Genomic DNA, 52,802 nt, shown 5'->3' with positions numbered 1-52,802 from the left:
AGCGGTTACGGCTTTTGCTTTAAAATTTAGCTCAAACACGCCTCTACGCCATCTCCTCGGCGCGTTTTAAAAGCTCTCTCGCCCCTTTTTCTATAAATTTATGTGCTAGCTCCTTGCCGACACTTTGAAATTTATCTTTGCTAGTCTCTAAGCTATCTTTTATAAACTCACTTCCATCAGGCAAACCAACGATCGCATCGATGGAAATTTCATCGCCTTGTAGCCTTGCACTTATGCCTATTGGCACTTGGCAACCACCCTCTAAAACGCTTACGAAGTCACGCTCTATGGTCGTTTCTATGACTGCATTTTCATCGTTTAGAAAATCAATCTGCTCTAAAATTTTCTTCTCGTCTCTAGCCTCTATCCCAAGAGCACCCTGCCCCATCGCAGGTATCATCTCATCAAAGCCAAATGTGTAGATATGCACCACTTCAGCCCTGATATTTAAGCGATTTATGCCAGCCATCGCCAAAATAATCGCGTCAAATTCACCCTCTTTTAGCTTTCTAAGTCTAGTTTGCACATTTCCACGAAGTGAAATGATCTCAAGATCAGGCCTCATGATAAGTAGCTGCATCTTACGGCGCAGGCTCGTTGTGCCAACCTTTGCGCCATGTGGCAAGTCGCTAAATTTAGCAAATTTCTCACTTATCATCGCATCTCTTGTATCCTCGCGTGAGCAAATCGCTGCAAGTTTAAGCCCTTTTGGAAAGACTACCGGCACGTCTTTTAGGCTATGCACCGCGATATCAGTCTCGCCTTTTAGCATGCTATCTTCAAGCTCTTTTGTAAAAAGCCCCTTACCGCCGATCTTTGCAAGTGGCGTGTCAAGGATCACGTCGCCCTTTGTCTTCATGCCAATAAGCTCAACTTTTATATCATTATGTTTTGATTCTATTCTAGCTTTGATATGCTCGCTTTGCCAAAGTGCTAAGATACTCTTTCTAGTTGCTATTTTTATCTCTTTCATCATCACTCCTAATTTACTCTTTTTGGCTCTTCGATGACCTCAACGTCGATGATCTCGCCATCATCTTTTTTACTGCCCTGCTCGCTAAAGTTTTGAAATTTAAACTCCTGATAACTCTCATTTTTTGCCACATTTTTCTTAAATATCAAAGAAAAAACGACCACGGCGACACCAAAAACATCTGTCAAAATTCCTGGTAAAAATAGCAGCATTCCGCCAAAGCTAAGTCCTAACTGACTAAATAAATTTCCACCAAGAAAGCTCTTAAACGCCACTTGAGGCGAATTTAAACTAGAAAATCCAGCATTAAAAAGAAGTGCGATGCCCACAAATCCAGAGACCAGCACCTCAAGAAAGTAGTTCAAAAAGCCAAATTTATCTACAAAAAGATAGATAAATACCGCTTCTATCAAAAAAAACAAAAATGTAAAAAATCTCATAAGCTTTCTTTTATCTTTCTAAAGGCGTCGTTTGCATCGATCGTCTCTTTGCTTAGCCCAGCTCTTGTTATAAACTCGACCTTGCCATTTGCAAATTCTTTACCCACAAGCAGTGCATAAGGGAAGCCGATAAGTTCAAAATCATTCATCTTAACGCCAAATCTCTCGTTTCTATCATCGATGATGACGCTAACGCCAGCTTTTTTAAGGCTCTCATAAAGCTCAAATGCAAATTTCACGCCCTCTTCATCTTTTAAATTTGAGATGATGATCTCGACGTCAAACGGTGCGCACTCTTTTTTCCAGATGCAGCCCTTCTTGTCGTGGCTAGCCTCTATCATCACAGCGATCAGCCTGCTGATACCGATGCCATAGCAGCCCATCAAAAATGGCTTTGCTTTGCCATTTTCATCAAGATATGTCGCGTTCATCGCAGCTGAATATTTATCGCCCAGCTGAAAAATATGACCTACCTCGATACCCTTGCTAAGTTTTAAATTTCCGCCACAAACTGGGCATTTATCGCCCTCTTTTACCTTAACAAGGTCTTTAAATCTCTCTTCATTAAATCCACTAACACTAACGCCAACAAAGTGATAGTCCTTTTCGTTGGCACCGCATATCATGTTGTGTGCACCCTTTAGCTCATTATCTATGAAAAATTTCACATCTTTTAGCCCAACTGGTCCGCAAAATCCAGCAGATAGTCCAGCTTTCGCTACGTCAGCCTCGCTAGCATCGACAAGTTCAAGCGCCTTGCAAGCGTTTTGCGCCTTTGTATCTTGAAGCTCGTCATCACCTCTTACAAAAAAGACCACAACCTCTTCCTTGTGCTCATAGATCGCCTTTTTTATAACAGCTTTTATGCAGTAAAACTCACTAACTTTAAAAAATTCCGCCACATCTTTTATCGTTTTTGCATTTGGCGTTAGAAATTTAGCTGCGTCCGCCTCTGGAGCCTCAGCCTCACTAACTCTTGGCTCGCGTCTTGCAGCCTCGACGTTTGCAGCGTATCTGCAAGCCTCGCAGCAAAGTATATCGTCCTCGCCGTTGTTTGCAAGCACCATAAATTCTTTACTGCCACTACCGCCAATGGCTCCGCTATCAGCCTCAACGGCTCTAAAATTTAGCCCTAGGCGGGTAAAAATTTTGCTGTAAGTTGCCTCCATAAGACCAAACTCACGCTTTAGATCATCTTTGCTAGAGTGAAAGCTATAACCATCTTTCATCGTAAATTCGCGGCCTCTTAGCAAGCCAAAGCGTGGTCTTGCTTCGTCACGAAATTTAGTATTTATCTGATATAAATTTAATGGCAGCTGCTTATAGCTAGTAACCTTACCACGCACCAAAGCAACGGCTGCCTCTTCGTTTGTTGGGCTTAGTACAAAGTCATTTTCTTTTCTATCTTTAAAGCGCAAAAGCTCCTTACCAAAGACGTTGTAGCGGCCACTTTGTTTCCAAAGCTCGCTTGAAGTGACCACGCTAAAGCTCACCTCTAGCGCTCCAGCCTCGTCCATCTCCTCTTTTACTACACGTGAAATTTTATCGTGCATGATCTTTCCAAGCGGCAGATAGTTGTAAAGTCCGGAGCCAAATTGCTCGACAAATCCACCCCTAATCAAAAACTGATGGCTTGGCAAAGAGGCATCTTTTGGTGCCTCCTTGGTTGTTGGGGCGTAAAATTTACTAAATTTCATCTATATCTCCTGCTTGAAAAATTTGCTCTTCTTTTATGTCAAATAGATATCTAACTCCACTTGAAAGCTCTCTTGCTCCTTCTTTATCTGCAAGCTCTTTTAATTTCATCGTTGGCTGGTGCAAAAATGCTTTAAAAACTTGGTGAATTAGTTTTTGTGCCTCTTCATAATCACTATGTTTTAGATAGCCCTTTTTGATCGCTTTTTCTAGCTCGTTTTTAGCGCAAATTTCAGCTTTCTTGCGGATTGATTTGATAAGAGGCACACTTAGATCATCTTTTAATATCCTTAAAAACTCGTTCGTACCTTGCCCAACGATCGAGTAGGCTTTTTGTGCCTGCTCTTCCCTTAGAGCTAAATTTTTACGCACGATCTCCTCTAGACTATCAACCGTGTAAACACTAATGAGCTCAGTATTTAAAAGGTCTATATCTCTTGGTACAGCGATATCAAAAAAGTACCTGTGAAATTCTCTTGGTTCGATTATCTCACCTGTGATGATGGCTTGTGGGGCCGCAGTGCTTGAAAAGATGAGATCGTAACTGTTTACATACTCTTTTAGCTTCAAAATGCTATCACAACTGGCGTTGTCGCCAAGACTATCAACAAGCTGCTCAACACGCTCAGAGCTTCTATTTACGATGATGACATTTGCACCGCTTGATATGAGGTGCTTTGCTGCTAGCTCACCCATCTCACCTGCACCAACGACGATAGCCGTTTTGCCCTCAAGTGTGCCAAAAATTTCTTTTGCTTTTGCCACGGCAACGCTTGAAACGGATATTGGATTTTTAGAGATTTGGGTTTCGTTTCTGACTTTAGCAGCACATTTGCAAGCGTAGTGAATGATCTTACTGATCTGCTCGCCACAAGCTGAGCTATCATGGGCAAATTTAAAGGCATTTTTTAGCTGTCCTACGATCTGTGTTTCGCCAACAACTAGACTATCAAGTGAGCTTGCCACAGCAAAGAGGTGATGCACGGCTCCACTATCTTCATAAATGTCTGCTCTTTCATAAAGTTCGTCTTCAAAAACACCTGAAAATATCGACATGCATCTAAAAGCATGGGTCGTTGCACTTTTTAGATCGCTTACACTTGCTATTATTTCAACGCGGTTGCAGGTGTTTAGCACCATGCACTCTTCTATGTTTTTGTTTGACCTTAGCAGTTTTAAAATTTGCTCTTTTTTATCATCACTATCAAATGCAAGCTTTTCTCTAACCGAAATATCAGTATTTTTATACGTAAAACTTATATCTAAATAGTGCATCAAAATTCCCTATCTATCATGCTTTTTATGATCCCTTCAAGCTCGGCGTTTTTATACTCTTTTATCGCTTCTATCGCCTCGTTTCCAAGCTTTTTGGCCTCGTTTATGGCTTTGCTAACTGAGCTAGTTTTGGCAAAATTTTCTTTTAACCACGAAATTTCGCTCTCATCAAGCTTCTTCATCCAAAGCGATCTAAGCTTTGCCTTGCCAGCCTCGTCCAAACTCTTATAAAGATATATGTATGGAAGCGTCGTTTTGCCCTCTACAAAGTCATTAAGTGCTGGTTTTCCGAGTGTTTTTTCATCTTGAGTTATGTCTAATATATCATCAACGATCTGAAACGCAAGGCCTAAATTTTTGCCATAAATTCCAAATTTCTCACTATCTTTGCCAGCTAGCTTTGCCCCACAAATAGCCGTGGCTTCTATCAAAACAGCTGTTTTATAATAAATCATCTTTAAATATTCTTGCTCATCTTCATTAAAATTTTCAGCCATTTTTACATCCATCATCTCACCGATGCTTAGCTTGCTAACTGCATCTGAAACGACAGCTGCGATGCTTGGATCAAATTTAGTAAGCTCAAAAAACGCCTTTGAGTAGAGGATGTCGCCTAGCATGACTGAGTTTTTGCTGCCATAAAGTGCATTTATACTTGGCTTGCCTCGTCTTATATTTGCCTCATCTATGACGTCGTCGTGCAGTAAACTTGCAAGGTGAATAAGCTCGATGATAGCGCAGAGTTTAAGTGAAATTTCACTCTCGCCTGCGATCTTTAAAAGAAGTTTTGAGCGCAGCTTCTTGCCTGAGCTTATTTTTACAAACATCTCACAGGCATCTTTATAGCCAAGCTCGCTTATAAATTTATTCATTATTTCATCGATTTTATCCATACTTTTCCTTTTTATTTAGCTTCGTCAGGATCTCTAAAACCCACGTCTACGCGCTTACTCTCATCTAGCAGAGCCACCCTAAAATGCGCCTTTTTGTCCCTAAAATCAATAAATGATATGTAAAGGCTTACACTCTCGTTTGGTGGTATCGTAAAATCAGGCAAAACTCGCTGCATATAGGTGTTTTGTCCTTGTCTTAGCGAAAAAACCATCTGCCTTGGATAGCGCCTAAAAAAGCTTTGCACAGTGATATTTGTGCTATCAAACAGCGTCCAACGAAAGTCAAATGTCTCGACCCTTTGAGTTCGTTTTTCAGTTATAAAAACCCTCGCCCACTCATCTTTTTTAAGCTCAAATGTGTGAATTGCACTTGGGTCAAAATTTGGCTCCTTAGCAAAAATAAGAGCCACAAGCAGGGCTACAAGTGCAAAAATTCTACTCATTTTGACTTAAAATTTCTCCACTAAGCCCAATATACAAGTCATTTAAACCATTATAAATTTTATCTTGTTCGCTAGCCACAAAATTTGCAACCTCATCTTCGCTAATGCCATGCCTCTCGCAAAGCTCGCTAAGAGCCACAAATTTCTCAAAAATTTTATCTATTTCATTTTTTACCAATAAGGCGTTTGCGTTAAATAAAATGTCATAAAATTTATCCCTCGCACTGCCCTCAAATATATCTATCATCGCTGTTTCTTTGAAAATTTCTTAAGATTATAGCCAATTAAAACTAAGTTAAAAATTTAATATTATCTCCCAAGCCTCACCAACGTTTTTAGCGTTATAGGTCGCTGTCTTGCTCTCCTCGCCAAATCCCCAGCAAACTTGCACATAAGGCATATTTGCGTTTTTGGCTGCAAGCTCGTCTTTTAGGCTATCTCCAACAAAGATCGCCTTGCTGGCTCCCGTCTTTTTAACAGCCAAATGAAGCATCGCAGGATCTGGCTTTTGTGGTATCTCTTTGCTGGCGCCGATGACCTCGTCAAATAGCTCATAAATTTCATTTTTCTTTAAAATTTTCTCTAGTGTATCGTGCGGTGCATTGCTTGCCAAAACGACCTTATAGTGAGCCTCTCTACACTTTTTCAAAAGCTCTTTTACACCATCATAAGTAGTCGCACACTCATCGTAAAATTTCTTAAATTTCTCTTCAAAGCCCTCTTTTAAACTCTTGCTTGGCGTATCGATGCCGTAAAACTCAAGGGCCAAATTTCTACCTGGCTCGTTGATCGCTTTTATTATAAAATCTTTATCGAGTGGCGCTAAGCTTAGCTCGTCTCTTACTTCATTTACCGTTTTATATATCGCCTCGCCGCTATCGATCACCGTACCGTCCATATCAAAAATAACTACTTTCAATCCTCATCCTTAAATTTATTTTTATACTTTTCTTTTTTATATGTCTTTTGATTTTTTAGCTTATCAAGCAGATTTGCCGCCTTTAAAAGCTCCTCTTTTGGGGCGTTTTTGATAAGTAAATTTATAAAATCCTCCAGCGCCTTTGAGTATGGTTGATCAAGATAAACAGCCTCTACTTTTTCCATAATCTTTGCGTTTTTTTCGACTCTTTGACGAAATTCACTCTCGTCAAAGTCATCTCTTTTTAAGCCATTTATCGCTGATTTTGCAAATTTTTCTAGCGCACGAAGATATTTTACGCGTTTAAATTTGTCCGTGACTTGGTTCAAATTTCTCCTTTTTTTGGCAAATTATATCAAAATTTGATTTTATCCCCTAAATTTTGGCTTTACTAATGTATAATTTACGTAAAAATTACCAAACAAGGAGCAAAAATGAAGCAAGAAACCGCTGCGATCCACGTAGGCTACGACACAAACGAAGGCTTTGGCACGATGGCTGTGCCTATTTTTCAAAGCACGGCTTATGACTTTGGAAGTGCCGAGGTCGCAGCTGCTAGGTTTGAGCTAAAAGATGGCGGCCACATCTACACCAGGCTTGCCAACCCAACGACAGACGTCTTTGAAAAAAGAGTCGCTGCACTTGAGGGTGGAGCCGCTGCGATAGCGACTGCGAGCGGCCAGGCAGCGTTGTTTTACAGTATCATAAATTTAGCCCAAGCAGGCGATAACATTATAATCGCTAAGAAAATTTATGGCGGCACGACGGTGCTTTTTACACACACGCTAAAGAGATTTGGTATAGAGGCTAGAGTCTTTGACAGCGACACAGCTGATGATCTGGAGGATTTTATAGATGATAAAACTAGGGCTATATTTTTTGAAACGCTCTCAAATCCACAAATTTCTATCCCAAATATCGAGAAAATCGTAGAAATCGCAAACAAATATGGCATCATCAGCATAACCGACAACACCGTGCCAACGCCTATCATCTTTCAGCCGCTTCGCCACGGTGTCGACGTTTGCGTGCATAGTGCTAGCAAATATATGAGCGGTCAGGGCCTTAGCCTAGCTGGCGTGGTCGTAAGCGCAAATCACCTAAACGAAAAGCTAAAAGGCAACAAGAGATATGAGCATTTTAACACGCCAGACGCAAGCTATCACGACATCGTATATGCCAATATGACAGATAGTTTTGACATCTACACGCTAAGAATGAGACTTGCTATTGTGCGTGACATCGGCGCTGTGATCTCTCCGTTTAACTCTTGGCAACTCATACAAGGCCTCGAAACGCTTGCTGTTAGGATAGAAAGACACTCGCAAAATGCCCTAAAAGTGGCTAAATTTCTAAACTCTCACAAACATATAAAAAGCGTCGCATATCCAGGGCTAGCTGACAACGTAGATCACGCAAAGGCTCAAAAATACTTTAAAGACGGCATGGCTAGCGGACTATTTTGCTTTGAAACTGATAGCTTTGAACGCGCAAAAAAGATGCTTGAGCGCGTAAAACTCTTTAAGATCGTGGTAAATATCGGCGATACAAAGTCGCTCATCACGCATCCAGCCTCAACGACTCACCAACAGCTAAGTGGCGAAGAGCTCATCAAAGCTGGCATCACAAAAGAGCTAATAAGAGTGAGCATAGGCCTTGAAAACGCTGAGGATCTGATCGCTGATCTAGCTCAAGCTTTGGAATAAAGAAATTTCTAGCTCATTTTGGGCTAGAAATTTAAATTTTACTCTAACTTTAAATACCTTGTCTGAACTTGGCTGCAAGACAAATTCAAATTAAAAATCTGCCGCCCATTATGAAGGTATATACGGTTGCGCTTTTTACCACATGTGTTTTAAAAAATTTCATTAATGAAATAGTATAAATTTAATATGTCAAATACTTAACCGTATCTTGATACAGCACTTGATTTTCGCATTGTATCAGCAACAGGTCATTTTCTTCAAAGATTGTTGAGCCAGTTGGCTTTTGATACTCATTTTTGCGTTTTATTAGGATTATTAAAAATTCGCTTGGAAGCTCAAGCTGAGCCAAATCTTTGCCAATTAGTTTTGAGCCATAGTGGATGGTATGTTGACGAAGTGTGTAGCTTAAGATCGGGGAGTTTTCTACCGGTTTAACATCCTCTTGCTCGCTCTCTTTGACTTTAAATTTATCAGCCGCAAAGCCAAGTGACATACCCTGTATCAAAATCGAAATCAAAACCATAAAAAATATAATGTTAAAAATCATATCCGCATCACGCACGCCATCTACATAAACATAGGTAGCTAGCACCACTGGTACAACACCTCTTAGTCCAACCCAAGAGATAAAAATTTGCTCATTTATCTTAAATTTTGAAAATGCAAGCGACGCAAAAATACCAAGTGGTCTTGCAAAAAACATAAGCCACAAGGCCAAAACAAGCGCCATTAGTGCTGTTGCTGGAAGCTGCGAAGGATTTACTAAAAGACCAAGTGTTAAAAAGACAACTATTTGCATCGTCCAAGCGATACCATCGTGAAAACCGACTAAATTTTTCTTATGAGAAAACTCTTTTTTGTTTATAAAAATTCCAGCTATGTAAACAGCCAGGTAGCCGTTGCCACCAACCTTAAAGCAAAGTGTGTATAAAAGCAATATCCAAGCGATAGAAAAAACTGGATAAAGGCCCCAGCTTTTTAGGCGAAGTCTATTAAAGATAGCTGGCAAAGTTACGCCAAATAAATAGCCCATGGCAATACCTATACCAAACTGCTTAACAAGCGTAATAGCCCACTCAGATGCTGTCGGTGTGCTATTTAGCGAGATCATTTGAATGATAGTCATGGTTAAAAATATCGCCATTGGATCGTTTGAGCCAGATTCTAGCTCAAGAAGCGGTGCAATCCTATTTTTAAGTGAAATTTTCTTAGCTCTTAGTATGGCAAACACAGCTGCTGCATCTGTCGAAGAGATGATAGAACCTAGCAAAAACGCCTCTGCCCAAGTAAAATCAAGCAGATATTTTGCTACTGGAGCAATAGCTAGTGCAGTTAAAAAAACGCCAAGTGTAGCAAGAGCCAAACCTCTACCAAAAATCGGCTTTATCGCTGCAAAATCAGTATCTAGCCCACCAGCATAAAGTATAAATATGAGTGCTAGCATGCCAACATTTTGAGCGATTACTTGGTCATCAAAATTTACACCCAGCAAGCCGTCTGAGCCTGCCAACATACCAACACCTAAAAATATTATTAAAGATGGAATTCCGAATTTATCAGAGATCTTGCTAAGAAGAATACTGGTTATAAGCAAAACCGCAAAAAATAGTAGTAAATTCTCCAATCCAACTCCACAATTTTATATTAAATCATGCTTTCAAAAGCTTCAAATTTTTCTTGATTTGAAAGCATTTCAAGCAAGACGCCATAGTTATCTTTTATCTCATCTTGAAGCTTAGTAGTAAGCTCTTTGGCGTCTTTGCCATCTCTTGGGTAGGCAACGACTAGGTCAATTGGCTCAGCATTTAAAAACTCTTGAATGCCAGACAATAGCTCAATAGCACCTTTTTCATTTGTCCCATGGAGCACAACTATATAATGCTCATTTTCTCTTATAACAACGTCGGTTTGTCTTAAAAATTTTTCAAAAATTTCATCATACTCTTTGCTATCTGGTAGAGAAAAATATATCAAAGATAAATTTTTTGCATAATCTTTCACATTTTTATAGCGTTTGATCAAAGCTATCTCAAGATCTATTATTGATAAAATATCAACTGGTGAGAAAATTTTTGCTGCCATTTTTAACCTTTTATCCTATTTTTTAATTTTAAATTATTATATCTTGTAAATTTTCAAAAACAAAGACATTCATTCCGTTTTTATATTCATATCTAAATTTGAGCCCATGCGCATCAAGTATATTGCTAACTATATATAAACCAAGACCAAAACTTTTTTGCGCATCCTCTCCTTTAATAAATGGCTGGATATAAAAATCAAGGTCATTTTTTAGCTTCTCACCTTGGGTTATAAATTTCATATGTTCTTTATTAACGATGATATTTACATGCTTATCAGTTGAGTATTTTATGCCATTATCTATCATATTTTTTATAGCGACTGAAAATAGCTTAAAATCAACCATCACCCTAACCTCATCAAGCTCGCTAATGCCAACGTGCTCTTTTTCTACCATTGCTATATCTATGGCTTCATCGATAAGATCTCTCATAAGACAAGGTGTTTTATTGTTAAGTCCGATTTTTGATGTTATCTGCTCGATCGCAGCAAGCTCATTTATTAAATTTTCAAGCTTGTGAAAAACCGAGATTAGTCTCTCTTGATTTTTACTTTTTTCTATCATTTGAGCAGCTATTAGTCCCTTTGTGATAGGTGTTTTTAGCTCGTGCATGATGTTTCTTAAAAAAAGATGCCTTGAGTCATTAAGTGCCTTTATCTGACAAACTGCCTCGTAAAACGCCTCTGAAACTTCAGAAATTTCATCCTTGCCACTTCCTACATTTTGCACACCATCAAGCTCGCCATTTGCAAATTTAACAATCTGGCGCTTTAGCTTTCTAAGTGGCTTTATCTTATAGATGACAAAAATATAAGCAGCCAACAAGATCACAGCAACTACTAAAAAAACGGCCTTTATCACTTCGTATCTATAAGGTTGAAATTCCTTATCCATTAAAAGTTTTAGTTCATCTAAATGCTCAATCTTTAGATAGTGGTGCTTTTCATAAAGTAAAATAGCACTAGATCCTAAATCGCTTGAAATTTCTTCTAAAACGGTTGCTTGCTTTAAAATTTCATCTTTTTTCTTCTCATCTTTGATCTCTGGCATATCGATGTTTGAAAGCTGGCGGTCATACTGAGCTTTATTTATGATGCCACCCATGTAAAACAAATTTGTCCTAGCAACATTTGAGTATTTGTTATTTAGCTCTCTTGTATAGTTTTGCTTATCAAAACCCATGAGCCACAAAAAGGCTAGAAAAATCGAAACAAGTGCGAGCCCAAAGATAAAAGTTATAGTTATAAAAATAGATGATCTTGGCATCAAAGAACCAATTTGTAGCCAATACCGCGGATCGCATGGATATATTTTGGCTCTTTTGGATTTTCATTTAGTTTTTGGCGAATCCTACCAATGATAACATCTATACTTTTGTTTGAGCTATCTTCATTTATGCTTTCGCAGTTATAGATAAGTTCCTCTCTAGTGACCGCTCCGCCCTCTTTTAAAAGTAGGTATTTTAAGATGTCGTATTCTGCAGCAGTTAAATTTAGCACGTTTCCTTTGAATAAAATTTCATGCTCAAACTCTTTTAAAACCAAGTCTTTATTTAAATTTTTTGACTCATTTAAAGGGGTTGCACTTTGTCTTCTTAAATGGCTTTTGATACGAGCTAACAGCTCTTGTGGGTCATATGGCTTTGGCAAATAATCATCAGCACCGTTATCCAGCGCATTTACCTTATCTGTTATATCATGCCTTGCGCTTGATATGATTATAGGGATGTTGTGATTTTTTCTGATCTCTTTGCAAACTTCTAGTCCGTCCATACCTGGCAAAGTAAGATCTAGTATAACTAGGTCAAATTTACTTGTGTTTAGCGTAGATAGTCCGATGTAAGGCTCTTCGGCAGTAGTCACTTCGATATCATAATTTTCTAGATACTCGGTTAAAATTTCAGCAAGTTCCATATCATCTTCTATCATTAAAATTCTAGTCATGATCTTTCCTGTTGTAAATTTAATTTTTAAGGATTATAGCAGATTAAGGTTTTAAAAATTTAAAAGGGCTAAGAGCTGAAATTTCAGCTCTTAAGTGGTTATTTTATAACAAGGCCTTGCATAATGCCACCGCGATTTACCCACACCAGCGTCTTTTTGCCTTTTGCGTTTTTGACCGTATTTGAAAATGTCTGAAGGTCTTTTATGCTCTCTTCGCCAACTTGCACGATCACGTCGCCTCTTTCAAAGCCAAAATCTTCAGCCCTAGAGCCACTTTTTACGTCAGTTACAAGCACGCCTTGGGTATCTGGGCTGATCTTATACTTAAATCTTATCTCATCGCTTAGATTGCTAACGCTAAGGCCGTCGATGATGACACTTTTTGAGGCTGTTTTTGCATTGTGATCCATATTGACAAGCTTGATTTTTGCGTTCATTATCTTGTTTGATCTCTCAAAAGCTACATCAATGGTACTATTTGGCGTAAGTGAGCCGATGAAATTTTTAAGATCATTTGCATTTTTAATGGTTTTGTCATTTGCAGATATGACTAAGTCGCCTCTTTTTAACCCGGCCTCATCTGCTGGCATACCCTGCTCTACACCGCTTATTAGCGCGCCTTCTTTATTTGTATAAAGCTCTTTTTGCTCATCTGTTAAATTTGCGATCGTAACGCCGATAAAGCCACGCTCTATTTTGCCATCGACTATTAATTTTTTAGCGATATCTTTTACCATATTTGATGGTATAGCAAAGCCAATGCCGTTGTTACCGCCACTTTTTGAAAGTATGGCTGAGTTTATACCAACCAAATAGCCCCTGCTATCAACCAAAGCACCACCTGAGTTGCCAGGATTTATAGAGGCGTCTGTTTGGATGAAATTTTCATATTGATTAAGGCCGATATTATCTTTGTTTAGGCCTGAGACGATGCCTTGAGTGATACTCTCACCAACACCAAATGGATTACCTATGGCAAATACAACATCTGCATCAAGCAATTTTGACGAATCAGCAAATGTGATAGCATTTAGGCCGTTTGCCTCTATCTTTATGACAGCCAGGTCAGTTTTTGGATCGCTGCCTACTAGTTTGGCCTTAAATTCTTTACCTCCATTTGCTAGAGTAACTACAATCTGGTCACTATCCTCAATGACGTGGTTGTTTGTAACGATATAGCCGTCATTTGAGATAATAACACCAGAGCCAAGCGAAGTTGCTTTTTCTTTCTCTTTTGGTCTACCAAAGTTAAATCCAAAAAATTCGTTAAAAAATGGATCGTTAAACATCTGTTCTATGCCGTTGCTGGCCACCATTTTTGTGGTTGAAATGTTTACGACCGAGAGTTTTGCCTGAGCAATAGAGTCGTAGTATGAGAGTACGCTATTTTTATCATTAAGTGGCGAAACCCTCGTGATATCAGAATTTGCTTCATTTATTTTAATCTCAGCTCCAATCAGCAAAGAAGCTGTTGCTAATGAAATTAGCACAATCTTTTTCATTTTTTTCCTTTAGATTGAAAATGTTTGTAAATTATAAATGCGAGGAAAAAATAAAATCTTAACGCTTTTTCTCATTAGTAAATAAAAATAAACTTGACTTGCATAGACTAAAGCTTTGTGATATAATTCGTATCAAAAAAATATAAGGAGAGCATATGAGTGAAAGCTTATACGAAACTTTAGGAGTTTCAAAGGGTGCCTCAAGCGACGAGATAAAAAAAGCTTATAGAAAACTTGCCAGAAAATACCATCCAGACATCAACAAAGACCCTGGCGCAGAAGATAAATTTAAAGAGATAAATGCTGCTTATGAAATTTTAAGCGATGATGCAAAACGCGCTCAATATGACCAGTATGGCGACACTATGTTTGGCGGTCAAAATTTCCACGACTTTGCCAGAGGTTCGGCCGATATGGGCGACCTAAATGAAATTTTAAAAAATATTTTCTCTGGCGGATTTGGTGGAGGAAGTGCCAAATTTAGCAGCGGTTTTAGTAGTAGTTTTGGAGGCTTTGACGGATTTGGTAGCAGTGGATTTGGCTTTAGCGGAGCTGATCTGGATATAAATGCTAAAATTTCTATACCGTTTGACGTGGCCGTAACTGGTGGCGAACACAAGATAAATGTCAATAATGAGAGTATCAAGATAAAAATTCCAAGTGGCATAGAGGGTGGAGAGAAACTTCGTATAAAAGGCAAAGGCAAGAGCGCTGGCGGCCAAAAAGGTGATCTTATCCTTGCTATTAGTGTTGAACCAAGCGACGAGTACGAAAGAGTTGGCGATGATCTATATAAAGATGTAGAAATTCCACTAAAAACTATGCTTTTTGGTGGCAAAATTGACGTTCATACATATAAAAAAGATGTCACCATAAAGATCGCTGAAAACTCAAAAACGGGCACGAAAATCCGCCTAAAAGGATATGGAGTACAAAATAGGAAGAGTGGAATTTATGGGGATCTTTACTTAAAAGCTAGAGTAAAACTTCCAAACATTAGCGAGCTAGACGAGAGTCTAGTAAAAGAATTAAAAGAAAAATTACCGGAGTAAAAAATGCAAAATTATGAAGAACCACTTTTTTTAATAAGCGTTGTAGCAAAGGTTTTGAGTATACATCCACAAACTTTAAGACAGTATGAAAGAGAGGGGCTTGTCGAGCCATCAAGAACAGATGGCAAGATGAGACTTTACTCTCAAAAAGATGTCGATCGTGTAAAAACTATACTAAATTTAACACGTGAACTAGGCGTAAATTTAGCCGGCGTTGATGTGATACTTCAGTTAAGAGAGAAGATTGACGATTTAGAATCAACAATTGATGAGCTAAATAAAAAATTACACGAAGCTACAAATCAAACTAGCTCCAAAAGATCACTTGTAAAGAGAAAAAATAGCTTTGATCTAGTCTTTTATGAAGGTAAAGAATAATTTATGGAACAAATTTTAGAAGGTTTCTTGCTTGTAGCTGCAATATCTGTTGCATTAAATGTAATTTTCAAAAAATTTCAGATCCCAACTATCATCGGCTACATCGTAACCGGAACGCTTATATCAGAATTTTTTAATTTAAAAAGCAACGATGAGATTTCTCATATTGCAGAGTTTGGTATCGCGTTTTTAATGTTTACCATTGGGCTTGAGTTTAGTTTTAAACATCTTATGAGTATGAAAAAAGAGGTCTTTTTAAATGGTGGCTTGCAAGTTTGCTTAAGCGGCTTTATAATGGGCGTAATGCTCTACTATGCTTTGCATTTAAAAGACGAGACAGCCTTAATAGCAGGTCTTGCATTTGCTCTTTCATCAACTGCAATAGTACTAAAAACGCTAAATGACAACGGTGATGTGAGTAAAATTTATGGTAGAAAAACACTTGGAATTTTACTATTTCAAGATATCGCCGTGATTCCGATCCTACTTATGATAGATATGTTTAGCTCACAAGATGCTTCTATAAATGAGCTTTTACTAAAGACATTTACAAGTGCTACGATACTTATTATCGTGTTATTTTTACTTGGTAAATATGTCATAAACTGGATTTTTTATAAAGTTGTCCAAACAAATTCACAAGAGGTTTTTATAGCGACGATACTTTTTATGGTTGTTGGTGCTAGCACGCTAGCTCACTTCTTTGGCTTTTCATACTCTTTGGGTGCATTTTTGGCTGGTATGATGATGGCGGAGACGCAGTACAAGCATCAGATCGAAGTCGACCTCATACCTTTTAGAGACTTGCTTCTTGGGCTATTTTTCATAACTGTTGGCATGCAGATAAATTTTGCTGTCGTTATCTCAAATATCTGGCTAGTACTTGGCCTAGTCTTTAGTGTCATGGTGATAAAAGCTATCGTTGTTTTTGCTATTTTAAATATCTACTTAAAGCGAAGAGTTGCTGCAAAAACAGCACTTAGTATTTGTCAAATAGGTGAATTTGCGCTAGCCGTTTTTGGACTAATGACAACAAGAAATTTACTTGACATCCAAACAGCTCAAATTTTTATCGCAGCGTCTGTTATATCGATGTTTGCAACACCTTTTATACTAAAAAAACTTGATGTTATAGCTGATCTGATAGAACGCGAGATCGTAATCGAACCAAGCGAAACCCTAAAGCCACAAACGATTAAAAATCATATTGTGGTTTTTGGCTATGATAGACTGGGTCAAGAGGTTGTTTTAAGGCTAAAAGAGACAAAGCTTTTATATCTTGTGCTTGATAATGATATTAGCTTAGTTGAGCTTGGCAGAAGCCGCGGAGAAAATGTATTTTTAGGAAATGTTTTACAAAACCACACCCTTGAAAATGCTTGTCTAAAAGACGCAGCTGCTGTTATCATCACTGTTAGTAACGAACAAAGAGTCGAACTTATCGCTCAAAAGATAAAAGATTATGGCGTAAACACTCAAACTATCATAAAGATAAATGGTGAAGGAAATAAAGATATTTTTGGTGAATTAGGCAAGAATTTTCACCTAATCAGTGAAGAGCGTGTCATGGCAAAAACACTCGTTCACGAGGCTCTTCAGTGTAAGATAGATCATGATATTAGAGCATAAAAGATAGAATTTTATACTGTAAAATTTCGCAAAATGCTGATTACAAAAATACATTAACCATTTTTGCAACAAATAAATTAGCCTAGATTTACTAGACTTTTATTCGTTTCTTAAAGTTTGAAGAACATTTATCTCAGTTGCTTTCTTAGCTGGATAAAATGACGAGATAGCCACGATAAATACAGCTCCAACGATGATAATCACAAGATCGATTATGGATAGTTCAAGCGGTAGTTTGCTTGAGCCATAAACATCAGCTGGTAGGTCTATGATATTAAAATTTCCAAGTAAAAATAACCCCAAAAAGCCAAGCACTAAGCCAAATATAATGCCGCCTCCACCGATAACTAGCCCTTGATAAAAGAAGCTTCTTTTTATCTCGCTTTTGCTAGCTCCAAGTGCTAAAAGCAAGGCGATCTCCTGCCTGCGGTTCATCACGGTCATTAGTAGTGAGCTTATGATATTTAGCGACGCCACAAGGATAATAAGCATCAAAACGATAAAAAGCGCTCTTTTTTCAAGTGCGAGCGCTGAGAAAAAGTTACCATTTTGCTCCCACCAGCCAATGGCAACCGTACCAGCCGGAAGGCCTTCACGCACCTTTTTTATATCATCAAATGGCTTTTTTGAAAAGATATGAATACCATCATACACACCGTTTGGATAGTCTAAAATTTTCCTCAAAGCCTCGACCGAAGTATATGAAAAGGCTTTATCGTAGGCGATAAGCCCAGATGTAAATGAACCGCCGATATCAAAGCGCTTCATCTTTGGCGTTAGTGAAAAGCCAGCTGGATCGGCTTTTGTAAAAATTAGCGTTAGTTTCTCATCATTTCTTAGTCTAAATTCATTTGCAATGCCACTTCCCACAAGTATCTCAAAACCATCTAGCTCTTTATCTTTTAAGGCTTCGTTTACGACCGAGTTTATCTGCTTTTCATCTTTAAAATTTACGCCATAAACCAGTCCACCCTCAAGTGCATTTGTCGAGCGGTAGATCACCTGGGTGCTAATAAATGGACTAAATTTAAGGTCGCTAAATTTAGCCTTTAGCTCATCCACAAAGTTGTCATCAATGGAGCCCTTAAAGGCGCTTTGAACAGTTATAGGATAGTTCATCGTAAAAAGCTTGCGCTCAAATTCTTTATCAAACCCATTCATAATAGCCATCGCAACGATCAAAACCATAAGCCCTATGCTCACACCAAGAAAGGCGAGCAAGGCACTTAGAGCGATAAATGGCTGAGTTTTATCAAATCTTAAATATTTAAAAAGTAGGTACTTTGGTAAGCTTGTCATCAAATAGCCTTTAAAAGATTAAGGCGCTTTGGCGCCTTAAAAGTAGAAATTTTAAGCAAATATGCCTTTTTTAGGGCCACTTTTGCCGTGGCAATCTTTATATTTTTTTCCGCTTCCACAAGGGCAAGGTGAATTTCTTGGTATCTTTTTCTCTGGTGTAAATTTCTCGTCCTGGTTGTTGTAGCTTAAATGCTCATTTTCAGCATTTTGGTTAGCCTCGATCATCATTCTAGCTTGCTCTTCTTGCTCTTCTCGGCTCTTAAATCTCACCACCTGAAGCGTCTTAACACTCTCAGTTTTTAGCCTATTTACTAGCTCCATAAAGAGGTTGTAGCTCTCTTTTTTATACTCCACTAGCGGATCTTTTTGGTTATACCCTCTAAGGCCGATACCAGTTTTTAAGATATCCATCTGATAAAGGTGCTCTCGCCACGCATTATCAAGCACTTGAAGGTATAAAATTTTCTCTATATCTCTTCTTTGCTCCTCGTTTAGGACGCTCATCTTTTCGTTGTATCTTGCACTAAAAATTTCAACAAGCTTATCGATAAGCTCATTGTATTCTAGTCCTTTTAGCTCACTCTCGTCGATCTCTTCGCCACAGTCTGCAAGGATGATAGAGCATAAATTTTTAATATCAAAGTCATCTTTCAAGCCGCCATGGAAAATTTCAGCCGTGTCAAGTAAATTTGTAACATACTCAACTCTATTTTGAGCTATTTTTTCGCTCATATCGTAGCTCTTATCAAGTAGCTCGTCGCGGTATTTATAAATAGTCTTTCTTTGCTCGTTCGCCACGTCATCATACTCAAGCAAATGCTTTCTGGCCTCAAAGTGCAAGCTCTCGACTTTCTTTTGAGCATTTTCAACAGCCCTTGTTACCATGCGACTCTCTATGCTTTCGTCCTCGTCGATACCAAGCCTATCCATTATCGCTTTTATGCGGTCGCTGCCAAAAATTCTCAAAAGATTGTCTTCAAGACTTAGATAAAATCTACTCATACCAGGGTCGCCCTGACGTCCAGCACGACCACGAAGCTGATTATCTATCCTTCTACTCTCATGCCTTTCGGTGCCGATGATATATAGGCCGCCAAGGTCTCTAACCTCGTCGTTGATCCTGATATCAACACCACGTCCAGCCATATTTGTAGCGATAGTTACAGCGCCTTTTACACCAGCTTGCGCGATGATCTCAGCCTCTTTTTCATGGTTTTTGGCATTTAGCACAGAGTGTGGGATGCCAACTTTTTTAAGCATCTCGTGAAGTACCTCACTACGCTCGATACTTGCAGTTCCTACGAGCACTGGCTGACCCTTTTCATGAGCTTTTTTGATTTCGTCGATGACTGCTTTAAATTTCTCGTTTTGGGTTTTATAGATAAGGTCGTTTGAGTCGATCCTGATAACTGGCACGTTTGTAGGGATCGAGATAACATCAAGGTTGTAAATTTGAGAAAACTCAGTGGCCTCAGTTTGAGCCGTACCAGTCATACCTGCAAGCTTTTTATACATCCTAAAGTAGTTTTGATATGTTGTATCGGCTAGCGTTTGGCTCTCTTCTTGGATTTTTACACCCTCTTTCGCTTCAAGCGCTTGGTGAAGTCCCTCACTAAAGCGTCTGCCCTCGCTTAGACGTCCGGTAAATTCATCAACTATAACAACTTCGCCCTCTTTTACAACGTAGTGAACGTCTTTTTCAAAGAGATTGTGAGCTTTTAGAGCTTGATCTAAGTGGTGGCTTAGTATAGCATTTTCAAGGTTATATAAATTTTCAACACCAAATAATTTTTCAGCCTTGCTTATGCCAGCTTCTGTGATCATTATCGTTCTATTTTTTTCATCTACTATAAAGTCCCCTGTTGGCTTTGAGCCTGGCACGTTTGGATCAGCTGGAGTGCCTCTAGTAAGCTGTTTAGCGACCTGATCAGCTCTTATATAGCCATCAAGCGTGCGGTTTGTTGGGCCAGAGATTATAAGCGGAGTTCTAGCCTCGTCTATCAAGATACTATCGACCTCGTCCACGATAACGAAGTTGTGGCCTCTTTGCACCTTTTGGCTAGCTTCAAATTTCATATTGTCACGAAGATAGTCAAAACCAAATTCTGAGTTTGTGCCATATGTTATATCGGCGTTATAAGCAGCTTGTCTTACGTTATCATCGTATCCGCCGCTTAGTATCACATCAACACTTAAGCCTAAAAAGTTATAAAGCTCGCCCATTTGCGTAGCGTCACGCTTTGCAAGGTAGTCGTTTACTGTTACTACGTGCACGCCCTTGCCACTCATCGCATTTAAAATAACTGGCAAAGTCGCCACCAAGGTCTTGCCCTCGCCCGTTTTCATCTCAGCGATCCTACCCTCATTTAGCACCATGCCACCTATTAGCTGTACGTCAAAATGGCGCATCTTAAGCACCCTTTTGCTAGCCTCTCTAACAATTGCAAAAACATCATTTAAAATTTCATCTAAAATGACTTTTTCTTCTACTACTTGGGCTTTTAGCTCATTAAATTTACCCTTAAGCTCATCGTCGCTCATCTTTTCATAAGTTGGCTCGAGCGCATTTATCTGTGTAACGCGTCTTATATACTTTTTGACTTCTCTATCGTTTTTTGTGCCAAAAATCTTTCTAAATACCGATGAAATCATTACTTTACCTTCCTAAATTTTTAAACTTTGGATCTTAGCATAGTTTAACTATTTATTTAATTAAACTGGGCTAGAATACGCCAAAAAAGGATAAAAAATGAGAAAATTTCTAGTTGCATCTCTCGTTGCAGTTTGCTCATTTGGTGCTGGCTTAAATTTCAAAAGCCTGCAAAGTGACTTTACGCAAACTGTATTTAGCGAGGGCAAAAGCATAAATTACAAAGGTAGATTTTACGCCAAAAACGACAATACTGCACTTTGGATATATGAAAGTCCAACGCCAAAGAGAATTTATTTTAACAAAGAGCGTGTGATCGTGATTGAGGACGAGCTTGAGCAAGCTATCATTTCAAAGCTTGATGATACGCCAAATTTGACACAAATCTTAGCCCATGCGGAGCAAATCCAACCAACACTTTACAAAGCAATATATGACGGAGTTGAGTACTTTATAACTATTAAAAACACGCTTCCAACGACGATTGACTATAAAGATAAACTTTCAAATAAAATAAAAATAACTCTAAGCAATCCAGTGAAAGACGCACTCATCCCACAAGAGACGCTAACTCCTGTCATTCCTCAAGGTTATGACATTGTAAATCAATAAATTTGGCTAGCTTTAGCCAAATTTACTCACTTTTCTCCAAAATCTTTTCCAAATTCTTGAACATTATTTAGATCAATAGGCTTTTGAACTACGTCATTTGGATCTGGCGAGATGATGATCTCATTGCCCTTTTTCTTCTTTTCTGGTTTTGTTACAATCTCTTCATTAACACTTGGATCGGAACATAAATTTTGGCTTTTTATTGCTCTTATGATCTCGCTTAGCTCAAGATTATTTATAACTTTTATATTTAAGATAAGCACATCATCGATATCAAGAGAGTGCTTTTTGGCTGCGTATTTTATGAAAAGCTCTTTAAATTTCTCTTTTCCCATTGAGGTTAAAATATCTTCCACGTAAAAGCTACCAACTATTATGTTTAAAGCATCAAGCACATACGCTTCATTTTCTTCAACATCACGTCCAACGACTTCAAGGTTCATATTTATCTTTTTTGTTAAATTTTGTCCAGCTTTTGAGTAGATATCTGTTTGAAAATCTCTTACTTTTAGCACGTCTGCAAATGCAAAAATACAAAAAGTAAGGCTTAAAAATAGCTTTTTCATAAATTCTCCTTAATATGCAAAAATACGTTTTCTTGGTAAAATTTCTTAACTTCGTCGTCAATTTTAACCACTTTTCTTAAATGCTGCCTAAAATCACTTTTTTTATCATAAAAAAGTTTTAAATTTTTAGGACTTACTGCACGAGAAAGTGCAACATAGAGTTGTCCTTTGGCAAAAATATGATTGATATTACAAATGAGCGAGTTTATGCTCATTCCTTGAGATTTGTGGATGGTTAGAGCGTAAGCAAGCTTAAATGGAAACTGATGGAGCGATGCCTGTACATTTTCTTCGATCTCATCTTCGTTTAAATTTAACGAACTAAATATATAAGCAGCTTTTTCTATCTCGCAAATTTCGCCGCTATCTTTTTTCACAATGACGCTTGAGATGATGCCATTTTCCTTTAAAATTTGCATGATCTTGCCTTGCTCTCCGTTGTAATATTCGCCCCATTTATTTGACGTAAAGATGATCTTAGCGCCTATCTTCATCTCCAAATCCCTTGAGATATTTAGTGTATTTGCCCATTTTTCAAACTCTTTTTTATCTAAACTTTCATCCAAAATGCTCACATCTGAGTTTGAAATTTCAAGTGGCGTATCAAGTTCTGAAAGCCTTTTTTGATTTAGCATTTCAGCCTCGGCATTTCTACCAAAAAGCACACTCGTATCATCATCTGGCTCTATCTTGGACCCTCTTAAACTCTCTATATAGCTCATTATTTCATCATCTAGCTCGCCTACTCGCAGCCTAGAGAGAATCTCATAAAATTTAAGATCATTTGTGCGTTTTGAGATGAGAAGTTCGACATTTGTAAATTTCATATCCTCCCACGCACTGGAGTTAAAAGCGTATAAAAAATTAAAAAGCCTATTTTCGTTTTGCTCCTTTTGCACTGGCGGAAGCTGATAAAAATCACCCACTATAAGCACCCTGCCTTTAAATTTGGAAGTAAGTAGTCGGTATCTTATCATCTCCATTAAATCTGAGCTCACCATTGAAATTTCATCAATTACAAGCAGATCACATGCATCAAGCATATTTCTTAGCTTGCTTAGTTTGTCTTTTTGATGATAGTCAAAGCGCCTTAGCTCCTCGTAGTCCTTGCAGTAGCCAAATTTAAAAAAGCTATGCAAACTAACTCCTCCAAGGCTAACGGCACTTATGCCAGTTGAGCCAAGAATTATGACGTTTTTAAAATTTTCTTTGTAGTGCCTGATGACAGAGGCCGTTAGATAGCTCTTGCCAACGCCTCCGCCACCAGTTAAAAAGACGTTTGAGCGAGATAAAATTTCTAAAATTTGATCTAGCATCTACTCAAACATCTCTGGGCGATACTCAAAGTGCATAGTATCAAAGTGCTTCCAGCGTCCGCCCCAGATAAATTTATGTTTTTCAAAAACACGCACTATCTGTTCAGGAATGAGGTTTTGGTAGCCACTACTCCACTGCCAGTAGTGGCTCTTTTTCACATTTATATCAATCGCAATGCCGTAGCTGTGCGGACTCAAGCGGTTTGTGCCAGCGATCACTCGCCACTTAAACGTTCCACCTGGATTTTTTAAATATTCAAGCAAGCTCGCATCGCTTTTTACCATATCGTTTAGCTCATTGCTTACGTCTTGCAAAGCAGCTGCGGCTCCATTTTTAGAGTTAAATGGTAGTTTTAGCGCAAGGCTATCTTTTAGCCAAACAACATCTACCAAATTTGCTTTTACCTCGCTCTCGCTTGAGCCATAAATTTTGCCTAAAAATTCATAATTTCTACATCTGCCAGCATCGCTTAGTGCGGTGCTAAGCGGCGAAAATGCAGCGTAATCAAGCGCATTCATATCCTCTATATCAGCCCCAATACTACACTCATCATCTTTTTGTTTAAAGTCATCATAGACAAATATTGTTCCATCACCGAATTTGACCAAATTATCCTCAACCTTAACGTCATAAGCCCTTTGTAAAGCTGAAATTTTTCTAGCTTTATCGCTTATTACATTTTCGGGTTTTATCACATTTATAGAATCAACCTTTGAAATGAGCAAATTTGAGTTTTGTATATCGCTTCTGTTTTGTCCGATGTTTAACGTAGTTACTGCCGTAGCACCGATTAACGCTCTGCCGTTATTTTCGGTTTTTAGCCCCCAAGCATCATGTACCACATAGATATCATCGCCCTTGTATCCGGCATAAAGCATGATATGCCCTGGCAGATGCACGAGTGTAAGATATGGCACACCTTTTTCTTTTATCTCTTTTGTTTTTGCAGCGTTACTAAGTCCTTTTAGATCAAATTTTTGTCCAATATTTGCTTGAGCTTTTGAGTTTCTAGGTAGCCACACACCAAAGCTAGCTAGCAGATCTTTAGTAAAAAGCGAGCAATCCCTTAGCTTATCGACCCCGCCCCAACCATAAGGCTGAGTAAGAAGGGAACTAATAAGTGTTTTTAGATTTGAGTCATTAAATTTAAGAGGAAAAAGAGAACCAAAAGACTTTGGCAACACGAATTCTCTTAAAAGATTTCTTACATAAATTTTACCGTAGTAGTTTTTACTATCCTGTGCCAAAACAGGAAGTATCGCCCCAACTCTTGAGTAAAATAAAAAATTTCCAGCCTTATCATAAACTGGCATCTTGTCCGTTTTTATAGTCACAAAACTTGACTTTTGATAGGCATTTGCCTCATCGTCGCTTATAAATTTTATATCCTCGACCTTTACCCAGCCCCAAACCGCATCATCGCTAACAAATGCCCATGCCCTGTCTTTAGAAAGATGTGACACAAAAAGTGGATGAGCGATGCTTAGGGTTGATTCTTGCAGATAATCAAACGGATAGCCCTCACCTGGAGTTTGCGGATTTAAAAATATCGGCTCATCGGTTGGAAAATTTCTTAAAGCTGTGTTTGCCGAAGTTAAAGCATAAGCAGAGATGCTTGAAAGAGCTGAAAAATTTGCATTGTCCTTTTGTGCATCAAACCAGCTTTGAGGTATCTGTCTAAAATTTGACCCAAAATACTTTCTCTTCTCGCTTGGTTTATATATATTAAATGCCCAAAAAACATCGTTTGGATTAAATTTTACGCCCCTTAATGTAAAAACCTTAAACCTTCTTTTTAAAATTTCTTCTTGGTCAAAGCTTGCACTTTGTATATTTTGCGGTAGTGACGAGGCATCTTGCTTCATTTCAAAATCAAGCAAACTAATGCGTTCGTTTGGTTTATATACATTTTCATCTGGTAAAGAATTTTGCACACTTGGCTTTGGCTGGGTCTGCGAACATCCCAAAAACAAAGCAATACTAAATGCTAAAAATATGCCCTTTTTCAACTTTTTTCCTTATCCTTAAAAATAGCTTCGACGATCAAAACAAAAATGTAAAACATCTTTTCATCGTTGTTTTTACAAATTTGTTTCATCGTCTCATTCTCGCTTTTTACTTTTATGCCATTTGACCTTAAAATTTCTACAATATCAGAGCCAAATTTCTTTGAAAGATCGCCCACTTTTACATCATTTAGAGCGTTTAAAAATCTAGTAGTGTTGCAATCCATCTGCACTGGCTTGTGATTTAAAATATTTTTAAACTCAAGGCTAAGCTTCTTTAACTTTTTCTTCTTAACATAACTATGAACGATCGTCAAAACAACCAAACTAAAGCCAAAGAAAATGTGTAAATTCAGCGAATTTTCACTCATTTCCCCATTTAAGAAAAGAACGCCACTCATAAAAAGACCGATCACACAGATAAAAAGTAGCAACAAGATGATGTACTTAAAAATCACCTCAAATATAATGTTGTCTTTTAGCCTATCAAACATCAAGCCCTACTATCTCATCTTCGCTGTAAACTAAAATTTCATTTTCTTTTAGCAGTTTTGCTGTGATGCCATCGCCCAAAATAAGCCTCTTACTAAAACTTCCGTCATAAATTTGTCCACTTCCACAACTTGGACTTTTTGATTTTAAAATAGCCTTTTTACAACCATTTAGTTTGGCTATCTTTAGGCAAATTTCTGCTCCATTTTTGAAATTTTCACTCACATCTTTGCCTGAAAATTTGCATACGATTGAGCCATTTTTCATCTCGGCTGGCTCTCTTGGCGTGCTAAGTCCACCGTAAACTTCAGGACAAACAAAAAGCAGATGAAATCTCTTTGAAATTTCAGCTAAAACATCTTTATTTAAAAGATTATTTTCGCCGTTAAATTTGCAGTTTATGCCAGCTAGGCAAGCGCTTATTAAGATTTTTTCTCTCAAAGCCCGGCTTCTTTTAAAAGTTCACTAGCATAAATTTCACGAAGTTTGCTTGAAATTTCTCCTACTTTTGCACCGTTTATCGCCTTGCCATCAGCATAAACGACTGGTAAGAGTATGAGCGTCGCAGCCGAGATAAAGACTTCATCAGCACTATAAACTTCATCCATGCTAAATTTTCGCTCCTCTATCTTAAGGCCAATATCTTTAGCGATCTTTAAAAGTCTCATACGGCGAATTCCTGGCAAAATTTCATTTGAAAGTGGTTTTGTGATTAGAGTTTTATTCTTGATGATAAAAGCACTTGAGCTGCAACCCTCTGTCACAAAGCCATTTTCTACCATAAAGCCCTCATCTGCACCTTTTTTATGAGCTTCATTTTTAGCGTAGCACTGAGCCAGAAGTGAGATAGACTTGATGTCACGCCTTTTCCACCTGATATCCTCGACACTCACCACTTTTATGCCAGTTTTTGCAGCAGGATTGTTTAAAATTTCACTCTCGTAACAGAAAATAAAGACACTTGGTGTTAAATTTTCTATGAAATAGAAATTTCTAAACGCCACGCCTCTTGTTACTTGCATGTAAATTCCGCCCTCTTTTAAGGCATTTTTGGAGATTATCTCGTTTAAGATCGCTTCAAATTTTTCCTTTTCGTAGGGCAAACTTATATCTATTTCATTTAAGCTTCTTTCAAATCTCGCCCAAAATCCATCTTTATCAACCATTTTTGAATTTATCACAGGCACAACCTCATAAATTCCATCGCCAAATATAAATCCTCTATCAAAAGCACTAACTTTTGCTTCATCTTTTTGCAAAAATTCTCCGTTTAAAAAGACGGTTTGCAAAGCTTGATCTGCCATTTTAGCTCCTTAAATTTTATGCAAATTGTATCTAATTTTGTTTGAATTTATAGATTCTTGGATATAATGAAGCAAAATTTTTAAAGTAAAAAGTATATAAAAAATGCAAGAAAAATTAAAAGATAAAATCATAAGAAATGTTTTTTTCGTTTCAAAACAGCCAGTTTTGTTTAGAGATTTGCTTGAAGCAAATGCCCTTTTTAACGAAGGTATGCTAGTTGATGGCGCAAAGTTAAATTTTAAATTTAACCATGTCAAGCTCTATCAAATTTATGCACTAATTTGCTTTATAGTACTCCTTCCGCTTCTAATAGTCACACACCATTTTCTAGCAAATTCTGACGCACACCTCTCGATAATCTCGACAGCCATTGTCACTTCGGTCGTTTTTATCGGCTTTGATATGTTTAAAGTTTGGGCAAGAAGAGAGATAAGCCACGATCTTATCAAGAAAGCTTGGAGTGTGCATTTTCCGTATTTTGGCTATGAGAAATACTCAAGCAAGGTTGAAGAAATTTATAATACTGCTATAAAAAATGACATATCAAAAAAAGATTTAGAACAATATATATATGAAAAGCTGATCTCTCAAAAAGATAGCACTGAGTAAATTTCATTTTGCTTTGAGATGACGCGCGAGATAAGCTTTCTTGCATTTGCGTCTGTGCAAAGCAGCTTGGTCTCCAGCTCCTCTATGAAGTAGTATGGCAGTTTTTTAAGCTTCTTTTCAAGCATCAAAAACCTATCTGAGATGATCTTCGCGTCGTTTACAAAGTCGCTCCTATCTCTTATATCCTCTATCTTTGCGTAGTTTCTAAGCTTTACAAGCTCGCTATTTATCTCATCAAGCGTCGCTGATATAAATTTTACGTTTTTGATATTTTCATCATCTAAATTTTTGCCGATACTTATCGCATGGTTTAGCTCATCTAACGAGGCGAGAATGCTCTTTTCATTTATATTAAAGGTGTGTTTGCCTGGTGTGAGAAATGAAATTTGTATCAAATTTTCAAATGAAACTAGGCTTTGGCTTAAGCTATTTTTTATCTTAGTATAGTCATTTCTTGAAGTTAGCAAATAAGCGACAAAAACTATCAAAAAGCCGATCGCCACGTCAAAAATTCTATAGACCATAAGCTCTAAAAAGTCGCTCTTTATAAGAGAAAAAATGGCTGTAAATTCAAACATAAAGGTCGCCGCAAAGACTATTTGTTTGTAGGCTTTTAGATAGTAAAGTAAAAACATACCAACAAAGCAAACCACGTAAAATGCGTAAGAGCCGCCCAAAAGCATTATAAAACCAAGCGCTATAAAAAAGCCCAAAATGCCGCCTAGCACGTTATCTCTGCCCGCATTTTTCAAAGCCACTTCGTCGTTTTTGTTTAAGCTCATCACCGCTATGGCGATCCAAATTCCGTGATTAATATGCGTGGCCTGCGAGATAAATATCGCCACAGCCATACAAATAGCAAGCCGCAAGGACTCTTTTAGCGTTTCGTTTTTTAAATTTAGCTTTAAAATGGCCTCTTTAAAACTGCTCCTTTTGACGCTGTTAAATGAAATTTTATCCTCGCCGCCCTCTTTTATAAGTAAAAATTTATCATATAGCACGCTTAGCGAGCTTGCTAAAATTTGAAATTTAGAGCTTTTAACTGCATTTAGTGTGTCAAATTTTAGTTTTGGACTTTTGCTAGCAAAGAGATTTTTAAGCTCAAAAAGGTTGTAGGCGATCTCGTTTTTGACCTCTTCTAAAAGCCTCTTCTCCTCTATCCTCTCAAATGTCGCCTCCAGCGAGTGAAGCAATATGACGATCTCCTCGACCTTGTATAGATAAAAGACTGCTCTAGCCTGGTTTCTAACTAGCTTTATATCTTTTAAATTTAAGCTCTGGCTAGTAAAAATTTCTTTGGCTTTATCGACTAAATTTATAGTATTTAAAATGCTTGGCTTAAACTCTCTTGTGCCTAAATTTTTACTAGACAATATGGCGTTATCCAGCAAAAAGCCGATGCTTTTTTTGGTAAATTTGCCGTATTTGCCAAAATTTTCAAATTTAATGATGATACTTAACACGCCAGCAAGCACCATCGCACCAATAGCGTCTAATACATCTAGCCCAGCGGCCGACTTCGTGACAAAGGCAACTAGTCCGGTTGCATTTACTGCGAGCAAGATTTTATTTAAATTTGCGCTAAAAATTTGACTGATAGAGATGATAAAAACCCAGATAAAAACGATCGGTGCTAGCCAAATTCCAAGGCTCATAAGGGGTGTAACAAAGGGCATAAATAAAGATGAAAGAGCGATATAAAGTAGCAAAAAAGCAAGCTTGCTGCTATCTTTACACTCAAGTGTGCTGATAAAAAATATACCCATCGTGATATTTACGGCCATGACTGCGCCGCTGATACCAAAGAGATGAAAGCACAAAAAGCAGTTTGTAGCGATGGTCGTGGCAGCTTTTAGAGAGTAGATGAGCTGGAAATTTGCAGGGTCGTAGTAGTGGGTAAAGCTTTTAAATTTCTTAACTATTTCCATTGACGCTCTTGCATATTGTTTAAAATTTGATTTTTATAACGCAAATTTTCAAGCTTAATACCAAGGGCTCTGTTTTCTTCTAAAAGCATATCTCGTTTGCCACTAATGTCCGCTATATCTCTACTTATATAATAAATTTGATTCGCTATGTAAATTTTTGGCAAAAATAGAGCTAGAGCTATAAAAACAGCTAAATAAACCATCACTAATGTCTTAAAGCTTAAATTTACTTCACGTTTTTGCTCCTCATCATGAAGCGTCAACAGCTCTTCTTTTTCTTGCATCCATTATCCCTTTATCTTAAAAACACGCAGTTTTGCGCTCTTGCTTCTTGAATTTATCTTTAGCTCACTGCTGCTTGCCGTTAGTGGCTTTTTGGTTAAAATTTCACCTAGCTCATGGTTGTTTCCACACTCACATCGGTAGACACCAGGTAGGCAGATACAGCTATTTGCCCATTTTTTAAAGCGCTCTTTTACGATCCTATCTTCAAGCGAGTGAAATGTAATGATCGCCACCAAGCAGTCTTTAAACCCACCTTTTTCTATACTATCAAGTAAATTTGTCAGCTCGTCTAACTCACCATTTACCTCTATCCTGATAGCTTGAAAGGCAAGTATCGCAGGGCTAACACCGCGCCCTTTTATCTGGGCTGTACCTATTAAATTTGCAAGCTCTTTTGCGCTAGTTATCTTCCCTAGATTTCTAGCATTTATGATCTTATTTGCAATCCCAGCAGCATTTTTTAGTTCGCCATAATCTCTAAAAATTCTAACCAATTCATCAAAGGAGTAGCCATTTACTACATCGTATGCACTGAAGTTTCTCTCTTTATCCATTCGCATGTCAAGCACATTTGAGTTAATACTAAAACCTCTATCGTCCTTGTCTATCTGAAGCGAACTAACTCCTATGTCAGCCAAGATCCCTCTAACATTTGAAATTTTTTCGCTATTTAGTCTACTAATCAATTCAGAAAAGTTACTCTTATAAATTTCCACTCTACTATTAAACGGCTCAAGTTTTTTGAGTGAAAAATTTATAGCTTCATTATCCCTATCGCAAGCAATTAAATTTAAATTTTCATTTTGAGACAAAATAGCACTAGAATGTCCTGCATACCCAAGAGTACAATCTATAAAATTTCCACGTAAATTTTTAAAAAAATATAAAACTTCATCAAGTAAAACGCTAATATGTGGACTTTGCAATACTGCCTCTTTATAGAAAATGATGTGAAAAATTTATCGAAATTTTACTTAAAAAGCCATCATTACACAAAATTTTACATAAATTTCAAGATAGCTTAAATATAATCACTCAAACACAGGAGAGAAGATGGAGCTAGAACACTCAATCAATGAAATAAAAATGATATCGCTTTCTATGTTTAGAAAGAATTTTTTTGGCGTTTTTCATGGCTCGATTTCAGCAAGAGTTGAAAAAAACCAATTTATAATAAATAAACAAAATGCTATTTTTGACAACCTAAGAGATGATGATCTGACGCTTCTTTCATCAAAAAAGGACTATCGATGGAACGATGCTAGTCTGGATGCTGACATACACTTAAATATTTATAAAAATATAAATGAAGCAAAATTTGTCTGCTATGCAATGCCACCATACGCGACTGCCTATGCAATGAAACACGAGAAAATCGTACCAAAAGATTATTTTGGCTACATGAGATTTAATGAAATTTTAGTGTACGACCCAAAGCAGTTTGATGACTGGTATGAACGTGCCGAAACTGAAATTTATAGATATATGGTAGAAAAAAATACAAACATTATTATCGTTAAAGGATATGGCATTTATGCCTACAGTAGGAGCCCTCAGCTTCTCGCAAAAGAGATAGCCTTGTTAGAAAATAGTTGTAAATTACTTCATCTAACCAGTGGATATAGTGATTATAGTATTTAAATTTTTGCTAACAATGCTAAAAATTTGTTAGCAAAAATTTTATAAAATCATTTTTAAAGCCCTATTTTAAGCTTGTTTAAGCCAATTTTATATAATATATCGTACAAACTTTGTTAGTTTTTTTAAAGGAAAATTTAATGTTATCTTGGATGCAAAAACATAAGAAGTATCTAGTCGTTACCATTTGGGTAAGCACGATAGCCTTTGTGGGTGCAGGTTTTGTTGGCTGGGGAGCATACGATCTAAATAGCAACAGAGCTACTTCAGTGGCAAAAGTAGGACATAGAAATATAAGTGTCCAAGAGTTACAACAAAAATACGATAGGCTGTATCAATATTACAACAATATGTTTGAAGGTAAATTAACACAAGAAAAAGCTGATGAACTAGGACTAGAAAATGCAGCTCTTCAAGCAGCCATACAAGAAAATCTACTTTTAAATTTTGCAGATGACATTGGTCTTAGTGTTAGCAAAGATGATGTTTTAAAATATATAATTGTCGATCCAACCTTCCAAAAAGATGGTGTTTTCGATAAAAATTTATACTACGATGTTTTAAGAAGAGCAAGGATAAATCCAACTGATTTTGAAGAAAATTTAAAACTAACTATTTTGATTGATAAACTTAGAACTATCTTAAATTTACCAGCAAACAAAGAAGATATGGCTATGATGGAAGCTAGCTTTTTTATGCAAGATAAACTAGCTATCGAAGTCATAAATGCTGATCAAAATGAAATAAAAGTAGATGAAAAAGAGTTAAAAGATCTTTGGGAAATCAATAAAAATAACTATATGACAAAGACAATCTACAACCTAGAAACATACTTTATAGAGTCAAACAAAAATGATGTAAACGAAGCTGCTTTGAGTGCTTACTATAATGAAAACAAAGATAGATACAAAGGCTCTGATGATAAAATCAAACCATTTGATGAAGTAAAAGCAGAAGTTAGCAAAGACTACAATATCGAGCAAAGTAAGACCAATGCTTTAGAAAAATATGTTGCTATCAAAAAAGCCGAGCTTGCAACAAATGATTTTGTTAGTGTAAATGAAGATAATGCTACATTTTCACTTGATGAAATAAAGGGTGCAAAAGTTGGTGAGGTTATAAAACCATTTATATACAAAGATGGATATTTGATAGTTAAAGTAAAAAGCATAACCCCACCACAAGCTATGAGTTTTGAACAGGCACGATCAATGGTACTTGTAATTTACAATGAGAAAAAGCAAAAAGAGCTTTTGACATCTAAAGCAAAAACAGCCCTAGAGAACTTTAAAGGCACAGATGTTGGCTTTGTTAGTAGAGATACAAATGGCTCTATTGCAGGATTAAACGAGAGTGATACAAGGGCTTTTGTAGATCAGCTTTTTGATGTAGGTAGTAAAAAAGGTTATGTTATTTTAGAAGATAAAGCCGTCATATACGATATTTTGGAACAAAGGTTGCTTACTAACAATATAAATAACAACTATAAGCAAATAACACAACAAAATGTTACTATGCTTAAGAATAACGAGTTAATAAAAGATTTAACAAACAAACTTCAAAAATATTATGAAGTTAAAGAATATGTCAAAAGGTAAAATGTTTTGAGTACAAAAATTTTAGGTATAGACGTCGGTTCTTTCCAAATTTGTGCAGTGATAGCACAACATGACGAAAATGGAATGAAGATAATAGGAATAGGAACCGAAAAAACACAAGGAATAAGAAAAGGCGTAATAACTAATATCGAGCAAGCTGCAAAATCAATCAAAAATGCACTCATTGAAGCACAAAGAGTTGCTGGAACACACTATGAGAGAGTTGTTGTCTCTATTTCAGGTGCCTATACAAAAAGTGTTGATAGCAGCGGTGTTGTAAATATACCAAATCATGAGATCGGCATACGAGAGATCGAAAGAGCTATGCAAATGGCCGATCATACGGCTGATATACCGCATGAATACGAAAAACTTCACGTTCTTCCTTATAATTTTAAGGTAGATGGACAAGAACACATCGAAGATCCAATCGGTATGAATGGCAGCAGACTTGAAGTCCAAACACATATCGTAACAGTACAAAAATCATCTCTTAGCAACTTAAGAAAGGCTATAAATTTAGCAGGCGTCCAGCTAGATAATATTGTCCTCTCAGGATATGCTTCAGCAATAGCAACATTTACAAAAGACGAAAAAGAGCTTGGTGCAGCACTTGTTGACATGGGTGGTGCCACTTGCAACCTTGTAGTTCACTCTGGAAACTCTATAAGATACAATGAATTTTTGCCAGTTGGCTCAGCAAATATTACCAATGATCTATCTATGGCACTTCACACACCTCTTCCAAAAGCTGAAGAAATAAAGCTTGGCTACGGCGCATTAATAAATAAGTCAGTTGATTTAATCGAACTTCCAATCCTTGGAGATGAAACAAAAAGCCACGAAGTTTCTCTTGACATAATATCAAATGTTATATACGCAAGAGCCGAAGAAACACTTATGGTACTTGCAAAAATGCTAGAAGATAGCGGTTATAGAGATAACATTGGTGCTGGCATAATACTAACTGGTGGCATGACAAAACTTGATGGTATCAGAGATCTTGCATCTGCGATATTTGACAAAATGCCAGTTCGCATAGCAAAACCAAAAGAAATGGATGGATTGTTTGAAATTTTAAGAGATCCAGCTAATGCTTGTGCGATAGGCCTTTGCCTATATGGAGCTGGGGAATTTAGCCCTTATGAAATCGATTCAGAAAAAAAGATGCGGTATCATGGTGAGATTATTTCAAAACCAAAACCAAGCTTCAGAAATGTATTTACAGACGATGAAAATAGTCAAAATTTAAATCAAAAAACACAAGATATAAATAAAGATAAAGAAGATGCTGGTCTTTCTGATATAAATTTTCAGTTAGATACACTAGATAGAACAAGCAACAAAGAAGAGCTTGCTAATATCGCTGATATTAGCAAGCAAGAGAAAAAGCCAAATCCGTTTGCAAAAATTTGGTATAGCATTACACAATTATTTTAAGGAGAACTTCAAAAATGAGTAGCTTCACAGTCGAAGAAAACAAAAGCATTTATGGTGCAAAGATAAAGGTCGTAGGTGTAGGTGGAGGTGGTGGCAATATGGTCAACCATATCATAAGAGTCAACCCAAATTTAAACATAGATCTTATTGTTGCCAATACAGATGCCAAGGCTCTTGAAAATTCTCTTGCACACACAAAAATTCAACTAGGCGAGAAGACTACAAAAGGTCTAGGTGCAGGTATGAGACCTGAGATAGGAAAAGCTGCTGCTGAAGAGAGCTACGATGAAGTAAAAAGTGCACTTGAAACATCAGACATCGTATTTATCGGTACAGGCCTTGGCGGTGGTACAGGTACAGGCGCTGCCCCAGTAGTTGCTCAAGCAGCAAAAGATATAGGTGCACTAACAGTCGCGGTTGTTACTATGCCTTTTATGTTTGAAGGAAAAAAACGTAGAAAATTAGCCGATAGTGGACTTGAAGAACTCAGAAAAGAAAGTGATTCTATAGTTGTTATACCAAATGATAAGCTTTTAACACTAATTGATAAAAACGCTGGCATAAAAGAAAGCTTTGAAATGGTCGACGAAGTGCTTGCAAGAGCAGTAAATGGTATGAGTACAATTGTACTTGACTCAGGAAAAAGCGATATAAATTTAGACTTTGCCGATGTTAGAACTATCATGAGCCATAGAGGTTTAGCCTTAATGGGTGTTGGCGAAGCACACGGCGAAGATGCAGCACAAGAAGCGATCAAAAATGCTATTCAATCGCCGCTTCTTGACAACATGACAATAAATGGAGCATTTGGTATCTTAGTTCACTTTAGAATAAGTCCTAGTTGTCCACTGGCTGATATTAATAATGCAATGAGCATTATTTATGAAGCAGCAGATGAAGATGCTGAGATCATTTTTGGCACAACGACTGACGACAAGATAGAAGATAATAGAGTTGAAGTTACGATCATAGCAACTGGTTTTCAAAGCTCACAACAAGAAGTAGAGAAAAAAGAAGAGGCACAAACTAACACAAATGAGATTATAAAAAAGGAACGTATACTTAGACTAAAAAAAGTCAGTGGTGGTTATGATGAAGATTATATGTCACAACTTGATGTACCATCATTTATGCGTCATCAAATGGACTAATCGCAACAATAAATACAACTCCTTAAAATTCCTAGAGAGCATTTGCTCTCTAGTTTTGCAATAAACAATATTAAAAAGGTTTTCTTTATATATCAAAGCACCGCAACTAAACTCCAAGTTGTGCTTTTACAAAATCACTCGCCATTTGTATATTCCACTCAGGCTCCCAGACAAGGTCGATCTCACACTCATTGATACCCTCTACATTAAGCACAGCAGACTCTACCCAACCAAGTATCATCTCATGTAGCGGACAAGACTTGGTTGAAAGCGTCATAGTAACCTTTGCTTTTCCATTTTCATCACAACTTGCATCATATATAAGTCCAAGCGAGACGATGTCAAAGCCAACTTCAGGATCTACAATATTTGAGAGTGCATCATAAATTTTTTCTTTCATTTTTATCCTTTAAAACTAGTAAATTTAAAAATATTTATCATATTTATAAGAAGTAAGGCAGTACTAACCGCTATAAAAATCAAACTTAAGTAGACTAAAATTTTTAGCTCCAAATAAACTGCAAAAACATAACTCACAAGCGAAGCAGCATTGAAAGCTATACCAAAATAAGCTACTTTTTTTAAAATCATAGCATCGAGTAGTGGCACTTTTGCCTTGCCAACAAATGGCGCAACATAGTGATACCATATAAGAAATGGTGCAATCTTATAAAGATGAGCTACAATAAAAGCAAATAAAAATCCATATACCAAAAAATATACAGCTAAATTTAACTTTCCAAAAATTATAAAACTAACAGCAGCAAATAAAGAGAGTAGCGAAAGAGCTATATTTACATTCCAGTAATCATATGCTTTTCTAACACGCTTTTTTAAAATATAAAATGCTTGTGCTATAAAAAATAATGCTGCCACACCAACTGCGAAAACGGCTAACATTTCATTAAAAGCCAGTAAAATACCACTCAAAATATAAAAAAGAAGAGAGGCTTTGCTAAGCGTAAATTTTAGATCATGAGCCAGTGCAAACATCGGCAAAAGAACACTCGCAGCCCCAAGTATCACAAAAAATACAAAGCCAAAAACAAAATAAATGTGAAATTTAAGAGTTATTTCAAAATCAAGGATCAGTGTACCGCCAAGCACCATTAGTAGGCAAAAACCGAGCGTAATGCCAACTATCAAAAAGATCGCCGATACAAAGAGCGCAAAAGCTGCAAAGCTCTTTTTCTCATTATCCATAAAGCTCAAAATATAAGTTGTGCCAAAAAAAACAAGCGAGCAAAAGAGCAAAACTCCACTAATTTGTAAAATTCTAGCCTCGCCAAATATCATTGCATAGCTCATACCTAGCAAAGATATGCAAAAAATCGTTAGATTAAAAATAGCTCCTTTTACTGTGAAAAATGGCTTTTCTAATATAACCGAGGTTAGCTGATAAAGAGCTCCGATGATGATGCTTATCACAAAGCCTACAAAAAATATATGCAAAAAACCAGCCGTATTTAGTGCGCTCATCATCTCAAAATCAGCATAAAAAAACGCGGCTACGCTTAATGCTAAAAAGAAAATTCCTGCTATAAAATAGCCACCAACTAGCTTAAATGGTGGCGCGTAAGTATTTAAAAGCATCTTAGTGACAAAGACTACTGTCTATATTTTCTATACTAGCACCGTCTTTTAAGCTAAAGATCATCTTGACGGCCTCACCGCCGATATCTTCACGCTCTACATCAAAGCTTTTTTCAATCTTTGGGATAAGGCCGGCTGGAAATTTGTGATTTACCATCATAATCTTTGTATTTTTATCAGCAAATTTAATAGCAATCAATGCATTTATCATAGGCTCTGGTGGCACACAAGGGCGAGAGTCAAACCCAACAAAATTAACACCATTTTCACTAAATTTATAAAATGGCACCGTCGCACCTTCGGCGTTAAACTGCTCTGCATTTTTGAAAAATTCACTCATTTTTTCTCCTTTTGATTTTGGAGAATTATACTCTGATTAAACTTCTTAAACCATTGATTTGCTTCAACAAAAGCTACTTTACGTAGGGGATAAACTCCTCGTATCCAAGCCTAGCCATATCCTCAAGCGGTATAAATTTTAAACTAGCTCCGTTTATGCAATACCTTAGTCCGCCCTTATCGCTTGGCCCATCGTCAAATACATGTCCAAGGTGCGCATCGCTATTTTGAGACCTCACCTCAACCCTTTTCATCATAAACGAGTTGTCCTCCTTATATGAAAGAGCTGTTGTTGTGATAGGCTTTGTAAAGCTTGGCCAGCCACATCCTGCATCAAATTTATCCGCACTTGAAAAGAGTGGCTTTCCACTTGTTATATCTACATAAATGCCCTTTTGATCAAATTTATCATACTCGCTACTAAACGGCCTCTCAGTCGCCGCTTCTTGTGTCACAGCATACTGCTCGCTACTTAAATTTTTCTTTAGCTCATCTTTACTAAGTGGCTTAAATTTTGCCTCGTCGTAAAGCGGCTGATCAGCCAAGCCTAGATCAATATGACAGTATCCAAAAGGATTTTTATCAAGATAGTCTTGATGATATTCCTCTCCCACGACAAAATTTTTAAGTGGCGCTACCTCAACCACGATCTTGTCTTTAAATTTCTTTTGTTCTATCTTCATAAAGCTCTCTATCGTTGCTAGGTCACTCTCACTAACATAGTAAATTCCACTTCTATACTGCCTACCTACGTCATTGCCTTGTTTATTTAATGAGGTCGGATCGATCACTCTAAAAAAGTGAGCTAAAATTTCAGCCAAAGCGACCCTGTTCTCATCATATTTTATATAAAGCGTTTCAGCATGATCACTCTCATGAAGCTGACGGTAGCTAGTGTTTTCACTCTTGCCATTCGCGTAGCCCACCTTTGTGTCCAAGACACCAAATATCTTTTTAAAATACCCCTGCATACCCCAAAAGCAGCCACCTGCTAGATAAATTTCTTTTAAATTTTGCTCCGCCATCGCTCGCTCCTTTATAAACTCATCTTTTGCCATCACGTTTACACCACAAAATAGCGCCACCATCAAAATAAATTTTGAGATATTTTTCATTATAGTTCCTTTCGTTTTGAAAGATTATATGGAATTTAAAGTTATAAAGTGTGAAGTAAGGGGCAAGCGCCCCTAAATTTTAGTGTAAAAAGTGTCTAACGCCGGTAAAATATAGCGACATGCCATGCTCATCGGCAGCCTCTATCACCTCATCATCTCTGATGCTGCCACCTGGCTCGATGACGCATTTTACACCAACCTTACTAGCGATGTCGATGCTATCTCTAAATGGAAAGAATGCCTCACTCGCAAGCACGCAGCCATTTAGGTCGATCTCAAGCTCTTTTGCCTTTGCTACGGCTGCACGTGCAGCATCCACACGGCTAGTCATACCCATACCAATAGCCACCATCGCGCCATCCTTTACATAAACCACGCAGTTGCTCTTTGTTAGCGCAGCCACTTTCCACGCGATCTGAGCGTCTTTTAGCTCGCTGCCACTTGCATGTTTTTTACTCATTTGCTTCATATTTTCAAGCTCTTCGTCTTTTACAAAATCTCTTTCTTGAAATACAAAACCGCCATCAATATGTTTAAAGTCAAATTTATCATCTGCACGTACTAAAAATTTATTATCTTGAGTGAAAATTTTGATACGTTTTTTGCTCTCAAAGACTTTAAGCGCAGCCTCATCGACATTTGCAGCAATGATTACTTCAACGTAAATTTCATTTATCTTTTTAGCTAGCTCCTCATCAAGCGTACCATTTATCGCTACCACGCCGCCATATGCTGATATCGGATCACATTTAAGCGCTGCCACGTAGCTTTCAAGCAACGTATCTTTTACAGCAAAGCCGCAAGGGTTCGCGTGCTTGATAATAGCTACTGCTGGTGCATCCTCAAAGCTAGTTGCAAGCATTAAAGCGCCATTTATATCGGTCATGTTATTAAAGCTAGCCTCGCCTTTTAGAGCTCTAAAGTTGTTTGAAAAGAAGTAGTTAAACTCGTAAAGTGCTCCTTTTTGGTGAGGATTTTCGCCGTATCTCGTGTCAAAAACCTTGCTTCCAACGATAAATCTAGCATCGCCAAAACCGCTATTAAATCTATCGTTCATATAGTTTGCGATCGTGCTATCATAGGCCGCTGTATGCTCGTAAGCCTTTATCATCAGCGATCTTCTAAACTCAAAATCATCGCTTTTTTCTCTTAGACGATTTAAAATTTCGTCGTAGTCAAGTACGTTTGTGACAATTAGCACGTCTTTAAAATTTTTGGCCGCACTTCTTACCATGGCTGGGCCGCCGATGTCAATATTTTCGATGATCTCAGCAAAGTCATCTGTCCTAATGGTAGTCTCTTTAAATGGATATAAATTTACGCAAACCAGATCAATTCCCTCGATGCCATGCTCCTTTGCCTGAGCCACGTGCGTAGCGTCGTCTCGCTTATGCAAAATGCCACCATGTATCTTTGGATGAAGCGTCTTTACCCTACCCTCAAACATCTCAGGTGAAGCTGTAAATTCACTAACCTCAGTCGCTTTTATGCCATTTTCTTTTAAAAGCTTAAATGTGCCACCGGTTGAAAGTATCTGCCAGCCAAGCTCTTCCAGCCCCTTTGCAAACTCTACAATGCCCTCTTTATCGCTAACGCTAAGCAACGCTCTCATTTTTTCTCCTTTAGATTGATTAAATTTATTTTATTTCTCCGCCAAACACATCGCTTTTTCAAGCACAAGTAGCCCCATAGCTGTATCTTTTTTAATATTTTGTTCCGTTATGCTTTCAAGTTTTTTTAAATTTTCATCACTTGATTTTATGGCAAAATGACTATTTTTATTTAAATTTTCTAGCTTACCATCAACAATATCAACACTAAAAGCATATCTTGAAATTTGTCTGCCATTAAAGTAGCTAGAATTTAATACGTTTAAATTTATAGGCTCTTTTTTGCTAAAAGCCTCACATATAGGGCTTTTAGAGCTAAATTTTACGACCTTTATGCCGCCTTCATCTGAAAATATATACTCTTTAAATTCGTTTAAATTTTTAGTCTTTACTGCTTTAAAGTTGGCCTCCACAGCATCATTACTAGTAAGAATAATACTAACACTGCTTGTTTTGTTGTAGTCGCCTATTTTTTTACCATTTTCAAAAAGTGTGTTATCTTTTAGTTCAAATTTGATCTCATTGCCATTAAGATCGGTCACACTTAGCTCTTTACAAAAGGCAACCGCCACCAAAAGCAAAATAGCAATTTTTTTCATCTAAACTCCAAATTTCTCTTTTAAGCGCCCATAAGCCTCATTTATCTCTTGAAGCTTTTTGGTCGAGCTTTCTATCACTTCCTTGCTCTCACCTCTACCCATTAAGATGTCAGGATGATACTGCCTAACAAGCTCTTTATAGCGAAGTCTTACCTCATCAAAATTTGCACTTTTGCTAAGCCCTAAAACCTCAAATGGATCATTTTTTTCTATACCGGTATTAGAATTTGTCTTAAATCTTGAACTATAAAAATTATCAAATTTTAAGATGATCTCATCAAGCGTATCTTTGTCAATACCAAACCCATAAGCAATATTTCTGATAACAGCTTGCTCACTCGCATTAAACTCACCATCAATATAAGCTAAATTCAGAAAAAATGTGAGTCTGGCTACACATGTATCATAGTTTAAATTAAATGCACGCTTGTAGTTTCTGGCGGTCTCATAGGCGTTATCTACATTTTCTTTTTGACTGTTATAGACATCTTTTAGATACTCACGCACACCGATAACGCCACTAACTTTTTTACTTAGATCATCAAGCACCTGACTAATAAGCCTAGCTTCTAACTCGCCTACTCTGCCGTCACTTTTAGCCACTTTTGCCAAGAGTGAGACTAAAAATTTAGCCTCATTTACGTTTGCTTGTTTTCTGCGGTTATTGCTTAACTGTACCTTTAGCAGCAAAAATATAGCACCGCCTAGTATCAATAAAAATAAGATACCAGACATGTTACCACAAGTGATAGATGGTATTTTTTATTTTGCCATTTACTAGCTCGTTTTTACGCCAAGAGCTCTCGTCGTTCATGACATTCCAGCGACGTTCCTCAGGACGATAAAACCAGTCTTTGTCGATCTGATAGTAAATTTGCTTGCCATTTGTTTCGATGATATTTGCGATATTATTATCGTGGTAGCTATTTTCATCATAGTCAGTAAAAGCTCGCTGTCCCATCTCAGAGTAAAGCAGCGTTAGCTCCTGAAGCATTTCATTTAGATCATCATCCATCTTTTTTACATGAAGGCCGATCTCGTGCGCCTCTCTAAAGAGGATTGGATATTCATGAGCTGGGTAGTCGCCATTTAGCCTTTCAGAAATTTCTGCAATCTTTTTATCGTCCTCGATGTGATACCTAAGAAGCTCGGTGCAAATCTTAAGCGATAGCGAGCTAGCACGATCAACCGCACCAAATACTAGCGGATGGATATACTCATAAAGTGAGTTATAAGGGTTTGTATCATTTGGCCTATCTTTATCTTGCTCTTTCCAAAGCTTGACCACACGACTAAGTTCATCCATCGAAACGCTCACAAGCTCATTACCTTTGTTTGTCGGACTAAGCTCGTGTTTGAGCGAGGTATCAACAGGCGTTAGATAGGCAAGTGGCCCCATGACGATCTCATTTGCACCAAGCGCCATCATAGTAGCAGCCGAGGCGCAGTTTGCAGGTATTAAAGCTATTAAATTTTTGCAGTAATTTCTAAGCGTAGTAATGATCCTAAGAGCGGCAATACCACTTCCACCGTCACTTTTTATAAAAATATAAGTAGTATCTATCTTTTTACCCTTTAAAATTTCATACATAGCACTTGCATCGTTGCCGCAAACGCTACCAGCGTTTGAATTATAGTAAGTTATCAAAGTAGCGTTTAGTCTTTTTTCGATTGATTTTATTAAATTTTGTGTCTTACTAAAAAGTACTGGCGGCTTTGCTACGCCTCGTTTTTCAACTTGCTCTGCTTCCTTTTGCTCATTTTCAGCCTCAGCGACCTTGCTCTTTTTCAAAGCCATTTTTTAATCCTCTTTTCTAACGATTTTTGCAAACTCATTTAGATAAATTTCTCTTATCTCATCCACACTTTCATCAATATCATTTAGTTTAAATCTCCTGCCACCACTAACGCCGATCTTTTCAAATTTCACACCAAATTTAGCAGCAAGCGCTTCAAATTTAGTCTCATCTTTCACGCCCACAACTGCTCTTGAAAAGCTCTCGTCAAAGATAAAATTTGACTCTTTAAATTTCGCCTTGCAGTTTATGCCGATGTTTGAAATACTAGCCATTTTTGCTAGTGTAATAGCAAGACCGCCTACGCCTACGCTATTAGCAAACTCTAAAATTTGCTCTTTATTTGCCTCGATCACTAGGTCCCAAAGAGCTCGCTCAGCTTTATAATCAAGCTCTTTTAGCTTGCCGCCGACCACATCAAATAGCGCCTTTGCGTAAAGTGAGGCAGCAAATTCCCCGCTTGTCTCACCAAGTAAGTAAATTGCCCTGCCCTCGCTTAAAAATGTGCTTTTTAGGTTTAAGTTTGCATCTTCGTTTACACCAACTGTGACGATGGCTGGAGTCGGATAGACACTCACACCGTCAGTGTCGTTATAAAGGCTCACGTTACCACTAACAACTGGTGTATTTAGCTCACGGCAAGCCTCTTTTATGCCTTCACATCCCTCTTTAAACTGCCACATCACCTCTGGATTTTGTGGGTTACCGTAGTTTAAGCAGTCAGTGATCGCAAGTGGCACAGCGCCGCTCATCGCTACCTTCCTGCCAGCTGCCGCGACGGCTCTTGCAGCGCCAATTTTTGGATCAACGAAATTTGCTCTAGGATCGCACTGCGCAGCCATAGAGACGGCCTTTTTAGTGCCCTTTACTCTGATACTTGCAGCACCTAAGTGACCAGGCTGTTTTATAGTATTTGTCTGGATATTTGCATCGTATTGATCGTAGATAAAGCTTTTATTTAGTACCTCTGGCTCTTTTAAAAGCTTGAAAAATGCGGTTTTGTTATCAACATTATTTGGAATTTCTAAATTTGCTATCTCATCAAGATATTTTGGACGTGTAACTGGGCGATCAAGCACCGGAGCTGCCTCACTAAGTGGGCCAATAGGTATCTCGCCTGCTAGCTCACCATGCCAGTAAAGCTGCATCACGCCGCTACTTGTGACCTCGCCGATGATCTCAGCATCAAGATCCCACTTTCTAAAAATTTCAAGTACCTTTTGCTCAAAGCCTTTTTTGGCACATATGAGCATACGCTCTTGAGACTCGCTAAGCATCAGCTCATAAGGGGTCATGCCAGTTTCACGCATCGGCACGCGATCTAGATACATTTTCATACCGCTACCGCTTCTACCAGCCATCTCAAAGCTAGAGCTTGTTAGCCCTGCTGCACCCATGTCCTGGATGCCTATAATGTAGTCTTTTTTAAAGAGCTCTAAGCACGCTTCCATAAGTAGCTTCTCGGCAAATGGATCACCTACTTGCACCGTTGGACGGAGTGATTTGTTCTCGTCATTAAAGCTATCACTAGCCATCACAGCGCCACCAAGTCCGTCCCTGCCAGTCTTTGAGCCTACGTAGATGACTGGGTTGCCCACACCTTCAGCCTTGCCGTAGAAAATTTCATCGCTTTTGCAAAGACCAAGTGCAAAGGCATTAATTAGAATATTGCCATTAAAGCTAGGATCAAACGTAGTTTCACCGCCAACTGTTGGGATACCCATGCAGTTGCCGTAGTGACCTATGCCAGCCACGCTTCCTTTTAGTAAATATCTATGCTTTTTGGCTAGCTCGTTCTCGCCTCTTATCTCGCCAAAACGAAGTGAGTTCATGTTAGCAACAACTCTTGCGCCCATCGTAAAGACGTCTCTTAAAATTCCACCAACTCCAGTTGCAGCACCTTGAAACGGCTCGATAAAGCTTGGGTGATTGTGACTCTCCATCTTAAATACAGCTGCTATACCATCTCCAACGTCGATGACGCCAGCATTTTCGCCAGGTCCTTGGATGACCCATGGTGCCTTTGTCGGAAAACCATTAAGATATTTTTTACTTGATTTATAACTGCAGTGCTCGCTCCACATCGCTGAAAATATGCCAAGCTCTAGTAAATTTGGCTCTCGGCCTAGGATTTTTAAAATTTCCTCATACTCTTCGTCGCTGATTTTATGTGCTTGTATGGTAGCTTTATCCATTGATGTAACCTTTTAAGAAATTTAAGCTATTTTACAACCTCGCTTATAAAAAGTTACTAAAAAAGGCTTTTGAAATTTACTAAAATAGAGCATATTTGAAAGATTATTGTCTTGCTTCAAAAAGTCTCTTTTGGCAATAACTTTATAAAAATTTATGAGATGATGTTCGTGTAAAAATTTATTGATAATTTTTCATGTAGTATTTTGTAACAGATATTGTATTTTCGTTACAACTAGCCCAAATTATTTTGTCTATTTAAAGTCAGATCACTTACCTAGACAAAAATGGCTAAACATCTCGTCTAAAATTTCACTTCTCTCAAATGGTTTCGTAATACTTGCAAGTGCCTTTATCGCAGTATTTAGCTCGTAGGCAAAAATTTCTAGCTCTTCTTCACTTAGCCTTAAAAATGCTCTTTTTAAAGCCTCGCTCGCCTCTTTGCAGCTTAAAATTTGACGGTTTGAGCTTAGCATGATCTCGTCCGTATCTTGCGTCTTGAGATAGTTTTCAAGCTCTTTTAAAACTACGCTCGTATCGGTTTTTGCTGAAATTTTGATAGCACCATCTAGCTTGGTGTCAAATTTAAATACCAGATCGCTTTTGTTTAGTATAAAAAAGGCTTTTTTATTTGAGTCTAAAACGAGCTTGATTATCTCTTTGTCTTGCTCGTCACTTGGACAAGAGCCGTCAAAGACAGCTAGGATGATGTCTGCCTCATTAATGGCAGATATTGAGTAATTTATGCCTATTTGTTCGATCTTGCCAGCATCTTTTCTGATACCAGCTGTGTCTATTATACGAACCAAATGCGAACCTATCTTAAAATTTTCCTCAATCCTATCTCTGGTCGTGCCTGCTTCATCACTTACGATCGCTCGTTCATATGCCAAAAATGAGTTTAGAATGGAGCTTTTTCCAACATTTGGTTTACCAACGATAGCGATCTTAAAGCCATCTATGAGTCCTCTTCTTTGCTCACTAAGAGTGGCTATATGCTCTAACTTCTCGCTATTTTTTAAAAGCATCTCTTTGGTTTGATCTAGCAAATTTGTGGGCAGATCGTCATCAGCATAATCAATCATCGTCTCAACAAAAGCAAGAGTTTTGACCACTTCACCCCTTATCTCTCCTACAAATTTACTAAGATCGCCTTGCATCTGACGAGTTAAAATTTTAGCAGCGATCTCACTTTTTGAAGTGATGAGTCCTTGCATGGCCTCGGCCTTGGCTAGATCCATCTTGCCATTTAAAAAGGCACGTTTGCTAAACTCTCCTGGAGCGGCAAGTCTTGCACCAGCTTTAATTAGTTCGTTTAAAATTCTTTCACTAACTACGATACCGCCATGCGTTTGAAACTCGACTATATCTTCGCCCGTAAAACTTGCTGGAGCCTTAAAATAAATAACAATACTTTCATCTAAAATTTCATTATCAAGTGAATAAATTTTTGCTAATTTTGCGTATCTTGATTCTAATTTTTGTAGTTTAAGAAGTCTCAAAGCAATACTTAGAGCATCCTTGCCGCTAAGCCTTACAATAGAAACTGAGCCGATGCCATAAGCTGTAGCAAGGGCCGCAATAGTCTCACTCATTTTTTGAAAAAATCATTTACGACGACAAATTTTCCGTCATTGCCGCTTTTTATGCCGACATATTTATCCGGAAATTTATCACGAAGCTTTTCAAGTGCGATTTTAACCAAAACTCCATCTAGTGGCTTAGTTTGAGCCCTACCAGTGTTTTGTACTCTCTCGATCACACCGTTTAAATATTGCTCCATTATCGCTTCTTGATTTTGCAAAAACTGTGCGATCTCAAGACGGATAGCGAGATTATATTTTGAATTTAACCAGTTGTAAAGCATGTAAGAGATCGCCTTATATCTATAACCCTCTTTGCCTATGAGTAGTGCTGCATCAGCTCCATCAAGCTCTATAAGCACAGTCTCATCATTAAATTTACTAACCTCTATTTTATCTATCTCAAAGCAGCTCGCTTCAAAAAGGCGTCTTACCCCATCTTTTATCTCAGGCAAAATCGCATCAAAGTCGATCACAAGCTTCTCTTTTTTGTCTTTTGGCAAAATTTGAGCCGAGCCCTCTTCATCTGTTTGGTTGAAATTTTCTATGATTGAGGTATCTAGGATATTTTTCGGAGCACTTTTGCTAGCTTGTTGCTCTTTAGCCTCTTTAGATTCTTTTTGTACTAGAGGCTCTTTTTGTGCCTTTGGCTCATCAAGTCTTTTTATCACATATCCTGGCTCTACAGCCTCTTTTTCACCTTTTTCAGCAAAGGCATCTTTCGCAAGAGCTGAGTTTTTCTCGCTTAAATTTTGCTTCTCGTTTTTATGCTCTTTTTGTTCAGGTTTAGCTTCATTCTTCTCATCTTTGTGCTTTTTAGAATTTCTCTTTCTCTCAGAATGATCGTGTTTTTTGCCTTGCTTTTTCTCTTCTTTTATAGATTCATTTTCATCACTTTTTTTAGCAAAATTTCTATCATTTTTTGCTCTGTTCGGCTTTGGCTGATTTTCTAAATTTGCTTCAATAATCGCTGTCTTTTTAAAAAAGCCCAAAAAACCACTTCTTGGGTGTTGCAAAACCGTAATATCAAGCTGAGTAACCGAACAATTAAGCTGCTCGGCTGCCTTTTGAAATGCTTCTTGGAGAGTATTTGCTTCTATTTTCATTAAGCCTTTACCTCCGCAGATTTTTTATGTTTTTCAAAAAGTTTATTTACAAAAACTTGCTGAACAACCGAACATACGTTGTTCACAAACCAGTAAAGTGTAAGACCTGCTGGGAATGTCACAAAGAAAAATGTAAAAATGAGCGGTAAAAATTTCATAACCTTTTCTTGCATAGGATCTGTAAAGGTTGTTGGTGTAAGCTTTTGCTGTAAAAACATCGTAAGGCCCATTAAAATAGGCAATACAAAATATGGATCCATTACTGAAAGATCGTGTATCCAAAGTATCCAAGGTGCACCTTTTAGCTCGATCGCATTTAGTAAAACGCGGTAGATCGCAAAAAATACTGGAATTTGCAGCAAGATCGGTAAGCAACCGCCCATTGGATTTGCGCCATGCTTTTTATAAAGCTCCATCATGTGAACTTGTAACTTTTGCTTGTCGTCTTTGTACTTTACTTGAAGCTCTTTTACCTTTGGTGCAAGCTCTTTAAGCTTATTCATAGACAACATGCCCTTATACGTAAGAGGAAATAAAACTATCCTTATAACAAGTGTTAGCACAACTATCGCCCAACCCCAGTTACCTATGTAGTTATACAAGAAATTTAAAAATGCAAACATAGGTTTTGCGATAAAAGTAAACCAGCCATATTCGATAACATCGTTTAGCCTCTCATCCATTGAGCTTAAAATTTTATGCTCTTTCGGTCCTATATAACCACCTAATTTTAAATTTTCACTTGCTTTTACAAAAAGGATTGGATTTTTATTTGCGTCCTTATCTACAACAGTTTCGAATGGCTTATCAAATGAGTAAAATAGCGTAGTATAGTACCTATCAGATGCAGCTGCTATTGTAGTATTTGTGTAATTTTTAACCTCTTTTGCATCACCATCCTCTATGATATTTAGGCTATCGTCTATATTTCTAAGCATCGCACCATGAACTGTATAGCTATCTATTGCTATATTTGGTCTAAAACCAGGAGTCATAAAATAATCAACATTTTTACTTAAATTTACTTCAACCTCATAGCGTCCATTAGGATAAAATTTCACATTTTTTGTAACAGTAAGACCATTTAAATTTTGAGTAAGTTTTATCGTTTTAGCCTCACTACTAGCATCAACATCGCTCGCATCACTTTCATAAGCAACCTTAAACGCATCACTATTTAACGCACTATCGTTAAATCTAATCTCAAGTGGCAATGGATTTTGTGAGACAAGCTCGATTTTATCGCCATCTTCAGTTTTATATTTCTCTTCAGTTAAGTAAAATTTTGAAATTCTTCCTAGTTTATCTATCTTTGCTTCGTAGCTCTGGCCTTTGATAGTAGCGATTGTCTCATTTGAAGCTAAATTTTCATTTGCCTTTGGAGCGTTTTGGTTTGTATTTGGAGCTTTGTTTTGATCTATTGTTTGGGACATTGTAGTTTGATTTTGCTCAAGTGGCACTCTTTTTGGCATAAAAAAGTCATATACTATGAAAAATACAATAGATAAAAGTGCTGCAAGAAGCAGTCTTTTTTGCATAGATATCTGTTCCATTTAATTTTTTTCCTTTAATTTATCTAATACTTTTACGACATAAAATTTACTATTTTGATAAGGGACAAACCAGAAATTTATATTTTTGGCATCACTTTTTTGAAAAATAAAATAAGAGTTAAATTTTTTGTGGATGATTGGGTAGTTGATACCGCCTTTGAAAAGCTGATTGCATTTTAAAATTCGCACAAAAGTTGCAAAAAGAGCAGAAAAAAAGCTATTTGTTTGAAATTCCCAAATGGCATATTGTGAGCAAGTCGGATAGTAACGACAGCTTTTTGGCAAAAGTATGGAAATATATTTTTGATAAAAAGCGATAAATTTGATCGCAATTTTTTTCATTTCAGACATCCCATTTTTTTTATAGACCAGCATAAATTTCTACAAATTTTATCAAATGGAATCTCAGTGATTCCATTTTTAGCGATCATAATATATGTACCATCTTTTAGTTCGTTAGAAATAGTAAAAAAAGCAGATCTTAAAAGTCTCTTGGCTCTATTTCTAACTACCGCTTTTCCTACTTTTTTGCTAGCAACTACTGCTATTTTTTTTTCATTTGTTGGTTTATAAAAAACTAGACATGCATCGCAGTGCCATTTGCTAGCTTCTTTATAAATCTGAGAAAATTCTCTTGAGTCATTTAATGACTCAAAACCAGCTATGCAGCCAATCTTTTTCTACCTTTAGCACGTCTAGCATTTATAACTTTACGGCCATTTTTAGTTTTCATTCTTAGACGAAAGCCGTGAGTGCGTTTTTTAGGGGTTTTATGAGGTTGATAAGTCCTTTTCATTTCTATCCTTAAAGTTAATATAAAAAGTGGGATTCTATCAAAGCAATACTTAAATTCCTTTGAATAAGCTAGCCTAGAAAAACCATAATTCAAACTTAAGTAAATCAAGTTATAATCCGAAAATGAAATTTCATCAAAATAAAGAGCTTTTAAAAAAGTTATTTTTTTTAAAAGCGATCGGCTATAAATTTATTGATAAAAATTTTATAAACTTAAATAAATATCATGATTATAACAACATTGATGAGCTAAATAATGAGATCAAAAAATGCTCTCTTTGTTTTTTGAGAAATAGCTCAAAAAATATTACAACTGGCTTTGGTAATAAAAATAGCAAAATCATGTTTGTGTTATTTTCAAAAAAAAATGATTTCTTTGAAAATGGTGGCGAGAAAATTTTTAAAAGTGCCATAGAAAATTGTTTAAATTTAGAGACAAACGAAATTTACATAAGCTCGGTACTTCGATGTGAAATTTCACAAAACGATACCAAAAACATGAATTCTAGCCACTCTGTTGAGCTTTGTCGTCCATATCTTCTCGAAGAAATCAGGCTAATAAAGCCAAAAGTAATTGTGACGCTAGGAGAGAAAGCTTTTGCGCATTTATATCCAAATTTATTGTTAAAAGGCGGATTTGCAAGCATAAGGGGTAGTATTTTAAAAAATGAGAGCAATTTTATATTGCCAACATTTTCACCAGAGTGGATCAGTAAAAATCCAAGTTTTAAAGATATTTTTATAAATGATTTGATGAAAATCAAAGGAGTGATATGAGAAAAATTTTACTTTTTTTAGCCATTTTTACAACTATTTTTGCATTGCAAGACGAAATAAGCAATGAGCCAAAATTTGAAAGTAACATCACAAAAAATCAAAGCTTATCAAGCATACCGCCAGCAAAGATCACTTATATAAATTTAGAACCAGACTTTTGTGATACTTCTTGTTTAGATGAGCTTATCAAGGCTGATTTGCTAGCTAGTTTTATGGCTAGGTTTGAACCAGCAAAGGTAGACAATAACGCCCTTTTAGAACTTTATATATCCCTTGGCGGTGATATAGTTATAAAACCCAACGAAAGCAACAAAATTGCCGTAATCATTCCGCAAAAGATCATAAAATCTTATACAAATGTTGTATCAAACGCGATTTTAAGCTATATATTAAAGCAAGATATAGATGTCGAAATAAAATTTATAAATAGCAACGATGAAAGCTCACAAAGTCTTCAAAATGCCTTACAAACAGCCAGAGACCAGGGCTTTAGTTATTTTATTGCAACTCTTACCTCAAATGGTGCAAATGTTATAAATTCGCTGATTTCCTCAAACGAGCTTATCTACATTCCAAGCGTTCACAGCTCTTTAGTCACAAGCCCAAAGCCAAATTTAATCTTTGGTGGCATCGACTACAAAGCTCAAATTTCAGCCTTGCTAGCTTATGCAAATGAGAAAGTGGTTGCATTTGACGATGGTAGTTTGTTAGCTCAAAAGCTAAATGAGTATGTTCGCATGCAAAGTGTTGATTATCACGAAGCATCGATCGTTGGCAAAGATATAAATTTAAATGACATCTTGAATAAAAAATCTAAATTTGATAATGCAAGCGTCTTTTTAAATCTCCCAGTAGTTAAGGCTTCGCTCGTGGCAACACAAATGAGAGGCTTTGAGATAAAACCTTTTGCACTTTTAAGCACACAGATAAATTTCTTACCAAATATCTTTGGCGCCATCACACAAAGAGATAGACAAAATCTTTTCATTGCAAACTCACTAAATCCAAAAGACGATAGCCTCTTAGAGCTTGGTGATCTTTTCGGAGTGGACTTTAGATACTTACAAATAGGCTACTCGAGCGCTCTTGGCGTTGAATATATCTATACAAATTTTATAAATAAAGAGGCTAATAGAATTTTTAATGAAAGTGTTGAAAATTCGCAGGTTTTATATGATGTTACGATCTATAATGCAAAAGGCGATCAGTTCGACCAAGCAGATCAAGAAAATTCGCTCGATCAAAACAGTACAATGTAAAAAGCATAAAGTGGCTAAAGCTAAATTTCTAAACTTGGCCACGATTTAAAATTTAGAATTCTCCAGAAATTTCTTTATCTCATCATTTATCTTAGCAAGCTTCTCTTCTTTCATGAAAGCTAACGTAATTGTCGCTCTAAAAAGTAGTTTTTCCGCATTTTTATCATCAAATTTATAAATTTCTTGTTCTAAAACAATACTTGCTTTTTTAATATCCAATACCTTACTTCGCACAAAAATTTCATCTCCAAGTACGGCTGAAGCGATAAATTTAGCCTCCAGCGACGAAACTACAAAGTATCCGTCCTCTTTTGTGAAATTTAATCCGGCCTCAAAAAATGCTTCGCTTCTAGCTCGCTCGCAAAATTTAATGTAGTTTGTATGATAAACTATGCCGCCAGCATCGGTATCTTCGTAGTAGATTCGTATTTTCACGGTATTTCCTTAGACTTTTACATTAAACCCTATTTTACTGAATTTTATTAAAAGCCCCATTATATACGCCTCTTTTTCCTCATGCGTCTTTAAATTTTACCCATGAGCGCTACTAAAATCATAATTTACGTTTGCGTTAAATCAGTTTACGCCGCTTACCATATTAATCCTTTTAAGCCTTTATATCCACGCTCTTAGCGTTAAATTTCATCATCGCCTCAA

The 52,802-nt window shown here is 37.2% G+C and carries 52 protein-coding genes and 2 pseudogenes; 12 read left to right on the top strand and 42 right to left on the bottom strand.

Going from position 1 to position 52,802, the window contains the following annotated elements:
* Positions 1 to 43: 43 nt before the first annotated feature.
* The 9 genes from hemC to ACTTKV_RS07005 are packed head-to-tail and all read right to left on the bottom strand — an operon-like array spanning position 44 to position 6,967.
* Positions 44 to 973 carry a hydroxymethylbilane synthase gene (gene hemC / locus ACTTKV_RS07045; protein WP_442549885.1) on the bottom strand — a complete coding sequence of 310 codons (930 nt, stop codon included), beginning with the start codon at positions 971 to 973 and terminating at the stop codon, positions 44 to 46.
* Between the two features lie 8 nt (positions 974 to 981).
* Positions 982 to 1,413, bottom strand: a complete 432-nt coding sequence (locus ACTTKV_RS07040; RefSeq protein ID WP_442549884.1) for an FxsA family protein — start codon at positions 1,411 to 1,413, stop codon at positions 982 to 984.
* A complete protein-coding gene (locus ACTTKV_RS07035; RefSeq protein WP_442549883.1) occupies positions 1,410 to 3,110 on the bottom strand; it encodes a proline--tRNA ligase in 1,701 nt (566 codons plus the stop codon). The genes ACTTKV_RS07040 and ACTTKV_RS07035 overlap by 4 nt, the downstream gene beginning before the upstream one ends.
* On the bottom strand, positions 3,100 to 4,383 hold the full coding sequence (gene hemA, locus ACTTKV_RS07030) for a glutamyl-tRNA reductase (RefSeq protein ID WP_442549882.1): 1,284 nt from the start codon (positions 4,381 to 4,383) through the stop codon (positions 3,100 to 3,102). Before hemA ends, ACTTKV_RS07035 begins: the two co-directional genes overlap by 11 nt.
* Complete coding sequence (locus ACTTKV_RS07025) at positions 4,383 to 5,276, bottom strand: polyprenyl synthetase family protein (RefSeq protein ID WP_442549881.1); 894 nt, start codon at positions 5,274 to 5,276, stop codon at positions 4,383 to 4,385. The genes hemA and ACTTKV_RS07025 overlap by 1 nt, the downstream gene beginning before the upstream one ends.
* Before the next feature lie 11 nt (positions 5,277 to 5,287).
* Complete coding sequence (locus tag ACTTKV_RS07020) at positions 5,288 to 5,719, bottom strand: hypothetical protein (protein ID WP_442549880.1); 432 nt, start codon at positions 5,717 to 5,719, stop codon at positions 5,288 to 5,290.
* Positions 5,712 to 5,966, bottom strand: a complete 255-nt coding sequence (locus ACTTKV_RS07015; RefSeq protein WP_107686466.1) for a DUF2018 family protein — start codon at positions 5,964 to 5,966, stop codon at positions 5,712 to 5,714. The genes ACTTKV_RS07020 and ACTTKV_RS07015 overlap by 8 nt, the downstream gene beginning before the upstream one ends.
* Positions 5,967 to 6,014: 48 nt before the next feature.
* Positions 6,015 to 6,638: an HAD family hydrolase gene (locus ACTTKV_RS07010; protein ID WP_103649359.1), complete on the bottom strand. Its 624-nt coding sequence runs from the start codon at positions 6,636 to 6,638 to the stop codon at positions 6,015 to 6,017.
* Entirely contained in the window at positions 6,635 to 6,967 is a 333-nt protein-coding gene (locus ACTTKV_RS07005; RefSeq protein WP_103649360.1) for a hypothetical protein, read from the bottom strand. The genes ACTTKV_RS07010 and ACTTKV_RS07005 overlap by 4 nt, the downstream gene beginning before the upstream one ends.
* Before the next feature lie 105 nt (positions 6,968 to 7,072).
* Between ACTTKV_RS07005 and ACTTKV_RS07000 the strand changes: the two genes are divergently transcribed.
* Positions 7,073 to 8,344, top strand: coding sequence for an O-acetylhomoserine aminocarboxypropyltransferase/cysteine synthase family protein (locus tag ACTTKV_RS07000; RefSeq protein WP_103649361.1), 1,272 nt, complete (start codon positions 7,073 to 7,075; stop codon positions 8,342 to 8,344).
* Positions 8,345 to 8,525: 181 nt separating this feature from the next.
* On the opposite strand, the gene ACTTKV_RS06995 is transcribed toward ACTTKV_RS07000, so the two are convergent.
* The 5 genes from ACTTKV_RS06995 to ACTTKV_RS06975 form a co-directional block, all read right to left on the bottom strand.
* A complete protein-coding gene (locus tag ACTTKV_RS06995; RefSeq protein ID WP_442549879.1) occupies positions 8,526 to 9,968 on the bottom strand; it encodes a potassium/proton antiporter in 1,443 nt (480 codons plus the stop codon).
* Between the two features lie 20 nt (positions 9,969 to 9,988).
* Positions 9,989 to 10,426: a pyridoxal-5'-phosphate-dependent protein gene (locus ACTTKV_RS06990; protein ID WP_442549878.1), complete on the bottom strand. Its 438-nt coding sequence runs from the start codon at positions 10,424 to 10,426 to the stop codon at positions 9,989 to 9,991.
* A 28-nt stretch (positions 10,427 to 10,454) separates the two neighbouring features.
* Positions 10,455 to 11,693 carry an ArsS family sensor histidine kinase gene (locus ACTTKV_RS06985; protein WP_442549877.1) on the bottom strand — a complete coding sequence of 413 codons (1,239 nt, stop codon included), beginning with the start codon at positions 11,691 to 11,693 and terminating at the stop codon, positions 10,455 to 10,457.
* Positions 11,693 to 12,370 carry a response regulator transcription factor gene (locus ACTTKV_RS06980; protein WP_442549876.1) on the bottom strand — a complete coding sequence of 226 codons (678 nt, stop codon included), beginning with the start codon at positions 12,368 to 12,370 and terminating at the stop codon, positions 11,693 to 11,695. The genes ACTTKV_RS06985 and ACTTKV_RS06980 overlap by 1 nt, the downstream gene beginning before the upstream one ends.
* Before the next feature lie 98 nt (positions 12,371 to 12,468).
* Positions 12,469 to 13,872: a Do family serine endopeptidase gene (locus ACTTKV_RS06975; RefSeq protein ID WP_442549875.1), complete on the bottom strand. Its 1,404-nt coding sequence runs from the start codon at positions 13,870 to 13,872 to the stop codon at positions 12,469 to 12,471.
* Between the two features lie 155 nt (positions 13,873 to 14,027).
* Between ACTTKV_RS06975 and ACTTKV_RS06970 the strand changes: the two genes are divergently transcribed.
* Genes ACTTKV_RS06970 through ACTTKV_RS06960 form a run of 3 tightly spaced genes read left to right on the top strand, consistent with a single transcriptional unit; the run spans position 14,028 to position 16,931 of the window.
* On the top strand, positions 14,028 to 14,924 hold the full coding sequence (locus tag ACTTKV_RS06970; protein WP_442549874.1) for a DnaJ C-terminal domain-containing protein: 897 nt from the start codon (positions 14,028 to 14,030) through the stop codon (positions 14,922 to 14,924).
* A 3-nt stretch (positions 14,925 to 14,927) separates the two neighbouring features.
* The gene (locus tag ACTTKV_RS06965; RefSeq protein ID WP_442549873.1) at positions 14,928 to 15,302 is read left to right on the top strand and encodes a heat shock protein transcriptional repressor HspR; all 375 of its coding nucleotides are present in this window, start codon (positions 14,928 to 14,930) and stop codon (positions 15,300 to 15,302) included.
* Positions 15,303 to 15,305: 3 nt separating this feature from the next.
* Positions 15,306 to 16,931: a cation:proton antiporter gene (locus ACTTKV_RS06960; protein WP_442549872.1), complete on the top strand. Its 1,626-nt coding sequence runs from the start codon at positions 15,306 to 15,308 to the stop codon at positions 16,929 to 16,931.
* Between the two features lie 99 nt (positions 16,932 to 17,030).
* Here the strand turns inward: ACTTKV_RS06960 and ACTTKV_RS06955 are convergent, their stop codons facing one another.
* The 3 genes and pseudogenes from ACTTKV_RS06955 to secA all read right to left on the bottom strand — a co-directional run.
* Positions 17,031 to 18,230, bottom strand: coding sequence for an ABC transporter permease (locus ACTTKV_RS06955; protein WP_442549871.1), 1,200 nt, complete (start codon positions 18,228 to 18,230; stop codon positions 17,031 to 17,033).
* A gap of 51 nt (positions 18,231 to 18,281) precedes the next feature.
* A pseudogene (locus ACTTKV_RS06950) lies at positions 18,282 to 18,383 on the bottom strand (SEC-C metal-binding domain-containing protein); the annotation flags it as partial.
* Between the two features lie 102 nt (positions 18,384 to 18,485).
* A pseudogene (gene secA, locus ACTTKV_RS06945) lies at positions 18,486 to 20,882 on the bottom strand (preprotein translocase subunit SecA); the annotation flags it as partial.
* Positions 20,883 to 20,979: 97 nt separating this feature from the next.
* Between secA and lolA the strand changes: the two are divergent.
* The gene (gene lolA / locus ACTTKV_RS06940; protein WP_054196481.1) at positions 20,980 to 21,492 is read left to right on the top strand and encodes a LolA-like outer membrane lipoprotein chaperone; all 513 of its coding nucleotides are present in this window, start codon (positions 20,980 to 20,982) and stop codon (positions 21,490 to 21,492) included.
* Positions 21,493 to 21,518: 26 nt separating this feature from the next.
* Here lolA and ACTTKV_RS06935 read toward each other — a convergent pair whose 3' ends face one another.
* Genes ACTTKV_RS06935 through ACTTKV_RS06910 form a run of 6 tightly spaced genes read right to left on the bottom strand, consistent with a single transcriptional unit; the run spans position 21,519 to position 27,177 of the window.
* Positions 21,519 to 22,058 carry a hypothetical protein gene (locus tag ACTTKV_RS06935; RefSeq protein ID WP_442549870.1) on the bottom strand — a complete coding sequence of 180 codons (540 nt, stop codon included), beginning with the start codon at positions 22,056 to 22,058 and terminating at the stop codon, positions 21,519 to 21,521.
* Positions 22,055 to 23,374 (bottom strand): ATP-dependent DNA helicase, encoded by a 1,320-nt coding sequence (locus ACTTKV_RS06930; RefSeq protein WP_442549869.1) that lies wholly within the window; start codon positions 23,372 to 23,374, stop codon positions 22,055 to 22,057. The genes ACTTKV_RS06935 and ACTTKV_RS06930 overlap by 4 nt, the downstream gene beginning before the upstream one ends.
* Positions 23,375 to 25,384: an SH3 domain-containing protein gene (locus ACTTKV_RS06925; RefSeq protein ID WP_442549868.1), complete on the bottom strand. Its 2,010-nt coding sequence runs from the start codon at positions 25,382 to 25,384 to the stop codon at positions 23,375 to 23,377. It lies immediately after the preceding gene.
* Positions 25,381 to 25,875 (bottom strand): chemotaxis protein, encoded by a 495-nt coding sequence (locus ACTTKV_RS06920; protein ID WP_442549867.1) that lies wholly within the window; start codon positions 25,873 to 25,875, stop codon positions 25,381 to 25,383. Before ACTTKV_RS06920 ends, ACTTKV_RS06925 begins: the two co-directional genes overlap by 4 nt.
* Positions 25,868 to 26,314, bottom strand: a complete 447-nt coding sequence (locus tag ACTTKV_RS06915) for a DUF523 domain-containing protein (protein WP_442549866.1) — start codon at positions 26,312 to 26,314, stop codon at positions 25,868 to 25,870. Before ACTTKV_RS06915 ends, ACTTKV_RS06920 begins: the two co-directional genes overlap by 8 nt.
* Positions 26,311 to 27,177: a D-amino acid aminotransferase gene (locus tag ACTTKV_RS06910; protein ID WP_442549865.1), complete on the bottom strand. Its 867-nt coding sequence runs from the start codon at positions 27,175 to 27,177 to the stop codon at positions 26,311 to 26,313. Before ACTTKV_RS06910 ends, ACTTKV_RS06915 begins: the two co-directional genes overlap by 4 nt.
* 103 nt (positions 27,178 to 27,280) lie before the next feature.
* Between ACTTKV_RS06910 and ACTTKV_RS06905 the strand changes: the two genes are divergently transcribed.
* Complete coding sequence (locus tag ACTTKV_RS06905; RefSeq protein WP_442549864.1) at positions 27,281 to 27,787, top strand: hypothetical protein; 507 nt, start codon at positions 27,281 to 27,283, stop codon at positions 27,785 to 27,787.
* Here the strand turns inward: ACTTKV_RS06905 and ACTTKV_RS06900 are convergent.
* Genes ACTTKV_RS06900 through rsmH form a run of 3 tightly spaced genes read right to left on the bottom strand, consistent with a single transcriptional unit; the run spans position 27,766 to position 30,926 of the window.
* The gene (locus ACTTKV_RS06900; RefSeq protein WP_442549863.1) at positions 27,766 to 29,715 is read right to left on the bottom strand and encodes an FUSC family protein; all 1,950 of its coding nucleotides are present in this window, start codon (positions 29,713 to 29,715) and stop codon (positions 27,766 to 27,768) included. The genes ACTTKV_RS06905 and ACTTKV_RS06900 overlap by 22 nt on opposite strands.
* Entirely contained in the window at positions 29,706 to 29,999 is a 294-nt protein-coding gene (locus ACTTKV_RS06895; protein ID WP_442549862.1) for a hypothetical protein, read from the bottom strand. Before ACTTKV_RS06895 ends, ACTTKV_RS06900 begins: the two co-directional genes overlap by 10 nt.
* 3 nt (positions 30,000 to 30,002) lie before the next feature.
* Positions 30,003 to 30,926 (bottom strand): 16S rRNA (cytosine(1402)-N(4))-methyltransferase RsmH, encoded by a 924-nt coding sequence (rsmH, locus tag ACTTKV_RS06890; RefSeq protein WP_442549861.1) that lies wholly within the window; start codon positions 30,924 to 30,926, stop codon positions 30,003 to 30,005.
* Between the two features lie 127 nt (positions 30,927 to 31,053).
* Here rsmH and ACTTKV_RS06885 point away from each other — a divergent pair, with 127 nt between their 5' ends.
* The 4 genes from ACTTKV_RS06885 (at position 31,054) to ftsZ (ending at position 35,827) form a co-directional block, all read left to right on the top strand.
* Positions 31,054 to 31,641 (top strand): class II aldolase and adducin N-terminal domain-containing protein, encoded by a 588-nt coding sequence (locus ACTTKV_RS06885; protein ID WP_442549860.1) that lies wholly within the window; start codon positions 31,054 to 31,056, stop codon positions 31,639 to 31,641.
* Positions 31,642 to 31,778: 137 nt separating this feature from the next.
* A complete protein-coding gene (locus ACTTKV_RS06880; protein ID WP_442549859.1) occupies positions 31,779 to 33,236 on the top strand; it encodes a SurA N-terminal domain-containing protein in 1,458 nt (485 codons plus the stop codon).
* A 6-nt stretch (positions 33,237 to 33,242) separates the two neighbouring features.
* Positions 33,243 to 34,676, top strand: a complete 1,434-nt coding sequence (ftsA, locus tag ACTTKV_RS06875) for a cell division protein FtsA (RefSeq protein WP_442549858.1) — start codon at positions 33,243 to 33,245, stop codon at positions 34,674 to 34,676.
* A 14-nt stretch (positions 34,677 to 34,690) separates the two neighbouring features.
* Complete coding sequence (gene ftsZ / locus ACTTKV_RS06870; protein WP_442549857.1) at positions 34,691 to 35,827, top strand: cell division protein FtsZ; 1,137 nt, start codon at positions 34,691 to 34,693, stop codon at positions 35,825 to 35,827.
* Positions 35,828 to 35,933: 106 nt separating this feature from the next.
* Here ftsZ and ACTTKV_RS06865 read toward each other — a convergent pair whose 3' ends face one another.
* The 15 genes from ACTTKV_RS06865 to rpmH form a co-directional block, all read right to left on the bottom strand.
* Positions 35,934 to 36,227, bottom strand: a complete 294-nt coding sequence (locus ACTTKV_RS06865; RefSeq protein ID WP_442549856.1) for a metal-sulfur cluster assembly factor — start codon at positions 36,225 to 36,227, stop codon at positions 35,934 to 35,936.
* A 2-nt stretch (positions 36,228 to 36,229) separates the two neighbouring features.
* Positions 36,230 to 37,420: a peptidase M50 gene (locus ACTTKV_RS06860; protein ID WP_442549855.1), complete on the bottom strand. Its 1,191-nt coding sequence runs from the start codon at positions 37,418 to 37,420 to the stop codon at positions 36,230 to 36,232.
* 1 nt (position 37,421) lies between these two features.
* A complete protein-coding gene (locus ACTTKV_RS06855) occupies positions 37,422 to 37,760 on the bottom strand; it encodes a hypothetical protein (RefSeq protein WP_084041482.1) in 339 nt (112 codons plus the stop codon).
* 73 nt (positions 37,761 to 37,833) lie between these two features.
* Positions 37,834 to 38,874 carry a peptide-methionine (R)-S-oxide reductase MsrB gene (msrB, locus tag ACTTKV_RS06850; protein WP_442549854.1) on the bottom strand — a complete coding sequence of 347 codons (1,041 nt, stop codon included), beginning with the start codon at positions 38,872 to 38,874 and terminating at the stop codon, positions 37,834 to 37,836.
* 79 nt (positions 38,875 to 38,953) lie between these two features.
* Positions 38,954 to 40,486: a bifunctional phosphoribosylaminoimidazolecarboxamide formyltransferase/IMP cyclohydrolase gene (purH, locus tag ACTTKV_RS06845; protein ID WP_442549853.1), complete on the bottom strand. Its 1,533-nt coding sequence runs from the start codon at positions 40,484 to 40,486 to the stop codon at positions 38,954 to 38,956.
* 30 nt (positions 40,487 to 40,516) lie between these two features.
* Positions 40,517 to 41,083 (bottom strand): hypothetical protein, encoded by a 567-nt coding sequence (locus ACTTKV_RS06840; RefSeq protein ID WP_442549852.1) that lies wholly within the window; start codon positions 41,081 to 41,083, stop codon positions 40,517 to 40,519.
* On the bottom strand, positions 41,084 to 41,818 hold the full coding sequence (locus ACTTKV_RS06835; RefSeq protein ID WP_442549851.1) for a TerB family tellurite resistance protein: 735 nt from the start codon (positions 41,816 to 41,818) through the stop codon (positions 41,084 to 41,086).
* A 1-nt stretch (position 41,819) separates the two neighbouring features.
* Positions 41,820 to 42,881, bottom strand: a complete 1,062-nt coding sequence (locus tag ACTTKV_RS06830; protein WP_442549850.1) for a hypothetical protein — start codon at positions 42,879 to 42,881, stop codon at positions 41,820 to 41,822.
* A gap of 3 nt (positions 42,882 to 42,884) precedes the next feature.
* On the bottom strand, positions 42,885 to 45,074 hold the full coding sequence (gene purL, locus ACTTKV_RS06825; RefSeq protein ID WP_442549849.1) for a phosphoribosylformylglycinamidine synthase subunit PurL: 2,190 nt from the start codon (positions 45,072 to 45,074) through the stop codon (positions 42,885 to 42,887).
* A 267-nt stretch (positions 45,075 to 45,341) separates the two neighbouring features.
* Positions 45,342 to 46,667: a tRNA uridine-5-carboxymethylaminomethyl(34) synthesis GTPase MnmE gene (mnmE, locus tag ACTTKV_RS06820; protein WP_442549848.1), complete on the bottom strand. Its 1,326-nt coding sequence runs from the start codon at positions 46,665 to 46,667 to the stop codon at positions 45,342 to 45,344.
* Complete coding sequence (locus tag ACTTKV_RS06815) at positions 46,664 to 47,761, bottom strand: Jag N-terminal domain-containing protein (RefSeq protein ID WP_442549847.1); 1,098 nt, start codon at positions 47,759 to 47,761, stop codon at positions 46,664 to 46,666. The genes mnmE and ACTTKV_RS06815 overlap by 4 nt, the downstream gene beginning before the upstream one ends.
* Complete coding sequence (yidC, locus tag ACTTKV_RS06810; RefSeq protein WP_442549846.1) at positions 47,761 to 49,314, bottom strand: membrane protein insertase YidC; 1,554 nt, start codon at positions 49,312 to 49,314, stop codon at positions 47,761 to 47,763. Before yidC ends, ACTTKV_RS06815 begins: the two co-directional genes overlap by 1 nt.
* Complete coding sequence (yidD, locus tag ACTTKV_RS06805; RefSeq protein ID WP_442549845.1) at positions 49,315 to 49,656, bottom strand: membrane protein insertion efficiency factor YidD; 342 nt, start codon at positions 49,654 to 49,656, stop codon at positions 49,315 to 49,317.
* Complete coding sequence (rnpA, locus tag ACTTKV_RS06800; RefSeq protein WP_442549886.1) at positions 49,653 to 49,979, bottom strand: ribonuclease P protein component; 327 nt, start codon at positions 49,977 to 49,979, stop codon at positions 49,653 to 49,655. Before rnpA ends, yidD begins: the two co-directional genes overlap by 4 nt.
* Positions 49,976 to 50,110: a 50S ribosomal protein L34 gene (gene rpmH / locus ACTTKV_RS06795; protein ID WP_002940373.1), complete on the bottom strand. Its 135-nt coding sequence runs from the start codon at positions 50,108 to 50,110 to the stop codon at positions 49,976 to 49,978. Before rpmH ends, rnpA begins: the two co-directional genes overlap by 4 nt.
* A 122-nt stretch (positions 50,111 to 50,232) precedes the next feature.
* On the opposite strand from rpmH, the gene ACTTKV_RS06790 reads away from it, so the two are divergent.
* Both ACTTKV_RS06790 and ACTTKV_RS06785 read left to right on the top strand, forming a co-directional pair.
* On the top strand, positions 50,233 to 50,886 hold the full coding sequence (locus ACTTKV_RS06790; RefSeq protein WP_442549844.1) for a uracil-DNA glycosylase family protein: 654 nt from the start codon (positions 50,233 to 50,235) through the stop codon (positions 50,884 to 50,886).
* On the top strand, positions 50,883 to 52,145 hold the full coding sequence (locus ACTTKV_RS06785) for a hypothetical protein (RefSeq protein ID WP_442549843.1): 1,263 nt from the start codon (positions 50,883 to 50,885) through the stop codon (positions 52,143 to 52,145). Before ACTTKV_RS06790 ends, ACTTKV_RS06785 begins: the two co-directional genes overlap by 4 nt.
* 45 nt (positions 52,146 to 52,190) lie before the next feature.
* On the opposite strand, the gene ACTTKV_RS06780 is transcribed toward ACTTKV_RS06785, so the two are convergent.
* On the bottom strand, positions 52,191 to 52,580 hold the full coding sequence (locus ACTTKV_RS06780; RefSeq protein WP_442549842.1) for a YbgC/FadM family acyl-CoA thioesterase: 390 nt from the start codon (positions 52,578 to 52,580) through the stop codon (positions 52,191 to 52,193).
* Positions 52,581 to 52,802 lie beyond the last annotated feature (222 nt).

Source organism: Campylobacter sp. (genome assembly GCF_052169515.1).
GTDB lineage: Bacteria > Campylobacterota > Campylobacteria > Campylobacterales > Campylobacteraceae > Campylobacter_A.
This window is presented reverse-complemented; position numbering and strand designations above follow the sequence as displayed.

Bases quoted from the DNA above. Each gene is read 5' to 3' on its own strand.
- hemC (WP_442549885.1), bottom strand. From the start codon at position 973: ATGAAAGAGATAAAAATAGCAACTAGAAAGAGTATCTTAGCACTTTGG.
- ACTTKV_RS07040 (WP_442549884.1), bottom strand. From the start codon at position 1,413: ATGAGATTTTTTACATTTTTGTTTTTTTTGATAGAAGCGGTATTTATC.
- ACTTKV_RS07035 (WP_442549883.1), bottom strand. From the start codon at position 3,110: ATGAAATTTAGTAAATTTTACGCCCCAACAACCAAGGAGGCACCAAAA.
- hemA (WP_442549882.1), bottom strand. From the start codon at position 4,383: ATGCACTATTTAGATATAAGTTTTACGTATAAAAATACTGATATTTCG.
- ACTTKV_RS07025 (WP_442549881.1), bottom strand. From the start codon at position 5,276: ATGGATAAAATCGATGAAATAATGAATAAATTTATAAGCGAGCTTGGC.
- ACTTKV_RS07020 (WP_442549880.1), bottom strand. From the start codon at position 5,719: ATGAGTAGAATTTTTGCACTTGTAGCCCTGCTTGTGGCTCTTATTTTT.
- ACTTKV_RS07015 (WP_107686466.1), bottom strand. From the start codon at position 5,966: ATGATAGATATATTTGAGGGCAGTGCGAGGGATAAATTTTATGACATT.
- ACTTKV_RS07000 (WP_103649361.1), top strand. From the start codon at position 7,073: ATGAAGCAAGAAACCGCTGCGATCCACGTAGGCTACGACACAAACGAA.
- ACTTKV_RS06990 (WP_442549878.1), bottom strand. From the start codon at position 10,426: ATGGCAGCAAAAATTTTCTCACCAGTTGATATTTTATCAATAATAGAT.
- ACTTKV_RS06985 (WP_442549877.1), bottom strand. From the start codon at position 11,693: ATGCCAAGATCATCTATTTTTATAACTATAACTTTTATCTTTGGGCTC.
- ACTTKV_RS06980 (WP_442549876.1), bottom strand. From the start codon at position 12,370: ATGACTAGAATTTTAATGATAGAAGATGATATGGAACTTGCTGAAATT.
- ACTTKV_RS06975 (WP_442549875.1), bottom strand. From the start codon at position 13,872: ATGAAAAAGATTGTGCTAATTTCATTAGCAACAGCTTCTTTGCTGATT.
- ACTTKV_RS06970 (WP_442549874.1), top strand. From the start codon at position 14,028: ATGAGTGAAAGCTTATACGAAACTTTAGGAGTTTCAAAGGGTGCCTCA.
- ACTTKV_RS06965 (WP_442549873.1), top strand. From the start codon at position 14,928: ATGCAAAATTATGAAGAACCACTTTTTTTAATAAGCGTTGTAGCAAAG.
- ACTTKV_RS06960 (WP_442549872.1), top strand. From the start codon at position 15,306: ATGGAACAAATTTTAGAAGGTTTCTTGCTTGTAGCTGCAATATCTGTT.
- ACTTKV_RS06955 (WP_442549871.1), bottom strand. From the start codon at position 18,230: ATGACAAGCTTACCAAAGTACCTACTTTTTAAATATTTAAGATTTGAT.
- lolA (WP_054196481.1), top strand. From the start codon at position 20,980: ATGAGAAAATTTCTAGTTGCATCTCTCGTTGCAGTTTGCTCATTTGGT.
- ACTTKV_RS06935 (WP_442549870.1), bottom strand. From the start codon at position 22,058: ATGAAAAAGCTATTTTTAAGCCTTACTTTTTGTATTTTTGCATTTGCA.
- ACTTKV_RS06930 (WP_442549869.1), bottom strand. From the start codon at position 23,374: ATGCTAGATCAAATTTTAGAAATTTTATCTCGCTCAAACGTCTTTTTA.
- ACTTKV_RS06920 (WP_442549867.1), bottom strand. From the start codon at position 25,875: ATGTTTGATAGGCTAAAAGACAACATTATATTTGAGGTGATTTTTAAG.
- ACTTKV_RS06910 (WP_442549865.1), bottom strand. From the start codon at position 27,177: ATGGCAGATCAAGCTTTGCAAACCGTCTTTTTAAACGGAGAATTTTTG.
- ACTTKV_RS06905 (WP_442549864.1), top strand. From the start codon at position 27,281: ATGCAAGAAAAATTAAAAGATAAAATCATAAGAAATGTTTTTTTCGTT.
- ACTTKV_RS06900 (WP_442549863.1), bottom strand. From the start codon at position 29,715: ATGGAAATAGTTAAGAAATTTAAAAGCTTTACCCACTACTACGACCCT.
- ACTTKV_RS06895 (WP_442549862.1), bottom strand. From the start codon at position 29,999: ATGCAAGAAAAAGAAGAGCTGTTGACGCTTCATGATGAGGAGCAAAAA.
- ACTTKV_RS06885 (WP_442549860.1), top strand. From the start codon at position 31,054: ATGGAGCTAGAACACTCAATCAATGAAATAAAAATGATATCGCTTTCT.
- ACTTKV_RS06880 (WP_442549859.1), top strand. From the start codon at position 31,779: ATGTTATCTTGGATGCAAAAACATAAGAAGTATCTAGTCGTTACCATT.
- ftsZ (WP_442549857.1), top strand. From the start codon at position 34,691: ATGAGTAGCTTCACAGTCGAAGAAAACAAAAGCATTTATGGTGCAAAG.
- ACTTKV_RS06865 (WP_442549856.1), bottom strand. From the start codon at position 36,227: ATGAAAGAAAAAATTTATGATGCACTCTCAAATATTGTAGATCCTGAA.
- ACTTKV_RS06860 (WP_442549855.1), bottom strand. From the start codon at position 37,420: ATGCTTTTAAATACTTACGCGCCACCATTTAAGCTAGTTGGTGGCTAT.
- ACTTKV_RS06855 (WP_084041482.1), bottom strand. From the start codon at position 37,760: ATGAGTGAATTTTTCAAAAATGCAGAGCAGTTTAACGCCGAAGGTGCG.
- msrB (WP_442549854.1), bottom strand. From the start codon at position 38,874: ATGAAAAATATCTCAAAATTTATTTTGATGGTGGCGCTATTTTGTGGT.
- purH (WP_442549853.1), bottom strand. From the start codon at position 40,486: ATGAGAGCGTTGCTTAGCGTTAGCGATAAAGAGGGCATTGTAGAGTTT.
- ACTTKV_RS06840 (WP_442549852.1), bottom strand. From the start codon at position 41,083: ATGAAAAAAATTGCTATTTTGCTTTTGGTGGCGGTTGCCTTTTGTAAA.
- ACTTKV_RS06835 (WP_442549851.1), bottom strand. From the start codon at position 41,818: ATGTCTGGTATCTTATTTTTATTGATACTAGGCGGTGCTATATTTTTG.
- ACTTKV_RS06830 (WP_442549850.1), bottom strand. From the start codon at position 42,881: ATGGCTTTGAAAAAGAGCAAGGTCGCTGAGGCTGAAAATGAGCAAAAG.
- purL (WP_442549849.1), bottom strand. From the start codon at position 45,074: ATGGATAAAGCTACCATACAAGCACATAAAATCAGCGACGAAGAGTAT.
- mnmE (WP_442549848.1), bottom strand. From the start codon at position 46,667: ATGAGTGAGACTATTGCGGCCCTTGCTACAGCTTATGGCATCGGCTCA.
- ACTTKV_RS06815 (WP_442549847.1), bottom strand. From the start codon at position 47,761: ATGAAAATAGAAGCAAATACTCTCCAAGAAGCATTTCAAAAGGCAGCC.
- yidC (WP_442549846.1), bottom strand. From the start codon at position 49,314: ATGGAACAGATATCTATGCAAAAAAGACTGCTTCTTGCAGCACTTTTA.
- yidD (WP_442549845.1), bottom strand. From the start codon at position 49,656: ATGAAAAAAATTGCGATCAAATTTATCGCTTTTTATCAAAAATATATT.
- rpmH (WP_002940373.1), bottom strand. From the start codon at position 50,110: ATGAAAAGGACTTATCAACCTCATAAAACCCCTAAAAAACGCACTCAC.
- ACTTKV_RS06790 (WP_442549844.1), top strand. From the start codon at position 50,233: ATGAAATTTCATCAAAATAAAGAGCTTTTAAAAAAGTTATTTTTTTTA.
- ACTTKV_RS06785 (WP_442549843.1), top strand. From the start codon at position 50,883: ATGAGAAAAATTTTACTTTTTTTAGCCATTTTTACAACTATTTTTGCA.